The following is a 57,671-nucleotide window of genomic DNA, read 5'->3' as shown; positions in this document are numbered from 1 at the left end:
TGAAAGCTATACGATTAAAAATAGCATCAATTATTATTGATGCTTAGGGTAAAAGCTTGAGTCAGCAAGCTGACTCAAGCTCTTGTCGGAGCTACGCGGCGCGAACCTTGGCAATCAGCGCCTGTTTTTCTGCATCAGATAAGAAAGCAATTCTTAAACCATTCTCTTGTGCGGTACGAATATGTGCCGCACTCAAACCTGCCTGCGGTGCAGCCACATTATATTCGTGAATAATATCGATACCCTGGACGGCTGGGTCATCAGTATTGATCGTAGCCAGCACGCCTTTATCCAGGAAGGTAATCAACGGGTGCTTTTCCATTGAAGCTATCGTGCTGGTTTGGATATTGGACGTCAGGCAGGACTCGATGCCAATTCCATGTTCCGCAAGGAAATCCATAAGTGCCGGATCTTCGATTGCCTTAACACCATGTCCGATACGCTCGGCACCCAGCTCACGAATTGCCTGCCAGATACTTTCCGGGCCAGCGGCTTCACCGGCATGAACGGTGATATGCCAACCCGCATCACGTGCACGGTTAAAGTGACTCAGGAACAGACTACCCGGGAAACCGAGTTCATCACCGGCAAGGTCAAGGGCAGTAATGCTGTCGCGATGTGCCAGCAGGGCCTCCAGCTCAGCCAGACATGCCGCCTCACCGAAAGTACGACTCATAATGCCAATCAAGCGGGCTTCAACACCGAAATCACGGCAGCCCTGGCGAACGCCTTCAATCACCGCCTCCACAACACCCGCAACCGGCAGGTTATGGGTCATGGCCATGTAGCCGGGGGAGAAACGTAATTCGACATAATGCAGGCCATTCAGGGCTGCATCTTCAATGTTTTCCCATGCTACGCGGCGGCAGGCATCGAGATCCGCGAGGACTTTAACGCCCCAGTCCAGTTTTTGCAGGAAGCTCACCAGGTCAGGTGCTGTTTCCACAACTTGTACATGAGGACGAAGTGTTTCAAGGGAATCAGCCGGGAGCGGCAGATTAAACTGGCGGCCCAGGTCAAGAATAGTTTGAGCACGAATATTGCCATCAAGGTGGCGGTGCAAATCGGTTAACGGCAGGGTGGTATCAATCATGGTCGCACTCTTTTTTTGATTAAAGTGCGCAACAGTATAAGAACAAACGCACCTAAATAGCTACGTTGCGCAAACAAAAAGGGGAGTTTTCTCCCCTTAGCTTCACTGCAGAGATTTAATCGCCGCAATCAGGCGCTTCACACCTTCTTCAAGCTTAACGCGTGGGCAGCCGGCATTCAGTCGTACAAATCCTTTTCCTTCCTCGCCATAGGTATATCCCGGCATGATGGCGACTTTTTGCTGCTCTATAAGCACTTTTTGCAGCGCGTTGTCATCAATGCCCAATGGGCGTAAATCTATCCATGCAAGATAAGTGGATTCCGGCGGTTGCCAGTTTAGTTGCGCAAACTCTCCATTCAGCGCATCGGCGACAAAGCGCAGATTACTTTGCAGGTAAACTCGAAGCTCATCAAGCCAGACTGAACCTTCTTGATAGGCCGCGATATGTGCGACAACGGCAAGAATGGCGGGGGATGATAATCCATCCTGACCTTTCAGCACATTTAAGTATTTCTGGCGCTCATCACTATCATTAATCAAGCCATAAGCACCTGTTAATGCAGGAATGTTGAAGCTTTTGGAACCCGATGTGAATAGAGCCCACTGGCCTTTGCCTACTTCATTCCACGGCGTGTGCTGGTGGCCTTCCCATACCATATCCATATGGATTTCATCACTGATAACCCTCACGCCATGGCGTTCGCAGAGCATTGCCATGGTTTCAAGCTCAGTACGTATCCAGACTTTGCCGGTAGGATTTTGCGGGCTACAAAGCAGCATGATCTTGCATTCAGGCTTCGCCAGTTGCGCTTCGAGAGCAACCATATCGCACATCCAACTGCCTTCGGTTTTATGCAACGGAGCGCTAAATACCTGGCGTTGGTTGCCCTCAATGGCTTTATAAAATGCGTCATACGCAGGGGTATGGACTAGCACTGCATCGCCAGGTTCAGACCACTGGCGGATGAGTTGCGATACCATGTAGATAACCGACGGGCCGTACACTATCGACTCTTTATCGATCACACTGTTAAAACGAGTGTGATACCAATGCGCGATCGCGCCAAGAAACTCCTCATTCTTCCAGCGGCTATAACCTAATACACCGTGAGATAAACGTTGTTGCAGAGCTTCAAGAATGACTGGAGCGGTAGGGAAATCCATATCGGAGATGGTAAAGGGCAGGAGATCGGCGGCACCGAAACGGTCAGCGACATAATCCCACTGAGTACACCAGGTTCCGTGGCGGTCAACGACTGTGGAAAAATCGAACATATTACCTCGCAACAAACAGGCGCCGTAGCGCCCGTTATGATTTACGCCTGAGCAGTTTGCATCAGATGCGCCATTTCATCTTTCACCGACTGGACCTGCGGACCAATCACCACTTGCAGATTGTGCTGGTTGAGTTGCACCACACCGATGGCACGCAGATTTTTCAGTGCGGCACTGTCAACCAAAGCCATATCTTTCACTGACATACGCAGGCGAGTGATGCAGTTATCGAGAGAAACAATATTCTCGGCACCGCCCAGAGCTGCGAGCATGGCTGGAACATTGTAACCCGATTTACCCACCTGGCCGGCAATCGCTTTTTCAGCGCTGGTGGTGTTATCGATATCACGACCCGGCGTTTTGATGTTGAAGCGGGTTATGGCAAAGCGGAAAATTGCGTAATATGCCGCAAACCAGATAGCTGCAACCACAGGCACCATATACCATTTTGTCGCCAGGCCGTGCAGGATACCGAACACGACGAAGTCGATGATGTTGCCATCGGTATTACCGATAGTCACACCCAATACCGCCATCATGGTAAAGCCAAGGCCAGTCAACAAAGCGTGGATGACATACAACACAGGAGCGACAAAAAGGAACAGGAATTCCAGCGGTTCAGTCGTTCCACCAACCACGCAGGCAATCACGCCAGAAATCAGCAGGCCTTTAATTTTGTGACGGTTTTCAGGGCGAGCACAGTGATACATCGCCAGTGCCGCACCAGGTAAACCGCCTAAGAACGCAGGCATTTTACCCTGTGACAGGAAGCGGGTCGCACTTTCAGAGAAACCATGAACCGTTGGGCAGCTCAATTGCGCCTGGAAGATAGTCAGTGCGCCGCTGACGCTATGGCCACAAACATCCATCGTTCCGCCTGCATCAGTAAAGCGAATCAGCGCAACAAGGATGTGGTGCAAACCGAACGGCAGCAATAAGCGCTCACCGGTACCGAAGATCATCGGCCCAAACATGCCAGCGCTGTTGATCATGTTACCCAGGGCGTTGATCCCAGCGGCAAAAACTGGCCAGATTAACGGGATAACCAGACCAACAATACCCATGACCAGAGTCGTGATAATCGGTACAAAGCGGGTACCACCAAAGAATGCCAGCGCATCAGGCAAGCGCACGTTGTGGAAACGCTCATGCAGCAGGAATACAATCACACCGACAATAACTGCACCCAAAATGCCGGTATCAATAGATTGAATACCCAGGATATTTTGGATGTTGTTTGCTTTCAGGATGGCGGCATCTGTTGTCGGCAAAATGCCTTTAGCCGTCAGCCAGAAGTTCACTGCAAGGTTCATTACCGCGTAACCGACAAAACCGGAGAACGCCGCTACACCTTTGTTTTCACGCGCCAGCCCAAGTGGGATTGCGATACAGAACATAATTGGTAGGAAGCTAAACGCAAACGAGCCGACTTTCCCCATCCAGGTGAAAATTAGCTGTAAAACAGGATTACCTAATGCTGGAAGCAGAGTCACTACATCGTGGCTACTGAGTGAACTCCCGATACCGAGCATGATGCCGCAGAACGACAAAAGTGCCACGGGCAACATAAAGGTTTTGCCAAGGTTTTGAAAAAACTCCCAAAGCGTAATTTTTTGTGGTGTATTAGCCGCCATAACGACTCCTTAAACCCTGGTTGATAGATGGGTGGTGGTAAAGAACGAAGCGGATGATAAAACGTTTTACCAACCTTTATTGCGCTATAGTTCACAGATCTAAAGCTCACTAGAGTGCTTAATACCTCATATGAGGTTAAACGTTTTATCACTAAATTTTGTTTCATGGAGGGTCCGTCGGCCTAATGACGACTCAGGAAAAGAAAATAACAATTAACGAAGTTGCTGAAGCCGCTGGAGTTTCTGTTACGACAGTTTCTCTGGTTCTCAGTGGCAAAGGGCGCATTTCACCAGCGACCGGATTGCGCGTGAATGAAGCCATAGAAAAGTTAGGATTTGTGCGTAATCGCCAGGCTGTTTCATTACGTGGTGGCCAAAGCGGGGTTATTGGGTTGATCGTGCGTGATCTATGCAATCCTTTTTATGCCGAGCTCACCGCAGGTTTAACGGATGAACTAGAAAAGCAGGGCAAGCTACTCTTCCTGACCCAAAGTGGCGCGCAGGGGCAGCATATGCAGCGTTGCTTTGACATGTTAATTGCACAAGGAGTGGATGGCATTATCGTCGCCGGAGCAGCAGGACAGGGGGCGGATATGCGTACTATTGCGCAACAGAAAAATTTACCCCTGGTATTTGCCTCTCGCGCCAGCTACCTCGATGAGGCCGATATTATCAGGCCTGACAATATGCAGGCCGCTCAGCTTGTCACCGAACACTTGATCAAGCGTGGGCATCAACGGATTGCCTGGCTCGGTGGTGATGGTGCCTCTTTGACTCGCGCCGAGCGCGTGGGTGGTTATTGTTCCACACTTCTGCAATACGGCTTGCCATTCCACAGTGAGTGGATAATCGAATGCGAGCCGAGTCAGAAAAAAGCGGCGGACGCGATCACCACACTTCTACAGCACAACCCGACAATTACTGCTGTGCTCTGCCACAACAGCACTGTGGCGATGGGGGCATGGTTTGGTTTACTGCGCGCAGGAAGACAAAGCGGTGAGGGAAGTATCGACAGTTACTATGACCGCCATGTGGCACTAGCAGCGTTCGCTGAAGTGATGGACGATGAACTGGATGACTTGCCATTAACCTGGGTTTCTACACCTGCTCGTGAGATAGGCCGTATGGCTGGGCAGCGTATCCTGCAACGTACACAACAAGGTGATACCAGTGCGCTCAGTCAGATTATGCCAGCACGATTAGTGGTGAGAAAAAGTTAAAGAGCCTCCCTAAAGGGAGGCTCTTAGCCAGGCATCGCTCATAATTATTGCTGAGGAACAGCAGGCGCGTCTGGTGTGGCAGGTGCTTCAAGTTCTGGTGCCGGGGCCGCTTCTGGCTCACCCATAGTCGGCATACCAAACATTCCTAACAGATCGCCCAGTGCCATTTTCTGGCCGTTCAGTGTCACCTGACCGTTGGAGTACTGCAGGCTGGAAACCACATTATTGTCTTCCATAGTGGTCACGCGGAACATTTGGCCCATTGCGGCCAGACCTTTGATTTGCTGCTCGGCAAGTTTAGCTGCTTCGGCAGGCTGGTAGCCTTCAAACTGCGCAACTTGAGTCATTAACTCAGTCGCCATATCTACTGGGATAACCAGCTTACTGTCGAGAGATTTAACCACACGGTTCAGTTGTTCTTCCGGAGTTGTTGGTTCACCCGTTGATTGCGCCGGGTCTTTCAGGAACAAAGACAGATTGAAGCTGCTTTCGCCTTTAGCATTTTTCCAGCTTAATGGTGCAATGGTAATCACCGGATCACCTTTCAACAACAGCGGCAGGTTGGCGGCAAACAGCTCAACAATTTGCTGCTGGTAAGCTTCTGGATTCTGCGCAACAGCAGGATCTGCCAGTAATTTTTGCGACTCAGCATTATATTTCTGGCTAAATTCGCGCACCGCCGCTCCGTCAAGATTGCCGATTTTGAGCGTTAGCTTGCCGCTACCAATATCTTTGTTCTGTATCTTCAAAGAATTAATCGCGTAATCGATTTGGCCGGAAAGATGCTTTTTATCTTCCTGAAGCTCAGATTTGGCGTTGATGTTAAAACCTTCCACAACGGCCATTTCTTTGCCTTCGATGGAAATGGATAACTTGTCGATCGAGGCTTTCTGGATACCAATTCGCTCGATAAATTCGCTACGCGCACTATTGCCTTCGGTTTTGATACCGTTAAAGGTCATCTGTACGTGCTGGCCGTATTCATTGACGGTATTGACCAGGCCGCTTTGCGCTTCGCCACTCACGGCAATTTTATCACCCTGGGAATCAACATCAGCCTTGAACTCACCACCGCTAAAGGCAACTTTTTGCTCGCCATTTTCATAATTCAGTGGCAGCAAGTTGATATCAGAAGAGGTGTCACCGCTATAGCCAATGCGCGTTTGGGCATCAATAAAGGACTGGCCTTTAGCAATATCAAACAATGGCTTGGTGGTTGGGTTATTCATCAATGTGGTATGAACTGACGCCATGGATGGCAACAGATTGAATTTTTTCAGTTGTGCAAACGGGAACGGGCCATGATCAATGGTTTCGTTAAATACGATAGTTTGGTCAGGCTTGAGGATCGCGCTTGTCATTCCTGCGGTTGGCTTGATGACTAACTCCATGGTGCTGCTGAACAGACCACGATGGTAATCCTGGTAGCCCAGCGTCAAGCCAGCTTCGGGTGAGGCTTTATTCAATGCGGTATTAGCGTTGCTGATCATCTCCGCCATACGGCCTTCGAGCTGTTTACCGGTGTACCAGGCTGTCCCAGTCCACACCACACCCAAAGCCACAATAACACCTACTGCAACCAGTGATTTTTTCATTCTGTCGTAGTCCATATTAAGTGCATCTGCCGGTAGTCCTCCGGCAGATGATTGAAATGCCCGCAGGCATTGAAGAAACTGATTCTACACAGCTTAGCAATCCTACCCAAAAAGATCAGTAAGTTGCTTTAAAGTCAGATTTTAGAGAATACACGAGCCACACGACCTACACCGCTGAGAGATACCGGTGATTCTTGCGCAGAAATAAACGCAGACTCACCAGGTTTGAGCGTCAATTGCTGCTGGTCTTTGCTTAAAATTGCTTCACCTTCAGTGCAGAACACAATGGCCGCACTTGGCTGGGCAAGCTGAACTTGCTGAGAACTGAGATCGTGCAAGGAGAAGGCGAAGTCATCAACTGGAATAGGGAAGTCCAGCTCGCTGCCATTTTTCTCCGGCTGAGTCAGCAATTCAGCGGCAGGTTTTGGCACAAACTTAACGTTTGCGACCAGCTCAGGAATGTCGATGTATTTTGGCGTGAGCCCTGCGCGCAGGACGTTATCCGAGTTTGCCATCACCTCAAGAGCCACACCTTTCAGATAAGCGTGCGGGGTTTCCGCAAACAGGAACATCGCTTCGCCCGGCTGTAATTTCACCACGTTCAACAGCAGTGGTGAGAATAAGCCACTGTCGTCCGGGTAAAACTCAGAAATCACGCGAATGGTTTCCCACGGCTCGCCTTGCTGATTATTTAACGCTGCCTTCAACACGCCGAGTGCCAGGGATTTCTCATCGCCTTTCATATTCAGCAGGCTGGCGAAAAGCTGTGACAAACGTTCCGCATTTGGCTCTTGTAAGAAATGAGCTATGGCAGGGTGTGCGCCAGAAACGGGCTGCAGCAAAGAGACGATATCGCTAAACTCACGGAACGCATTCATTGCCAGGAATGGGGTAAGCGCGAACACCAGTTCTGGTTTGTGGTTTGGATCTTTGTAATTACGTTCTGCGGCATCTAATGGAATGCCTGCTGCATTCTCTTTGGCAAAGCCCAATTCAGAAGCTTTTTTGTTAGGATGAACCTGAATAGAAAGGGGTTGATCGGCACACAGCACTTTGAAGAGAAACGGTAGCTCACCAAAACGCTCTGCAACGGCCTTGCCTAACAGTGCGGGTTTGTCAGCATCAATCACGTCACGCAGTGAACGAGCCTGGCCATTATCAAGAATTTTTGAGCTACTTTTCGGGTGAGCCCCCATCCAAAGTTCTGCCATAGGCAGGTTTTCTGGGTTCTCCACGCCGTAAAGTTCCGTTAACGCAGTTTTACTTCCCCAGGCATAGTTTTGCACTGAGTTAATGAGTTTTTGCATTATCAAGCCCTATAGTAATCTAAACAAAGTTACTGCTATTAAACCAATTATCCGCAGTGAAGTAACCAGGGGATTAAAAAGTCGGTTTAGTCTCAGTTTTTGTTAAAAAATTGTGTAGCATGTTAGACCCGTTATCTTTCAAGCCACAGCGGGGTTGGCCCAGGCTTGAAATCTAAAGGGTATAAAAGATAATAATTAACGTAGTAAGTGAGAGAACAATGCCGAATAAAGACTTTCATTATCAAGAACCGTTCCCGTTAAAAAAAGATGAAACAGAATACTACCTGCTCAGCAGTGATTATGTTTCCGTGTCAGAGTTCGAAGGGCAGGAAGTCCTGAAAGTTGATCCTAAAGCCCTCACTTTACTCGCCAAACACGCCTTCCACGATGCCTCGTTTATGTTGCGCCCGGCCCACCAGCAACAAGTAGCCGATATCCTGAATGACCCTGAAGCCAGCGAAAATGATAAGTATGTCGCGCTGCAATTCCTGCGTAACTCCGAAATCGCTGCAAAAGGTATTTTGCCAACCTGCCAGGATACCGGTACGGCAATTATCATGGGTAAAAAAGGCCAACGTGTCTGGACTGGCGGTGGTGATGAAGAGGCACTGTCTCGTGGCGTCTATAACACCTTTATTGAAGATAACCTGCGCTACTCGCAAAACGCGGCGCTGGATATGTACAAAGAGGTGAATACCGGCACAAACCTGCCTGCGCAAATCGATCTTTACAGTGTTGATGGCGCTGAATACAAATTCCTCTGTATCGCCAAAGGCGGCGGTTCAGCAAACAAAACCTATCTCTATCAGGAAACTAAGGCGCTGTTGAGTCCTGGCCGCCTTAAAGATTACCTGGTCGATAAAATGCGTAGCCTCGGGACTGCAGCGTGCCCACCGTATCATGTGGCGTTTGTGATCGGCGGTACATCGGCTGAAGCGACGCTTAAAACCGTAAAACTCGCCTCAACCAAATACTATGATGGTCTGCCAACCGAAGGTAACGAACACGGGCAGGCATTCCGCGACGTAGAACTTGAAAACGAGTTATTAAAAGAAGCTCAGAACCTTGGCCTTGGCGCGCAGTTTGGTGGTAAATACTTCGCCCACGATATCCGTGTTGTGCGCTTGCCGCGTCACGGTGCGTCATGCCCGATTGGTATGGGTGTTTCGTGCTCAGCCGATCGCAACATTAAAGCGAAGATCAACCGCGATGGTATCTGGATCGAAAAACTCGAACACAACCCAGGAAAATTTATCCCGCAGGAATTGCGTCAGGCGGGTGAAGGGGAGGCAGTTAAAGTCGACCTGAACCGTCCGATGAGTGAGATCCTAAAACAACTGGCGCAGTATCCTGTTTCAACTCGTCTTTCTCTAAGCGGCACGATAATTGTGGCACGTGACATCGCCCACGCTAAACTCAAAGAACGTATCGACAACGGCGAAGGTTTACCGCAATACATCAAGGATCACCCGGTGTATTACGCGGGTCCTGCTAAAACGCCAGACGGTTATGCATCAGGTTCACTTGGGCCAACAACCGCCGGGCGTATGGATTCCTATGTCGACTTATTGCAAGCCAACGGCGGCAGCATGGTGATGTTGGCAAAAGGCAACCGTAGCCAGCAAGTGACGGATGCCTGCCATAAACATGGCGGTTTCTATCTTGGTAGTATCGGCGGCCCGGCGGCAGTTCTGGCGCAGCAGAGCATTAAGAGCCTTGATTGCGTGGAATATGCGGAATTAGGTATGGAAGCCATCTGGAAGATCGAAGTTGAAGACTTCCCGGCCTTTATTCTGGTGGATGATAAGGGCAACGACTTCTTCCAGAAAATACACGCCTCGCAATGTACGCGGTGCGTGAAGTAAGACACTCAAGCCGCCCATCAGGGCGGTTTTTTTATCCCCCTTCATTCTTCGAGTTGCGTCTGTGTTGGCTACTCTCCCTTACCCGAATCACTTACTTATGTAAGCTCATCGGGATAAGATCCTTTGCCACCTTGACGCACCTCGAATTATTTTGGGGGATGCTCTATGTCTAAGGAGAATGAAATGGCATCAAGTCGCAGTGAAAAAGACTCAATGGGCCCAATCGACGTCCCGGCAGATAAACTGTGGGGCGCGCAAACTCAGCGCTCACTTGAGCACTTCCGTATTTCCACCGAAAAAATGCCCACGGCGCTGATCCACGCGTTGGCATTAACCAAGCGAGCTGCCTCGAAGGTAAATATGGATCTCGGATTGCTGGTGGAGGATCGTGGCAACGCCATTATTAAGGCGGCCGACGAAGTTCTGGCGGGCCAACACCCGGATGAATTCCCACTGGCTATCTGGCAAACCGGCTCGGGTACACAGAGCAATATGAATATGAACGAAGTGTTGGCAAACCGGGCGAGCGAAATTCTTGGCGGCGTGCGTGGCATGGATCGAAAAGTTCACCCGAACGACGATGTGAATAAGAGCCAAAGTTCGAATGACGTTTTCCCAACGGCGATGCATGTTGCTGCTGTCATTGCAGTGCGCGAACAACTTATCCCGCAGCTAACCCTATTGAGAGAGACATTGCAGGGTAAAGCGGAAGCCTTCCGTGACATCGTTAAAATTGGCCGTACTCATTTACAAGATGCAACCCCGCTTACCCTGGGCCAGGAGATTTCCGGTTGGGTAGCGATGCTTGAGCATAATCTCAGGCATGTTGAAAACAGTCTGCCGCACGTTGCCGAACTAGCATTAGGCGGTACGGCTGTTGGAACAGGGCTGAATACCCATCCCGAATACGCAGTACGCGTCGCCAAAGAACTCGCAGAAATTACCGGGCAACCGTTTATCACCGCGCCGAATAAATTCGAAGCACTGGCGACCTGTGATGCGCTGGTTCATTCGCATGGTGCGCTAAAAGGGCTGGCGGCGTCGCTTATGAAAATTGCCAACGATGTGCGCTGGCTATCTTCTGGCCCGCGCTGTGGAATTGGTGAAATCGCTATTCCTGAGAATGAACCGGGCAGCTCAATTATGCCTGGTAAGGTGAATCCTACCCAGTGTGAGGCGGTGACGATGCTCTGCTGCCAGGTGATGGGTAACGATGTGGCGGTAAATATGGGTGGGGCGTCAGGCAACTTTGAGCTCAATGTTTATCGCCCGATGGTGATTCATAACTTCTTGCAATCGGTGCGTTTACTGGCAGATGGTATGGAAAGTTTTAACGAACATTGCGCGGTGGGTATTGAGCCGAATCGTGACCGCATTACGCAATTACTGAACGAATCACTGATGCTGGTGACTGCACTCAATACGCATATTGGTTATGACAAAGCAGCAGAAATTGCCAAGAAAGCCCATAAAGAAGGGTTAACTTTGAAAGCTTCAGCGCTGAAACTTGGCTATCTAAGTGAAGACGAGTTTGATGCCTGGGTGCGACCAGAAGAGATGGTTGGCAGCATGAAACAGTAAGGCCGACGCGCCTGCATTTATTCCTCGCAGTACAAATGCAGGCGCGGGATTACCAGCCGTAGTGGTTGCGCATCCGGCTTATAGCGATGACGAATATTCTCCGCATCATAATTCAGTAACTCCCCCATATCCGGTGGCATTTCGCCATTATCACGGTTACACAGCACCACCAAAGGTGACGGGCAGGCATGTTGTACCTGTTTTTTACGCTCCTGGTACCAGGCGCGGGCAACGGGCTGTACTTTTACCGGTCGTTTAATCTTCAGGCGTACGTTATTTGAAAGGCTGGTAATGGAATTTAACTCACGGGTAATTTGCTCCGCCCATTGCTCACGGGTGTAGGGCGGTACAGCGCGATTCGCTTTGAGGCTCTTTTCGAGTATTTCGATAACTTCCCGGCGTGAGTAATTCTTGATGATTTGTTTATTTGCCCAGCCAAAATTCAACGTAGTGGGGTTTTCCAGCAGTGTAATAGAGCGATAAGCATTTAGGGTGATAAGCCCAGGAAGCTGGCGGTGAACCCACTCAAAGCGCTGCACGCTGGGCAGCCCCGACTCCACACTGATAATGTTTTCAAGCTCCTGTTTACGCTGATTAATGCGTACTACCAGGGTTTGAGTCTGAAGACGGGAGGTTTCGTCAACCTGATAGCAAACCGCACCAGGCAGGCGCACAGCGGCTTTGCTGCTGGTTTTCTCGGACTGCTGCTGGATAAACAAATGAGTGAAATGGGCGAGGGTGGCCTGATGTGCTTCTCTACCAAGTCGTTGTGTCACCTCGATTTTGCTTACCGCATCGTGTTCATTCCCTTTATCAACCGTAGGCAGTTGAAAGACGCGACCAACTAACAACCTGTAGCTGTCGAGTTGTTCACTAAACAGACGGAGATCTCGCTCGAGCTCGCGAAATGTACTGTTAAGGCGCTCAATCAAATCATATTTTGTCATTTCGCCACCACATTAGTTACAACATACTATTTATTGTTTATAACACAAGGAGATGAACCTGACCATCAGTGTTGTGAAAGTCAGGCAGGAGACAATGTGATTTTTAGCGGCTTGGCTTGATAGAGGCCAGTGACATTGCGGATTCAGTCTTAATTGGCCAGCTAAAGCGAAAACGAGCACCGCCCAAGGCCCCGCTATCAACGACTACAGAACCTTCCATAGCGGTTGCGACGGAATGCACAATTGCCAGCCCAAGGCCACAGCCACCGGTAGCGCGGTCACGGCTTGGGTCGAGGCGAACAAATGGTTCAAATACTCGTTCGCGTTCTTCTGCGGGTATACCTGGGCCATCGTCTTCTACCTGCAAAATCGCGGTTTGTCCGTCAAGCCACAGGCTAATACGTAATTTCTCATTGCTGTAACGTAGTGCGTTGTTGACCAGGTTATCTGTCACGCGTTCCATCAGGCGTAGGTCAATCAGGCCAAAATTGCCGCTAGGTGGGGTATCCAGCAAGATATCGAGATGGGGATGAATAATTCTGACGTCGGCAATGTGCTCATCAAGCCAGCGAGGAACGTTGACACTTGCCAGTTGTAACTCAGTTTGCGGGCGATCCAGACGTGCGTAGGTTAGTAATTCTTCAATTAACGCTTCCAGTTGTCCAATGTCGCGGTTTAGCGCCAGTGATTCCGCTTCGGTAAGATTATCACTCATCTCCAGGCGATAACGTAAGCGGACTAATGGTGTACGAAGTTCATGAGCAATCCCGTCAATCAGGAGCTTCTTACTGGCGATTTGCGCATTAATGCTATCGGCCATCTGGTTAAACGCGACGCCCAGGCGCTCAAAACTTGAGGCGCTATCGAAATGAATTCGCTCATCAAGATGTCCTTGCCCTAATCTTTGCGCTGCCGTCTCCAGTTTGAGCATGTCCTTCCAATGCGGTCGCATCCAGATAAATACGGGGAAGGCGAGGGAGATAGCAATAAACGCCATCAGTGCGACGTCCAGTAAGCGCATTTGGTGTAAGAAAAAGAGGTACGGTATTGGCCCAACGGCCAGTACATAGTGGCTGCGAGGGATACGCTGGATAAATGTATATTCATCGTCGAGAGCGACAATTTCGCCTGCGCGCAGATGATGCATGGTCATCTCATCAAGCTTGAATTTATCCATTGGCTCAATGTGCAGCTTAAAGGATAAATTGAGGTCGAGATCTTTAATGGTGCGGTTCCAGTCGCGAGGAGGAATTTCTCGCAACTCGCTACGCATTAAATACAGTGAGCTTTTCATCAAATCATCTAGCGACTGGCGACCTGCACGTTCAGCGGTGAATTTGTATACCAGGCCAACCAGCATGGTCATCACCAAAAAGCAGACGAACAGTAAAAGATAGAATTGTATAAATAACTTTTTCAATGAAAATCACCGGGTTATTACGTATCTGAAGACTGGCTCCTGCTTTACAGGAGCGCTACGGGGATATGAGCGATGTCATTTTAGAATTTTCTTACCCCAGTTGGCAGGGTATGAAAGCAGGGTTTGCCCCTGCTGACAATATCTGGTGTGTATAAACGCGGTGTTTAATGACAATGGTGGCTTAAGCTATAACTTCAACCTCAGGCAGAGTATGGCCTGGCTGCATTTCCATCTTGTGTTGTTCCGCCAAAAGTTGACACACGGTTTCTCCCGGCAAAGGGCGGTGGAACAAGAAACCCTGGCACAATTCAATGCCGGCCATTTTCACAAGTTCTAATTCTTGCTCGGTTTCAACACCTTCGATGAGTATTTCACATTGAACAACCGTGCATAATTTAACTACCTGTTGCAGGAAGCTAAACCCATCAGGCTTGGCCAAACCGAGAACCATCGACCTATCGAGCTTAATCTTATCCAACGGATAGCGGGTCAAATAGTGCAGTGTTGAATAGCCAGAACCAAAATCATCAAGGGCGATTTTGATACCGAGACTGCGCAGTTTTTCCAGCACTTCTGCGGCACGCACAGGTTCGTGAACCTTTTGTGATTCTGTTATCTCAAACTCAAGATTCCAGCCAGCAGGCAATGGTTTAGTCAGCACTTTATTCACAATGTGCAGAAGTCGATAGTCAACCAACGTTTGTGGGGAAATATTGACCGATAGAGTCATGCTCTCTGTTTCAGGCATATTTTCTCGCACATAATCCAGTGCGTTTTCCATCACCCAGAAATCTATCTCCGGCATCAAACCAGCACGCTCATAATATTTCAGGAATGTTGGTGGCGTTATCTTTCCGTGGTCATCCTGATGGCGGATTAAAACCTCAACGGCAAAGATTTTATTGTCAGATAAACGTATCTGCGGCTGGAAATACAGGATGAATTGACCGCTGGTTTGCAGTTTTTCTATCTGTCTTTGTGCTTCAAGGTTACTGTTTTCTTCTACAACATGATTGTAGTTAGGCACCATCTCAAAGTTTGTCGGTTGGCTGGTTTTTACCTCACCGGTCAGTAAGTCCATGTCATTATTTACAGCGCTTTTTTGTTTTAATGTACTTTTGACAAATGGGTAATAAATAGCCACTCCCAGAGCGACAAGAGCAATATATAGCATCACGGCAGCACTGGATTCCCCGCTGGCTAACCACACCTTGATAGGCCCTGGCGTTGACCAACTAACGATTGCGGTAATCCGCGGGATAAAACTATAGTAAGTCGCCCCGTACGCCACGATGTAAGAGACTAACGGGGTCAGGACGAACGGAATAATCATTACCGGGTTGAGAACAATCGGAAAACCAAAAATCAGTGGTTCGTTGATGTTAAACAATGCCATTGGCCCGGCGATGGTCAACAGGCGGCGGTGTGGACTGTTTTTCTGCATTAAAATGCAGATGACTAAACTCAGTGTATTTCCTGTACCACCAGAATTACACCACATGTCGTAGAAGACAGGGCTGAGAATATTGAGTGCGCCACGACCTGAATACCAATCATTAATATTTAATTTTGCAGCTGCAGTAAAAGCAACATCAATGTCCATAAATAGATAATAGCCATGTAGACCAAAGAACCATGGAACACTGCGCAACAGGACGTATGAAATGCCATTTAGAAAATTAGTTGGGTAAAAATAAAGTGACAGTTGGCTGAATAAATTCATTGTATGGTGTAAGCCAGCTTCAGCAGCTAATTTTATAATGCTGCTGAATAGGGCAATTACCATTAACGTAACAAAAAACGAAACAATTGTGACGTTATTGTTATCCTTCCATTGGCGAATTTTTAACAGATTCTTACTGACGATTTCCTGTAATACATTACCAATTATTCCGGAGGCCAAAGCCATAGGAATGCTGATATCCAGGAAAAATTGTGCGTTATCATCCATGATTCGTCGGAAGATCATCAACGTACTGATGCTTAACGCGATACAGTATATTTGCGACAGGCGGTTTCTGACGGCCCAGTGAACCGCAACATAGATATTCATCACCAGTGGTGCTAGCGCTAAGAAACCAATCTGTAGCTGCATAAACCACAGCGCTGCCTGGTTAAAACCTGCAGTATCACAAAGTACCGACGCAGTGATGACTAAACCACGAACAATCGATAAGGGAACAATAGCCATGGTGCTGGCAATAATGGCATGGGCATAACGATTGTTTAATAACTTGATTTGACTGTTATTCAAACGATGCAAAAAATTATTTTGTAGCCACACTTTTATCACAAAATTACCTGAAGCAATTACGCTCATAATGGTGTTTTTAAACAGATAACTGGATTGTCAGAGCGAGTTATCCGGTGTTACGGCAAGGTGAAATTAGCTATTTTTCTACATTCACGGGTTCTTTCCCGTGAATGTAGTTTAAAGTTTTTTTGTTAATTCAGATAAGTAACAAAAAGAACACAAAGTAATAATAAAAATAGTTTTTTTGTGACATATTAATCTGATTTTTTTGAAGAAAATCACAGACAGAAATCTATCATATAAGTTAGGTGTATTTCTATACATAAGTTTACACAATTAAAACTAGTCGGGTGAGGCTGTGAAATATATGAGGAGGGATTTCGAAAGGAAGTAGTTGAATCAAAGTAACCGCTCATTAAATGAACGGTTACTTATAGTATTAAGCAAATAAAATATTGAACACCTAAACTTCGCTTTCCCAGGCATGTGGGGCGAATAAATAGCCTTTATTACGCACCGTTTTGATACGAAATGGCTCAGTAGCGCTGTCGTAGAGTTTCTTTCTCAGGCGTGAAATAGCGACGTCAACGCTACGATCCAGACCGTCGTAGGTCACCCCACGCAAATTTTTAAGCAATGCATCGCGATCCATAATTTGCCCCGCGTGAGTCGCCAGTTCCCAAAGTAGATCGAAATCAGCAGTGGAAAGTGTGATGTTCTCTGAACCAAGGGTGACTTGACGATTGACCGGGTCAATACACAACGCACCAAAGCGCATAGCTTTGTGAGGTTTGAGCGCTGTAGGGCTACTTTCGACAGTATGTTGCGCAGAAACGCGTTGGCGTAAATGCAAGCGTAAGCGTGCAAGAAGAACGGCTGGAGGCGTGGTTTTGAGGATATAGTCGTTAGCGCCCATCTCCAGTGACAATATGTGGTTCATATCGCTGTCCAGAGAGGTAAGCAGCACAATCGGGCCATCCCACTGAGGACGCAAGTCACGGCACAATGTCATACCATCTTTGCCGGGGAGCATGACATCAAGCAACACAAGGTCAGGGCGCTGCTGCTGAATTGTTGCCTCAGCGCAATCACCACGGCTTTCAACAATAACGTCAATGTCATGTTTGCCGAGATAAGCGGCGATTAACGCTCCTACTTCAGGATCGTCTTCTACGTATACGATTTTGCTCATAGCCCGATACATTGGATCAAAAAGAAAACATACACTGCAATAGGTTTTAATGCCATAAATCGAGGGTAAACAAAATTATCTAAGTGGGCGGCCGCCATCTACGCAATGGGTGCGGCCTGTCACGTAACTGCTGTTCAACAGATAATTTACTAACCCAACTATTTCTTGTTCACCAGGCACTATTTTCATCAACGATTTATTCAATGCTGCTTTTCGGTACTCGCTGTCGTCATGCTCATTGAACATGATCATTGCTGGCGCAATGGCATTCACTTTGACTTCAGGTGCCAGTTTGCGGGCAAATGAGCGAGTCATATTATCAAGCGCAGCTTTACTGGCGGCATAGGCAATGTGCTTATCGCTTCCACGTTCTACAACGTAATCGGTGAAATGAATGATATCGGCACTGGAATGCCCACCTCCACGCAACAGCGGCTCGAGAAGATGATTGAGAAGATAGGGGGTGTTAACGTGAATTTGTAGCATTTCAGCCAGGGTCTGAGCGGGTGACGAGTGAGAGGGCTCGGGAAGCCAGGCACTGGCATTGTGCAGAATGGCACGCAGGCCGTCGCAACACTGTGTGACGTTCAGGGCAAATTGCTCAATACCCTGATTAGTTGAGAAATCTGCGAACAGGCAAGTTGCCCCTGCCTGTTCTAGCTCATCTACCGCCGGATAACGCGTACGGTAGCTGATAATGACGGGTTGCTTTTGAGCCAGGAAGTGTCGCGCCAGTGCCAGGCCAATTCGTTTACCGGCACCAGTAATCAAAATGGGACGGGCGGATGATGTTATCTCCATCGACGACTCCTTACTGTTGTTTTCTGGTGATTTACTTCACCAGTACCCATGTTGCAGGAAACGCAGCCACCAGCATCAGGAAAATGACAGATCTTTCCTTGAAATTAAGTTTGATGTCATGCGTATGCGTGCTGCGCGTATACATAAAGACTAATAATCCCGGCGCATACAATACCACCGAAAGCAGTAAATGCATGGGGCCTGATGCATACAACAGCCATAAGCCATAAATGCATGCCCCAAAGCCAATTGCTTTATGCAGAGGGCGGGTCGACACTTTTAGCAAAAAGGCACCGACCAGGAAGTAGGGAACCAGAATCATCTCTGAAGCGATCGTTAGCAGCGTGTTGTAATCTGAGCCCGTCAACCAAATCAAAACCAGGCAAATCTGGACACTAATATTGGTAAGCCACAGCGAAGCAGACGGTGCATTATTCTTGTTCTGACGAGCAAAAATCTTCGGGAAGGCTTTATGTGTGGCTGCAAGATATGGCACTTCTGCGGCCATGATAGTCCAGCTCAGATAGGCACCACACACTGAAACAATAAGTCCAGCAGCGATAATAACTTCACCCCAAGGGCCCATCATTTCGACCATTAATCCGGCCATCGAAGGATTGCGCATACCGGCGAGTTCCGGACGGGCAATTACCCCCAACGAAAGCAATGTGACGAGCAGATACACGCCTAATGCCGCAGTCACAGCAAGAAGTGTTGCTCGCCCGACATCATTTTTATTACGCGCACGAGCAGAAACCACCACTGCACCCTCAACACCAATAAATACCCAAAGGGTAATCAGCATGGTGTTCTTGACCTGTTCCCAAACGGGAACACCTAGCGCAATCCCGCTAAAATCTAGGGTGAAGGTACGAAGTTTAAAGGCCAAAGCGGCGAGAACGATAAACAGACCTAACGGCAATAACTTCGCAAGTGTGGCAACCAGATTGATACTGGCCGCCGTTTGCACGCCGCGAAGTACCAGGAAGTGAACCATCCACAGTAGCACCGATGCCCCAATAATCGACTGCCAGGTATTCCCATCACCAAACAAGCGCAGTTCCGGCGTATCGGTGAAGAAACTCAGTGCGGAGAAAACAATAACCAGATAGGAGACATTGGCGATCACTGCACAAAGCCAGTAGCCCCATGCGGAGAAGAATCCGATCAGTTCGCCAAAACCTTCGCGTGCGTAAGTAAAAATTCCGCCGTCCAGATCGGGCCGCAGGCGGGTTAGCACCAACATTGCCAGCGCCAGCAACAAAATACCTGCACCGGTAATGGCCCAGCCAATCAGTAATGCTGAGGGACTGGCTACACTCGCCATGTTTTGCGGCAGGCTAAATACACCAGCACCGAGCATCGAACTCAATACCAATGCAGTTAATGCGGCGAGGCCAAGTTTCTTTTCCATAGCAGTCCCGTGATATTCAAATAAGACCCAGAATAATTATCATGTTTTTATGCATAAAAATGGTGGGTAACACTAAGGCGCGGAATTTTACGGAGTGTAGACGCTGCTTGCAATGACATGAGCCATAAAATGCTCGGGAAATAAAAAAAGGGCGGCAAAGCCACCCTTTTTGCTACAAAAGCTGCGCTTATTTATACAAATCAGCGCTAATTGTCATATTACCGCCACGTTCATCCCATTGACGAGTGATGTGGTAGAACTTCGCACCTTTCTTGGCCGCACGTTTTGCAACCTGGTAAGAAATTTCAGTACCGCTGCTATAGTGGCCAGTGAATTTCACGCTATCAAATGGAACCATTTGAGCGGCAGTCACTTTGTTCAGTTCCTGAATTTTAGTGCCGTCTGGTAGCGTTACAGTGTAACGCCCGCCTTGAGTGGTTTGTGTTTCAAAGAAGCGACCAACATCAGAGCTTGGTGTGCTGGAGCTTGCAACCCCTGGGATCTCAACTTTGGCGGCTGCAGCACCACCGGCAGCCAGCGCCGCTTTACCTGCTTCTGAATCAGCAGGAATCACGTCAGCGCTTTGCAGAACACGTTTCTTGGCATCTTTTTTATAGATGAAAGCGGTAATACGTTGGTTACCACCGGAGTTAGCATCAATCTGGCGCACAATAAAGAAGGAGTCCGCACCTTTTTCTTTAGCTACACGAGTGATTGCATCATTAACTTCAGGTTGGCTGCGATAAAAGCCCTGAATTGTCACTGTATCGAATGGTTCAAGAGCATATGCCTGGTCTTTCGGTAACTCCGTCACACCATTAATAACGCGGTTGGACGTCTTTTCGGCTTTAGGGGCATCAGCATGATACACATCAGCGACTACGCGCCAGTTACCGCTACTGCTGGCATCACTTGTACCCTGAACATAGAAAGATGCGGCGCCGATCTTATCCGCACGACGGGAAACAGCATCGACAGCGTCACCAATCGAATTGAAACGACCAGTGATAGTAATGCGATCAAATGGTTTAAGAGCTGCAGCTTGATCCGGTGTCAGTTCCGTTGCCGCCTGAGCAGACAGCGTCATTAAGGAAATCAGTGCTGATGCCAGAAGGGTGTTCTTGAGCTTCATAAAAATAGTCCTTCGCCTTGCGCAAAATGAATACAAATACCGCATTCTCTGAGGGTTACCTGTTAGCCGCCGATTATTGCATTGAAATAGTGGCTAATCTACAACTGATTGATTTAGCTTGCGTTATCAAGTTAACTTATTGATAAAATGGCATAATAGGGGCATGGTAGCCGTTTATGCATTACCAATCTTGCTATTCAAAAGACTGACTTGATCAGCATCTAATCCTGAAATCCACGCAGAGTAGACCGTATATACCATTTGCGCATTCTCGTGTCCCATCTCTCCGGCGATAAAAGCAGGATTTGTACCAGCTGAAACCGCCCAGTAAGGGTATATATGCCGTATTTGGTTAGCACGGTGTTTATCTCAACAAAGATATGAAGCAAAGAGCAGTAGAATTTGCCAGTCAGTCTAGCTCAACGATTTTTACGGCATCGCTCTGGAAAACATATCGACAAAGAATCTTGTAACTGTCCCGGTCAAAATGTGAAGGGGGAGTAACCATTGCTTTACCTGACTCCAGAGTGTTTACCGTTCCCAAATACAGCCAGTTATTCAATATATGGTACTCAGTTTGATCTCCTGATTTCTCTTTTATAGCAATGCGTCCGGGGTATGGCCAACTCCGGACTCTTATCGATTCAAGAGAACTTCTAAGCCGTTCCTGGTGATGCTCAATAGTCTCTTTCCCGCAACACGCACCCGCACATTTGTTCAACGAGAAACGGAAACACGGCCTGCCAGCAGTCAACTTTTCAAGGCCTAATACCCCACAACAAAGTTGTTCCTTGTCTGCCAACTCTCTTAACTGGTCTATAGCTGCATGCCTGGTTTTAAACAGCCCAAATAAGCCATTAACATTTGTGAAGTCGGTTTCGCTGCTGAATACAAATTGTGTTGTTTGGTCAGTAATACGAAGAGAACAAAGCTTTCTCGTCACTCGTAACCTTTTGTTGAAGAGTGGGCTGTGATTCTTTATGAGTTGGGACTCAAGTAACAGGGCGCCAATTTCACCAATGGTTTGGTGAAATTCAATACGAGTGGTCATGTGCAGTAATTTCGCTTCAGATTGTGTTCTGAAATGCGACTGAACACGACTACGAATGTTGATGCTTTTCCCGATGTAGAGAGGAAAGCTTTGATCCGAACCGTAGAAAATATATACACCAGGACTTGATGGAAGAGTTTTAAGTGTATGACGAAGATGCTCTGGATACTGGTACTGTAGGGTCATGCTTTTATTAGCTAATTTATTTGAAAGTGGGGTTGATCAAAGGCGGCTGCTTGAGACGTCTGTAGATTGCGCGTGTTTTAATCAGTTCATCGTAATGTTCTCTCATCATTCATGCAACTTTATGGCGTGTGTTAATTCCGCATAGGATTGGTTTGTTTCATTGCTTTTATCGCGGACTGAGGCTTCAGATAAAGGGCTTAAAATTCGGTGTTCTATGACGAAAGGGGCATGAAAAGTGGAAAAAATTGTGTAAGTTGGCAGGCTTAAGGTTGTAGGTTGCAACGTGTAACTGCCTGCGGTATCTCGCACCCTGCAATTATTGATTTCAGCTACTTTTCATAACGAAAATTTATAGCTTCATAAAAGAGTGCTTTGACCAGTAAAAGTGGTAAAGCTTACAACTTAATTGGTTAATGTAATGTTAAATGTGCAATTTGCAGCGGCGCAGAATCGTGAATTGCCGCACTGATGAAGCGTATTATCAGGTGTTGTAGATGAAAATTAGTCGAAAAGAGCTGTCTTAAGGCCCTGGAGCTAAATTTTTACGATAATGATACAAATACTGAGATCCTGATCTAGATCACAGGCGTTATTTTCAGTAGGTTATAAATAGTTTGTTACAGATGTATTTTTAATTGAACTGGTAACGGAACTGACGATTGCCAAGGCAATGTCTGACAAACCATCAACAAAAAATCAGATGGAAGGGAATACTATGCGTATTGGGGTACCAAAAGAGCGGTGGGCGGGCGAATCCCGCGTGGCAGCCACGCCAAAAACAGTGGAGCAATTGCTGAAACTGGGCTTCACCGTCACAGTCGAAAGCGGCGCGGGTAAACTGGCGAGCTTTGATGACGAAGCATTTGTACAAGTTGGCGCGACCATTTCGGATACCGCTGACGTCTGGCAATCTGACATCGTTCTGAAAGTGAATGCACCGCAAGATAGCGAAATTGAGCTATTGCGTGAAGGTTCCACGCTGGTGAGCTTCATCTGGCCTGCTCAGAATCCTGAGTTGCTCGAAAAGCTTGCCGCTAAAAATGTCACCGTAATGGCGATGGATTCCGTGCCACGTATTTCACGTGCGCAGTCGCTCGATGCCCTAAGTTCAATGGCTAACATTGCGGGTTATCGCGCAATTGTTGAAGCCGCTCATGAATTTGGCCGCTTCTTTACCGGGCAAATTACCGCTGCGGGCAAAGTACCACCGGCGAAAGTGATGGTCATCGGTGCTGGTGTTGCGGGCCTTGCGGCGATTGGTGCAGCCAACAGCCTTGGTGCTATTGTGCGCGCCTTCGATACTCGTCCAGAAGTTAAAGAACAAGTGCAAAGTATGGGCGCTGAGTTCCTTGAACTGGACTTTAAAGAAGAAGCAGGCAGCGGTGATGGCTACGCCAAAGTGATGTCTGAAGCCTTCATTAAAGCCGAAATGGAGTTGTTTGCAGCCCAGGCGAAAGAAGTCGACATCATCGTTACTACCGCGTTGATCCCAGGCAAACCGGCTCCAAAACTTATCACCCGTGAAATGGTTGACTCCATGCAAGCGGGCAGCGTGATTGTCGATCTTGCAGCGCAAAACGGCGGTAACTGTGAATATACGGTTGCAGACCAGGTGACTGTAACGCCAAACGGCGTGAAAGTTATTGGTTACACCGATTTGCCTGGACGCCTACCAACACAATCCTCCCAACTTTACGGTACCAACCTGGTTAACTTGCTGAAACTGCTCTGCAAAGAGAAAGATGGCAATACCGTGATTGATTTTGAAGATGTTGTCATTCGTGGTGTGACGGTTATTCGTGATGGAGAAGTCACCTGGCCGGCACCGCCAATTCAGGTTTCTGCACAGCCTCAAGCTGCGGCGAAGAAAGCCGCTGTTCCTGTCGAAGATAAAAAACCGGCTTCACCATGGCGCAAATATGCGTTTATGGCGTTGGCGATCATTCTGTTCGGCTGGCTTGCTGACGTTGCGCCTAAAGAGTTCCTCGGCCACTTCACCGTGTTTGCGCTGGCGTGTGTTGTTGGTTACTACGTTGTATGGAATGTTTCACACGCTCTACATACGCCCCTGATGTCGGTCACTAACGCCATTTCAGGGATTATCGTGGTAGGGGCATTGCTGCAAATTGGTCATGGCGGCTGGGTTAGCTTCCTGAGCTTTGTTGCCGTACTGATTGCCAGTATCAATATTTTTGGTGGTTTCACCGTCACTCAGCGCATGCTGAAAATGTTCCGGAAGAACTAAGGGGTAACACATGTCTGGTGGATTAGTTACAGCAGCATACATTGTTGCCGCTATTCTGTTTATTTTCAGCCTGGCGGGGCTGTCAAAACACGAAACATCTAAGCAGGGCAACTTGTTCGGTATGGCCGGTATGGGTATCGCATTGGTTGCGACCATCTTCGGGCCAGAAACTGGCAACGTGGTCTGGATTATCGTTGCCATGGTGATTGGTGGTGCCATCGGTATCCATCTTGCCAAGAAAGTAGAAATGACCGAGATGCCGGAGTTGGTAGCAATTTTGCACAGCTTCGTGGGTCTGGCTGCGGTTCTGGTTGGCTTTAACAGCTATCTGGATCATGCTCCTGGCCTTGAGCCGATTATGGAAAACATCCACTTAACGGAAGTCTTCCTCGGTATCTTTATTGGTGCGGTGACCTTCACGGGCTCCATCGTGGCGTTTGGTAAGCTGCGCGGTAAGATTTCCTCTAAACCGTTAATGTTGCCACATCGTCATAAACTGAACCTCGCGGCGCTGGTTGTTTCCTTCGCTATGCTCATCATCTTCGTGCGTACTGAAAGCGTTGGCTTGCAAGTATTAGCATTGCTGGTGATGACTATCATCGCACTGATTGTTGGCTGGCACCTGGTTGCGTCAATTGGTGGTGCAGATATGCCAGTTGTCGTCTCAATGCTGAACTCCTACTCCGGTTGGGCAGCAGCAGCAGCTGGTTTTATGCTCAGCAATGACTTGCTGATTGTAACCGGTGCATTGGTTGGTTCTTCCGGTGCGATTCTGTCTTACATCATGTGTAAGGCAATGAACCGTTCCTTCATCAGCGTAATTGCCGGTGGTTTTGGTACTGACGGTTCTTCTACTGGTGAAGATGACGAAGTCGGTGAGCATCGTGAAATCACAGCTGAAGACACAGCAGACATGCTGAAAAACTCAACGTCTGTGATCATTACTCCAGGGTACGGCATGGCTGTTGCGCAGGCGCAATATCCGGTGGCAGAGATTACTGAGAAGCTGCGTGCGCGTGGTATCAAAGTTCGCTTCGGTATCCACCCGGTTGCTGGGCGTTTGCCAGGCCATATGAACGTTCTGTTGGCTGAAGCTCGTGTTCCGTACGATGTGGTTCTGGAAATGGATGAAATCAACGATGATTTCACCGATACCGACACAGTTCTGGTTATCGGCGCGAATGACACCGTTAACCCGGCCGCGCTTGAAGATCCGCGCAGCCCAATCGCTGGTATGCCAGTGCTGGAAGTGTGGAAGGCGCAAAACGTAATCGTCTTTAAACGTTCAATGAACACAGGTTACGCAGGTGTGCAGAACCCGCTGTTCTTTAAAGAGAATACTCAAATGCTGTTTGGCGATGCCAAAGCCAGCGTTGAAGCGATTCTTAAAGCGCTCTAGTTTTTTTTATAATAGTGCGAGCCGCATACCATAACCGCCTTTCGGGGCGGTTTTTTTCCGCGTGTCCATCACTCAAGTGAATGAAATATTACATTTAACTGACTGAATATATAGAAAAATAATGTAGATGAGAGAAGGTGTGAGGAGTAAAGTATCACCGGGTGCTGAAGCTGTTTGCTTCAATGCCAGTGGTGAAAAGCAGACAGAAAAAAGCCCCGAGTTAGTTAAACCAACCCGAGGCCCTCTCATGCATAGACACCATGATAGTAGCCTCTTCACTTTGTGTTTGCAACGCAGGAGGCGAAGATGTCGTCAAAGAACAGGTTGTTCACCGTTATCGTTATCTGTTTGATAATTCTCATGATTATTTTTCTGGTGAAAGATTCACTGTGTGAATTTCACTATCGAAAAGGAGGCATTGAGATGGCGGCATTCTTAGCTTGTCACAAGTCGTAATCGTGAAGTTTTGAGGTCAGTGGCGGGAATGAACATTTCCCGCCACACATGGGTATCTGGTATGAGATTCAGCACGCCACCCAACAAAAAGCCCGTTCAGATTAATGAACGGGCTTTTCTTTACCGATTGAACGACAAATCAATCGTCTTCTTCATCATCCATTTCTACCGGTGTTTGGTAATCATCAGGTTTGATGACCAGCAAATCGCAGCGCAAATGGTCGATAACTTGTTCGGCAGTATTGCCAAGGAATGCAGCAGAAAGACCGGTGCGTCCTACAGTGCCGAGCACCACAATACCCGCTTGCAAATGTTCCGCGAGATCAGGAATAACCTCTTCCGGTAATCCTTTCTCGACGTGAGTCATTTTCTCATCGATTCCAAATTTTTGGCGTAACGCTTTCATCGCAACTAAATGCTGGCCGCGAATGGCATCGTTATAAACGCTTGGATCAAAATCAGGGAGTTCGATGGCGATGTTAATTGGAGTAATTGGATAAGCACCAACGAGGTGAACTTCAGTGTGGTTAACATCCTCGGCCAGGCGAATAGTCTCTTTAACCAGCTTTTCATTGAGCGCGTTGTGGTATTGCTCTTCACTGGCAAGGTTGACCGCAACTACCGCTCGGCCGCCTTCAGGCCACGGTTTTTCATTAACCATCCATACCGGGCTTGGGCACTTACGCAGCAGATGCCAGTCGGTTGGTGTGAAAATTACCGCTTCCAGTTTATCGTGCTGATGCGTCATTTTGAGCACCAGGTCATGACCACCGCTGATCACTTCCTGAATAATCGCCTCGAAGGGACGATTATGCCAAACCACTTTAATCTCAATCGGTACACCCGAATCGATGTAGTACTGGGCTTGTTCTTTTATCCAGGCCGCACGCTGGCTAATCACGCCTTTGCGCATAGCTGTGCGTTCATCTGGTGACAGAAGGGTGGTCATTTCGTAGGAAAAATCATAGATAGGCAGAAATGCTTTGATCCTGCCACCAATCCGTTGATGCAAATAAACAGCACGCCGCAGGGCGGGTTGATCGTCCTGATTAGGATCTATAGCGACTAGCATGTTTTGATACTTTGCCATACAGGTCTCCTTACAACTGCTTAACCACAGTCTGTAAATTAAGATTAACCCATATGTGATGAATGAAACAGGTGATAAGTCTCTGTGGGATCAATAAATCAGGAAAATTTTATGATCCCACATAGGAAAGCAGATACTAGGCAACGTTACGCGATTGACCAGCGAGTTGTGCAAGAAGATCGATATTTTCGATGGTAATGTACTTACCTTTCACCGCCAGCATGCCACTTTTCTGGAAACGGCCTAACAGGCGACTAATGGTTTCCACCGTCAGCCCAAGATAGTTACCGATATCGCCACGAGTCATGGTCAGACGGAATTCCCGAGGGGAGAAACCGCGCTGGGCAAAGCGACGTGAAAGATTATAAATAAATGCGGCCAGACGCTCTTCTGCATTCTTTTTGGAAAGCAGCAGGATCATATCCTGGTCACCCTTAATTTCGCCGCTCATCAAACGCATCATCTGCTGGCGCAGATTTGGCATTTTACCGGACAAATCATCAAGGGTTTCAAATGGGATTTCGCAAACCATTGAGGTTTCAAGCGCTTGCGCAAAGCTTGGGTGCATACCCGTGCCAATAGCGTCAAAGCCCACAAGATCACCTGCTAAATGGAAGCCGGTAATTTGCTCGTCACCTTGCTCAGTAATGGTGTAGCTCTTGATGGTCCCTGAACGAATTGCGTACAGCGACTTCAGCTCATCACCAGCCTTAAACAGGGTTTGTCCTTTCTGAATAGGCTTCTTACGCTCGATGATATTATCAAGCTGATCAAGCTCATGTTCATTGAGCGTGAAGGGGATGCATAATTGGCTGATGCTGCAATCCTGGCAATGGATAGCACAACCGCCAGACTGAATGCGTCGAATAATTCGCTTTTCAGGGATCATAGATATGCTCGGGCCGTTATTGATATTGGTCAATTTTAACATCTTTTTCTTGAGCACGTAAGTATGATGAAAGCGCATTCAGAATATATCAGCTAATACCCTTGTGGTTATAGAGCTATCCTATTGAAATTAATAGAACTGTATATTAATCCATATTATTATTGTGTGAATAAAGAACATTCCTCTGCGTTTAGGGTGCTACAGCAACAAATATCCTTCATGCCGCAGTAACCACTCTTTCCTGCTTACGCCTCCCGCATAACCCGTCATTGTGCCATTACGGCCAATCACTCGATGACATGGAACCACCACGCTGACCGGGTTTGAACCATTTGCAGCACCCACTGCACGCGCTGCACCCGGCCTGCCAAGTTGGTCTGCTAACTGTCCGTAATGCATAACCTGTCCGCAAGGGATTGCGCGCAACGTTTGCCACACTTCGCGCTGAAATGCCGTTCCCGCCGTCGCGGTAGGGAGCGTTTCAATCACCGCTAAATCACCCTCAAAATAATCGCGCAGCTTGCCGCTTAATCCATCTGGATTCGTGCAAGCCACACGTTGATAGCCGTCAGAGCCATAATGAAGACCCAGTAATTGCACCATTCTGTCGCTATGTTCTTCCCATTCCACCGCACGCAAATGGTACTGCTCGTCGCAAATGACCCATAACGGCCCTAATGGTGTAACGATCTTGTCTTCCAGCAATGTCAGCATTGTTCGCTCCGGTTAATTAAAGATGCGGGTAAACTCCCGGCCCAATCGGCAAGCCAACAAGATACCATGCCACCAATAGCAGCAACCAGACACCCAAAAAGATGAGGGGATAAGGTAATACTAAAGAGTAATAAGTCCCTAATTTGGCATCGGGTTTATAACGTTGCAGGAAGCCTAAGAATAATGGAATAAACGGCGAAACCGGTGCCAGCGGGATAACCGAAGAGTCTGCCACGCGAAACAGAATTTGCGCGAACGCGGGGTGGAAGCCCAGCATCATAAACATCGGCACGAAAATCGGTGCCAGAATCGACCAGATAGCCGAACCACTGGCGATAAACATACACAGGAACGACGAAAGCAATGCCAGACCCAGGAAAGCCGGAATACCGTTTAGCCCGGAGCCTTCCAGCACGTCGGTCAGCCCGACCGCCATAAACTTGCCCATATTGCTCCAGTTGAACATCGCCACAAATTGCGCCAACGGGAACACCATCACGATAAAACCGGCCATCTCCTTCATCGGCTCAATCATGAGCTGCGGCAAATCAGCCTGTTTACGGATTTTCCCGGTCGCAATGCCATAGGCCAGAGAGATAACAAAAAAGAACATAATAATCAGCGGCACAATTCCGCTAATAAATGGCGATGGGATAATCGTGCCTTTCACCGGATCACGCAGCAAACTGTTTTCCGGAATTAAAAGCAGGGCGATAACTGCAATAAACAACAGCGACACAATCCCGGTGACGCGTAATCCAAAGCGTTGTATATCATCAAGTTGTTGCAGTTTTTCTTTGTTTTCACCTTGCCATTTCCCCAGGCGCGGCTCGACGATTTTATCGGTGATCAGGCCGCCGACAATCGACAGAACCAACACTGAGGTCGCCATAAAATACCAATTATCAATCACGCTAACGTGCATCGCGGGATCGATGGTATGCGCGGCTTCGGTGCTGATGCCCGAAAGCAGCACATCGGTTGTCACGATCAGTAAATTCGCGGTAAACCCGCAGCCCACGCCCGCAATGGCTGCCAGCAATCCGGCGACCGGATGGCGACCCACCGCCAGGAAGATGAGCGCCCCCATCGGCGGCATAATCACCAGCGCGGCATCTGAAGAAATATGGCTGAAGAAGGCGATAAACAGCACCATATAACTGGCGTAACGTGCACTCACATGGGACGCCATTTTCACCATCAAACTCGGTAACAACCCGACGCGCTCCGCCAGGCCCGCCCCTAAAACCAAAGCCAGAATCGCTCCTAACGGCGCAAACCCGCTGAAGTTCTTAATCACGTTTGGCAAAAACCAGTGCACACCATCTGCGCTCAGCAAGTTTTTGACCTGCACCATGCTGCCGTCAGCGGGGTTACGAACACTGACGTTGAAAGCAGAAAGCACCGCAGTGCTCACAGACAAAACAACAATCAAATAAACAAACAGCAAAAAAGGATGGGGCACTTTATTGCCAATTTTCTCGACAAGGCCATACAGCTTGCCTGAGCCGGAGTGCGCGGGTATGGAGGACATACTCATGGGCTTACCTCGGGTGAAGTTGCGATATTGTGTTTTATATAATTATTTTAAAGGTGACGGTGTCACGCCTTCCGGGATCGGGCACTGATAAGGGCGTTCGGCGAGTTGTGCGTGCAACTCGCTTTGGCAGCCTTCCAATATCTTCGGATTTGCAAACAATTGCAGAGCGGTTGCCGCCATCACTTTACCCGCATGTAACATCCCTTTATGGGCAATCGACGTGCGTCCCTGGCTCACTAATTGCCAGGTGTGCAGCGGGGTGCCGACGGTAAAGCACGGGCTAAAGCATTGTGCGACTGGCACCTTCCAACTCACATCGCCAACGTCCGTGGAACCCGGCAAAATTTTGTCATTTGGGGCATAGGGCGCAATTTCGTTAATCAACAACGTTTCACGATGGCGACGCGCAAACATTTTTCCCTCTTCATTGGAGGTGTTAGCAATGTTGTTTAAGCTGTTTTGCAGGTCATTTTCGGTCAACGTAGCGCGAATTCGTTTGGCGAATGCCAGTTCTTCTTCGCTCCATTGCGGCACACCGAGCGCCTGTAACGCCTCGTACATCACGCCTTCAAGCTGGCGGTTGGGCAGGTAATTTGAACAGGCTTTATCAAAACGCACTTTCACCGAGGTTTCAGTCATCAGCGCTGCACCTTCGGCGATTTTATTGATGCGCTCATAAATATGCTGTGCCTGGGCCATTTCCGGGGCACGAATCAAATACAATACTTCGGCCTGCGCCTGCACCACATTCGGCGAAATCCCTCCGGTATTCGTAATGGCGTAATGCACACGGGCTTTTTCGATAATGTGCTCGTTGAGGAAGTTAGTGCCGGTGGTCATCAGCGTCACCGCATCTAATGCGCTACGCCCGAGATGCGGTGAGTTTGCGGCATGTGCCGCAATTCCGTGGAAGCGATACGCCACCTGAATGTTCGCCAGCGAACTGGTGCTGAACATCCCGGCATACGCTTCCGGGTGCCAGGTGACGGCGGCGTCCACGTCGTCAAACAAGCCTTCGCGCACCATAAACGTTTTGCCGGAACCGCCTTCCTCGCCTGGGCAGCCGTAAAATCGCACTGTTCCGCCAGCGCCATATTGTTCAAGCCAGTTCTTCACCGCTACCGCGCCTGCAAAGGCCGCCGTACCCAGCAAATTGTGGCCGCAGCCGTGGCCGTTCGCATCTTCAACCAGCGGATTTGGCGATGCTTCGCCTGAACACTGGCTTAATCCCGCCAGCGCATCGTATTCGCCAAGCAGGGCGATAACCGGTTTACCGGAACCAAAACTCGCCACAAACGCAGTTTCGATATTCCCGGCATTGCGCTCAACACTGAAACCCTCTGCTTCCAGCGCGCAGGCCAGGCGTTCCGCAGACCAGTGCTCTTCAAAACGGGTTTCCGGGTGATCCCAGATATCATCGGCGATCGTGGTAAACTCGCCGCGTTTTGCTTCAATCGCATCATCGACAAACTGATAAATCGAACTCATCACACACCTCGCGGCCACGGGAAATTAAGTGCGAGGCGTGCCATGGTATTCACGGCAACTTCCATCACGTTTTCATCAAAATCAAACTTCTCATTGTGATGACCGGCGCTCAATTCGGTGCCGAACACCATATAAGAGGCTTTGCCGCCTTGTTCCTGCACGCGCGCCATCATCAACGTCGCATCTTCGGAACCTGCTGCGCCTTTTACGGTGTCGACCACTTCTTTTACGCCATTCACCTCTAACGCCTGTTGGTGGATAAATGCCACCCATTCTGGAGATGGCACGCTGCTGGTCGCGGCACCCATTAACTTCACGTCAGCTTCGATGCCATACATCGTTGCCGCTCCGCGAATGATTTCCTGTGCCCGGTCAAACACATAGTCATTGATTGCGCTGGTTTCGCCACGAGTTTCCACTTTCAATAAAGCCTGCGCGGGAACCACGTTGCGCCCGCTGCCAGCCTGCAAAACGCCGACGTTAACGCGTGATGCGCCCGCACTGTGCGGCGCGATGCTGTGCAAAGCCAGTGCGGTTTGCGCGGCGGCGAGCAGGGCGTTACGGCCTTCTTCCGGCTTGCCGCCCGCGTGTGCCGCGATGCCTGTGAATTGCACATCAAACTTGGTGGTTGCCATAAAGTTATCACTGCCGCACACCACTGTGCCGGAAGGGATGCCAGTGCCGATGTGAATCGCCGTAAAGTAGTCGATATTATCGAGCGCACCAGCTGCCACCATGGCGCGAGCGCCACGAGTACCTTCTTCGGCAGGCTGGAAAATGAGTTTGATAGTGCCGTTTAACTGGCTGGAAAACTGCTGCAAAACGGTGGCCAGCCCGAGGCCAATCGCCGTGTGTCCGTCATGGCCGCAGGCGTGCATCATTCCGGCATTACACGAAGCGAAACCTTCGGCAAACGGGCGGTGCGCAGGCTGGAGCATCTCGCCTAAATCCAGCGCGTCCATATCCACGCGAAACGCGATAGTTGGGCCGGGGCGGCCCGTTTCCAGAGTGGCTACAACCCCGGTAAATCCGCCGGAAAAATGGTGGAGCCATTGCGGTAATGCGCCTTGTTCCAGCGCACGTTGTTCTTCACGTGCCAGTACTTCAGCCGATGGCAGCCCCATGCGCGCTGCGTCATCAATCACATCACGACCTAACGCCAGCTGATAACCTAATTGATGTAGCGTCTCAGCAACCAGCGTGGCGGTGCGAAACTCCAGCCAGCCGGACTCGGCAAAATGGTGAAAATCACGCCGCCAGTGCTGCATGCGCGGAGCCAGTTCATGTACTGCCAGTTCTAATTGCGACATAACCCATCCTGTATAAGCATCTTCTGTGATCAACTTCACGCTGTGATAGTTTTTACTTATCGCTCAGCGATATTTGGTAGTTTTCGCCGTCATGGGATTACCCTGGCACAAGAGTTTGAATTACAGTAGATGCTAAAATCTTTCGGCTGATAGCTAATGGTTATCAGGAGGTAATGTGACCTTCCAGGTTAAGCTCCATCAAATCCGCGCGTTCGTGGCGGTGACGCAAAATGGCAGCATTCGCGGAGCCAGCCGGGCGTTAAATATTTCGCAGCCCGCGCTCACAAAATCGATAAAAGAATTAGAAGAAGGGATGTCGGCACGTCTGTTTATCCGGCGCAGCCAGGGCGTGGCGTTGACCGAATGCGGTGAAAGTTTTTACTCTCACGCACGCTTGATTCTCGAAGAGTTACGCGCCGCACAGGAAGATATTTTGCAGCGTCAGGGGCAACTTGCGGGGCAAATCAATATCGGTTTGGGGGCGAGTGTTTCCCGCACATTAATGCCGCCGGTTATCACCGCGTTTCATCAAAAACACCCGCAAGTGAAAGTGCGCATTATGGAAGGGCAACTGGTGTCGATGATCAACTCGCTGCGCCAGGGAGAACTGGATTTCACCATCAACACCTATTATCAGGGACCCTACGACCAGGAATTTACCTTTGAACGGCTGTTTGAAAAACCGTTCGCCATCTTTGGTCGCGAGGATCATCCGGCAATTAACGCCACATCAATAAAAGAACTCCTGCACTACAACTGGACGCTGCCAACGCCACGCGGCAGTTACTACAAACAACTGGAAGAGTTATTCCATAAGCGCTCAGAAATTCCCAATGTCAGTGTGTTCTGCGAAACCTTTTCGGCCTGCATCAGCCTGGTGGCACAAAGTGATTTCCTCAGTATTTTGCCCGCCGAACTAGGCGATGACCCGTTGTTGGCGCACCGTCTCAAACAAATCAAAGTCGTCGAAACGTTACCGAACGCCACTTACTATTTGATTCAGCGGCGTGATGTGACCCAGGCTCCGTTAACCACCGCGCTTATCAATCAATTTCGCCGCGAATGCCGTTGAGCCACGGCACATCGGCGGCTATAGTGACTCCTGAATAAAGCCTGGAGGATTTTGCCCATGAACCTTGACGAAAAATCGCTGTTTCTCGACGCGATGGAAGACGTGAAACCGCTGAAAGATTGCAACAGCAGCCAGTGGTTAAAACCGGTCAAAGAGAAAGTGGTGCAAAAGCCCGACACGCTTCAATTAGATAACTTCCTCACCACCGGTTTTCTGGAAATTATTCCGCTCGCCATGCCGCTGGAATTTAAGCGTGAAGGGCTACAAACCGGCGTGCTGGATAAACTGCGACATGGCAAATACAAACAAGAAGCAAGCCTGAACCTGATTCGCCAGCCGGTTGAAAAGTGCCGTCAGATGCTTTTTGCCTATATTCAGGAAGCCAAAAAAGACGGCCTGCGTAATTTGCTGATCGTTCATGGCAAAGGGCGTGAAGACAAATCACATGCCAATATCGTGCGCAGTTATCTCGCTCGTTGGCTGGTGGAATTTGAAGAAGTGCAGGCGTTTTGCAGCGCCATGCCGCATCACGGTGGCAGCGGGGCGTGTTACGTGGCGCTCAAAAAATCCGAGCAGGCGAAAGCCGAGAACTGGGAGCGCCACGCCAAACGCAGCCGTTAATCTGCCTTCAACAACAACGACAATTCCTGCGCTGCTTCCTGCAACTTAGGCAGTACACGGTTGAGCAATTCCTGCGCCGAAACCTGGCCTGCGTGAACGCCAACGTTGAGTGCGGCAACCACCGTTCCTTCAGGATTCACCAGTGGAACAGCAATCGAACGCAGCCCCATCTCCAGCTCCTGATCGTTAAGCGCGTAGCCCTGCTGGCGCACACGCTTCAACTCCTCGCGAAGCTTACTGACCGAATCCACCGTCTGCGGCGTATAACGAATCATCGTAATCCGCGCCAGGAAATCATTGAGTTGTTCTTCCGGCAAATAACTCAGCAACACGCGCCCCATGGACGTTGACCACGCGGGGAGGCGGCTGCCGATATCCAAATCAATGGTCATGATGCGTGAGCTGGAAGCGCGGGCGATATACAGAATATCGTCGCCATCCAGCGTTGCGATTGAACAGGACTCGTTGAGCATTTCACTCAGATGTTTGAGCACCGGTTGCGTGGATTTCGCCAGTGGTGTCGAGGCCAGATAAGCGTGGCCCAGCGATAAAATTCGCGGGCGTAATTGGTAGTATTTTCCGTCTTCGGCGTAGACAAAACCAAGCTTGCCCAGAGTGTACAAACAGCGTCGCACCGCAGCGCGAGGGATCCCGGTCTTCTGGCTAATTTGCGAAATAGACATTTGTCGCCGCTGTGGAGTGAATGCCTGGATCACTTCCAATCCACGAGCCAGGGATGCCATAAAATTCGGGTCGCCCTTAAAGGGATCGACTTCACCTGCTACCGGTTCATCACGTTGAATTTCCATTCCGTTCTCCTCAAATTTCGCCGTTGATCACACTCTGAAAACAAAGATACATGATGTTCGATAATCGCACTACATTTCGATTATCGCCCTTGACCAGCTTCGTTAAGCGAGTCACATTTTGTTCAAGAAACGCAATCTTGTGCGAATAAAGCACCCCAGGGAGAACCGTGATGATCAACAAAACTGTGGCGTCGCTCGAAGAAGCCGTCGCCGGAATTTTCGACGGAGCCACCATTATGATTGGTGGTTTTGGCACCGCCGGGCAGCCCACCCATCTGATTGATGCCCTGATAGAACAGGGGGCACGCGACCTGACCATAATCAACAACAACGCAGGCAATGGCGAAGTGGGGCTGGCGGCATTATTGAAAGCCGGGCGCGTGCACAAAATGGTGTGTTCCTTCCCACGTCAGGTGGATTCACAAATTTTTGATGACCTGTATCGACGCGGCAAAGTCGAACTGGAGCTGGTGCCACAAGGCAACCTGGCGGCGCGTATTCAGGCGGCAGGTTCGGGGTTAGGTGCGGTGTTTACGCCAACCGGTTTTGGAACGCCGCTCGCAGAAGGTAAAGAAACCCGTGAAATCGATGGCCGCCAGTACGTTCTCGAATACCCGCTAAAAGCTGATTTCGCTTTAATCAAAGCCTATGAAGGCGACCGCTGGGGCAATCTTGTCTACCGCAAAGCGGCGCGTAACTTTGGGCCAATCATGGCGACAGCTGCCACCGTCACCATCGCGGAAGTCAGCCGAATTGTGCCGTTGGGCGAACTTGACCCGGAAAACATCATCACCCCCGGTATTTTCGTTAAACGCCTGGTCGCCGTCGAAAACTCGCTGGCGCAAAGCGCATAAGGAGCTGGAAATGAAAAAACTCACTCGTGATGAAATGGCGCAGCGCGTGGCGCGTGATATTCCCGAAGGCGCTTACGTGAACCTTGGCATCGGCCTGCCGACGCGCATTGCCAACTACCTTCCGGCGGATAAAGAGATCTTCCTGCATAGCGAAAACGGCCTGTTAGGCATGGGGCCAAAACCGGCTGAAGGCGAAGAAGATCCTGAGCTTATCAATGCCGGGAAAGAGTTTGTGACTTTGTTGACCGGTGGCTGCTATTTCCACCACGGCGACTCGTTCGCCATGATGCGCGGCGGCCATCTCGATATCTGCGTACTCGGCGCTTACCAGGTTTCCGCGCAAGGTGACCTGGCAAACTGGAGCACCGGTGCACCGGATGCCATTCCTGCCGTCGGCGGGGCGATGGACTTAGCCATTGGCGCACGCCAGGTCTTTGTGATGATGGATCATCTGACCCGCGACGGAGAATGCAAACTGGTGGATAGCTGTTCTTATCCACTCACCGGAATCGGCTGTGTCAGTCGTATTTATACCGACCTCGCAGTGATTGATATCACTGAAAAGGGACCCGTGGTGCGCGAAATCTTCAATGGCCTCTCTTTTGAAGAATTACAACGTATTACCCCGGTCACCCTGGGCTTCGAACAACTGGCAGAAAGCGCGTAAGGAACTATGATGAATCAAGCATTTATCTGTGATGGAGTGCGTACTCCGTTCGGTCGTTTTGGTGGCACACTGTCCAGTGTTCGTAGTGATGATTTAGCTGCATTACCGCTGAAAGCGCTGATGGAACGCCACCCGAATCTGGATTGGTCAGCGGTGGACGATGTGATTTACGGCTGTGCAAACCAGGCGGGGGAAGATAACCGCAACGTGGCGCGTATGGCTTTGTTGCTGGCGGGGCTACCAGAGACGGTACCGGGGAGCACCATCAACCGTTTATGTGGTTCAAGCCTTGATGCGCTGGGTGTTGCGGCAAGGGCGATTAAAAGCGGTGAAACGCAGCTGATGATTGCCGGCGGAGTGGAAAGCATGTCACGCGCACCGTTTGTGATGGGTAAAGCCGAAAGTGCCTTTAGTCGCAATATGAAAATGGAAGACACCACCATCGGCTGGCGGTTTATCAACCCGCTGATGAAAGCGCAGTATGGTGTTGATGCGATGCCCGAAACGGCAGAAAACGTCGCGACTGACTTTAATATTAACCGTGAGGATCAGGACGCCTTTGCCTTACGCAGCCAGTTACGCACCGCTCGCGCTCAGGAAATGGGTATTTTTGATGATGAGTTAATTCCCGTTTCTATCGTGCAACGCAAAGGTGAAGCATTGCTGTTTAAGCAGGATGAACATCCTCGTTCCACCTCGATAGAGGCATTGGCAAAACTCAAAGGTGTGGTACGAGCCGACGGCACCGTCACCGCAGGAAACGCGTCAGGTGTTAATGATGGGGCTTGTGCGTTGCTGCTCGCAAGCGAACAGGCGCTCAACACTCATGGTTTGCAGCCGCTGGCGCGAGTCGTTGGTGTGGCGACCGCAGGTGTCGCGCCACGGATTATGGGTTTTGGCCCGGCTCCGGCAGTGCGCAAAGTGCTGGCGCAAACCGGGTTAACGTTGGCACAAATGGACGTGATTGAATTAAACGAAGCTTTTGCCGCACAGGCGCTGGCGGTGATGCGCGACCTGGGTCTGCCTGATGACGCCGAACATGTAAACCCGAACGGTGGGGCCATTGCGCTTGGGCACCCTCTTGGTGCATCCGGTGGGCGTCTGGCGATGACCGCCGCGTATCAACTCAAGCGTAGCGGCGGGCGTTACGCGCTATGTACCATGTGTATTGGTGTCGGTCAGGGGATTGCACTGATTATTGAACGCGTTTAAGGAGCTGGCATGACACTGTTTACCCCAATGTTGCGTGCTTCATCGCTCACTGAAATTTTCAGCGATGAGAAGACGTTACAAGGGATGCTGGATTTTGAAGCAGCACTGGCGCAGGCCTGTGCGCAATGTGGCGTGATCCCGGAATCGGCGGTTAACGTCATTTTCGGGCAGTGTCAGGCCACAAAACTCAATAGTGAAGCCTTAGCACAAGCGGCGGCAGGTGCTGGAAACCTGGCGATTCCTCTGGTGAAACAGCTCACTGCCAACGTAAAACAACAAGATGAACAGGCCGCACGTTACGTTCACTGGGGCGCAACCAGCCAGGATGTGATTGATACCGGTCTGATGCTCCAACTGCGCGCTGCATTCGATGCTTCTGAGTTGCTTATCGGCCAGTTGATCGATGTTTTAGCCGCACAAGTCCAACAACACCAGCATAGCGTGATGGCAGGCCGCACCTGGATGCAGCACGCATTGCCGATTACTTTTGGTCTTAAACTGGCCGGAACGCTCGATGCACTTTTGCGCTGGCAGCAGCGTTTGAATGAGATAAAACCGCGTGTTTTGGTTCTGCAATTCGGCGGTGCGGCGGGCACTCTGGCATCGCTTAAAGATCAGGGCATGCCTGTGGCGCAAGCGTTAGCAAATATCCTGGCGCTTAACCAGTCAGACACGCCGTGGCATAGCCAGCGCGACAGATTGCTGGAAGCAGCCACCTGGTTCGCAGGTGTCAGCAGCACACTGGGCAAATTCGCCAACGATTTTTCGTTACTGATGCAAACCGAAGTTGCAGAAGTAGGCGAGCCGATTGCTGAAGGCCGCGGTGGTTCATCCACCATGCCCCATAAACGCAATCCGGTGAGCTGTGCAGCTATTCTGACTGCCACCATGCGTATTCCGGGAATGATGGCAACGCTGTACGCCAGCCAGAATCAGCAACATGAAAGGGCGCTTGGCGGCTGGCAGGCCGAATGGGAAACGCTCCCACAGCTGATTATGCTGACAGGCGGTGTGATGCAAACCTCGCTGGATTTGATGCGGGGAATGCAGATTAACACCGCGAAAATGCGGACTAACCTGGATATCACTCACGGTTTGATTATGGCGGAATCTGTGACTCTGGCGCTGGCGAAATCAATCGGAAAACAGGCCGCACACCATTTGGTGGAACAACTTTGTCATCGCGCGTTGGACGAAAATCAGCCCCTCGCGACATTGCTCGCACAACACCCTGACGTCAGCGCCCATCTTTCCACAACACAAATCGAACATTTGCTCGACCCGCAGCACGCCATTGGCAGTAATGATCATTTCATCAGCCAGGTTCTGGCGCGGGCGGCACAACAAACCAGGAGGGTAAAATGAGCCTTTATTATCAACTGGAAGGGCGCAGCGGCGCACCGGTTGTAGTGTTGTCGAACTCGCTCGGCACCACGCTTGAAATGTGGCAGCCGCAAATGACGGCATTGCTTGAGAACTTTCGCGTGCTGCGTTACGACACGCATGGCCACGGACGTACTACCAAAAACGAGAAAACTACACTGCCACAACTGGCGGAAGATGTTCTCAGCGTGATGGATGATGCGGGCGTTAAGCAGGCGCATTTCTGCGGGATTTCAATGGGTGGTTTGACTGGCCTTTGGCTGGCGCGTTTTGCGCCGGAGCGGTTCCTTTCGATAACCGTCGCCAACAGTGCAGCGAAAATCGGTGAGCAAAGTGGCTGGCTGGAACGCGCGCGAACTGTTCGTCACGAAGGGATGTCGGCGATTGCCAAAAGTGCGCCGTCACGCTGGTTTACTGATGATTTTGTTCACCACCATCATGCGCAAGTCGATGCGTTATGCGCAACCCTGGCCCAGACCAACCCAGAAGGTTATGCCACCTGTTGTGAAGCTCTGGCAGCCGCGGATTTACGTGCAGAAATTGGCAATATCACACTACCGATGCAGTTTATCGCCGGAGCCAACGACCCGGTTTGCACCGTGGTCGACAGTGAGTTTATGCATCAGCAGGTGCATGGTTCGCATCTTGTCACTATCGAGGCTTCACACCTCTCCAGCATTGAAGACGCGCACGGTTTCAACATCGCGTTGCTTAACTTTATTCAACAGGGCGACTGAGATGAAGGACGAAGAACATTATCAACGAGGCATGGAAGTGCGCCGCGCGGTGCTCGGCGATAAACACGTAGACCGCACGTTGTCACAACTCACGCCGCTAAATGAGGAGTTTCAGGACTTCATTACGCGTTATGCCTGGGGCGATATCTGGACGCGTCCGGGGCTTGAGCGCCACACACGCAGCATGATAACCATCGCGATGTTAATTGCGCTTAACCGTGAGGCTGAGTTGAAAATGCACCTGCGAGCGGCTTTTAACAACGGCGTGACGCGCGATGAGCTCAAAGAACTGATTATGCATTCAGCACTGTACTGCGGTTTACCCGCAGCCAACGCTACTATGCATCTTGCACAACAGGTGTTTGATGAGATGGATGCTGCTGGTTAATTAATGTCGGATGGCGCTAACGCTAATCCGACCTACGAAAACGGTGTTGTAGAGTGGATGAGTCGCATGCGCCATCCACCCTTGTTACTTAACCCGGAATAGATTTCCGAATCGAAGAGAGCAGAATTTGTGCGCCCGCTGAAAGCGGTTTATCCACGCGAGTCAAAATTCCAATCGGCTCACCAGCACCTTGTGTTGCCACCGGCAACGAGGTCAAAGTTCCCTGGCGTAAATCTTCTTTCACCGCGCCAGATGGCACAAACCAAACGTAGTTATAATCCACGGTTAACTGGCGAGAAAGAGATGCGGAAAGTGTTTCGACGCAGCCTGCAGGCATTTTACAACCCTGGCTGGAAAGCAGCGATTCAGCATTCTGGCGTGGAATCGTTCCTTTTGGCGACACCACCACCGGCCACTCCATCACGCGGCTAAGTGTGATGTTTTCATGCAGTAGCGGGTGCCCAGGACGAACCACCAGTTTTAACGATTCAAGAAATAACAGTTCATAGTTCAGCCCGGTCATCAATTCAGGATCTGACATTCGGCCAATGCCTAAATCCAGCTCACCTGATTTTAAACCCGACAGCAGCATGGTGTTATTCATGGTGGCGACTTGCAGCGTAACGTCACTTTGCTGCTTGTGAAACTGGCCGATAACTTTTGGTAATATGCCCAGAGCTGCCGTTGGCAACGCACCAACACGGATAACGGTAGTACTTTGCCCATCTTTTTGATTAAACGATTGCCCGGCGTGGTTGAGCGCATCAAGCACCTTTACCGCATGTGTCAGAAACTGCTCACCCATCAGCGTCATTTGTGCGCCAAGACGTCCACGCTCAAATAAACGCGTGCCGGTTAGCTGCTCTAATTCATTAAGTGTTTTCGATAATGCAGGTTGGCTAAGATTAAGTGTTTCAGCCGCGCGCCCCAGCGTTCCCTGTTGAGCGACAGCCACGAAAGTATGAAGATGGCGCAAGCGAATGCGCTGACTAAACAAACCGTTTTTTTCCATAACCTGATGTTAAAAACAGACCCGTAGCGCTGACAAGATAAGTTGTTTGATTTTGATAACTTGCTAGCAAAATTTCATTAACATCACTCGATATTTTATAACAATAGGTGAGGGAAGGTTAATTTAAATTAATGATTCGAGTCAGGAGGGGTTTATTGGAAATGGGTGGGTTCCAATAAATATATAGTGATCGGAGGTTTTCCGTTCACCCGTTAATTCTGCCTTCCCTTGATACGTTCACCGTTTCGGTAAGTACAGGGAACACTGAACGTTTAGTGAACGGAACAATCGCTACTCTAACAAAGGACACAACCCAACAAGTGAATTGTGACCCACCTATACATCAAAAAACACCGTCTCCTTCTCCCCCTGAAGAAACACATCAAACGTGTACACCACTTCATTACCGCGCTTCTCACGCTTCCCAATCAGCGTATTACGTCGCACTTCCCACTCGATGAGATTGAGCACCGGGTCGGTCTCATTCGCTGCTTGCTCATCGGAAAAATACATCCGCGTATTCAGGCCGATATTAATGCCACGCGCCACAATCCACAGGTTCAAATGCGGGGCCATAATGCGGCCATCACGCCCGGTTACAGCACCCGGTTTGATGGTGTCAAAACGCCAGATACCACTGTCGAAATCTGAACAAGTACGTCCCCAGCCACGGAAATCTTCATCCAGTTCTTTATCTGTTTGCTTATCTGCAGGGTGGTTGTAACGTCCGGCCGCGTTGGCTTGCCACACTTCCAGCAACACATCGCGCACAGGCGTTCCTGAGCCGTCAAACACCCGGCCTTCTACGATAACCCGCTCGCCTTGGGTGTGGGAATTTGTCAGCACATGGCTGAAGTTTTTCTCGAAAATGTTAAAACCAGCAGCTTGCGGAGCCAGACCAATGTGGACGTATGGGCCAGCCGTTTGCGATGCGGTTTCTGCTAAATAATCTTTCATCACGCGGCCCCCTGAGTACGGTTTTCAAACAGTGTGGCTCGCTGGCCACGCAGAACTAAATCAAAGCGATACGCCAGGCAATCAAGCGGCACCGCGGCATGGGTGTCCAGTTCGGCAATCAATGTGCGAATTGCGTCATCGTTATTAATGGTTTTCACAATCGGGCACTGTTTAATCAGCGGGTCGCCCTCGAAATACATCTGCGTGATGAGACGTTGAGCAAAAGAGTCACCGGAGAGTGAAAAGTGAATGTGGGAAGGGCGCCAGTCACTTGCCTGGTTACGCCACGGATACGGACCCGGCTTGATGGTGCGGAAGAAGTAATAGCCGTTTTCATCGGTCAACACACGTCCACAGCCGCCAAAGTTTGGGTCGATAGGGGCGAGATACTTATCTTTCTTGTGGCGATAACGCCCGCCTGCGTTGGCTTGCCACACTTCCACAAGGGTGTTTTTCATCGGGCGGCCGAATCCATCGCGAACGTAGCCATGCACAATAATGCGTTCGCCAATCGGCAGGCCGTCTTTGGCGTAATTCATAATCAGGTCGTTATCAAGCGGGTCGAGATCTTTGGCGCCAAATATTGGCCCGGTAATTTCAGACAACGAGTTCTGCAAGGAGATCAGCGCATTGCGCGGTGAGCGTAACACGCTGGTTTTATACCCCGGCGCGAAAGCCGGAGGATGGGAATCGTAGTCGCGATGTACAAGTTCACGAGGTTGCCAAATCTGTGACATAGCCAGCTCCAGTTGTGGGATACAGGAGGCGATGCATTCTAATTTTAAATATCGCCACCGACAGTCTCAGTTAATGGCTTGTTAAATTAAAGTGAATTTAAAGACTGATTTACATAACCTGTAGCTATGAAATACCCGAAAAACATTACTTATAATCTATGGCTGTATAGTCGATCACAAAACGAAAATTCTTAGCCCAAAACCCCCGCGCGACATTCTACTCTTTGAGCAATATTCACAGGAGTACGACATTATGGCGAACAACATCACGGCTGATGATATTCGGGAAAAATTTTCGCACGCAATGTCGGCGATGTACCAGCAAGAAGTACCTCAATACGGAACCTTGTTAGAGTTAGTCGCTGACGTAAATCTGGCGGTGTTGGAAAATAACCCCGATCTGCAACAGCAATTAGAAAATGCCGATGAACTGGCGCGCCTGAATGTGGAGCGCCACGGCGCAATTCGGGTGGGTAAAGCGGAAGAACTGGCAACCTTACGGCGCATTTTTGCGGTAATGGGGATGTATCCAGTCGGCTATTACGACCTTTCGCAGGCGGGCGTACCGGTGCATTCCACTGCGTTTCGTCCAATTGATGACGCGGCCCTGGCACGTAATCCGTTCCGTATTTTCACCTCGTTGCTACGCCTTGAGCTGATTGACGATGCTGAATTGCGTAAAACGGCGGCAGCTATTCTCGCAGAACGTGACATTTTCACTCCTCGTTGCCGGGCATTACTGGATATTTACGACCAGCAGGGCGTATTTAGCGAAGAGCAAGCCGACGAGTTTGTGAGCCAGGCGCTGGAAACCTTCCGTTGGCACAGTCATGCCACGGTCGATGCGCAAACTTACCAGGCATTTCACCAGCAGCATCGCCTGATTGCCGATGTCGTCTGTTTCCGTGGCTGCCACATTAATCACCTGACTCCACGCACATTGGATATCGACCGCGTTCAGGCATTGATGCCGGAATATGGTATTGCGCCAAAAGCGATTATTGAAGGCCCACCACGCCGCACATTCCCAATCTTGCTGCGCCAGACCAGCTTTAAAGCGCTGGAAGAACCGATTATTTTCGCCGGTGTGCATCACGGCACACATACTGCCCGTTTCGGGGAAATCGAGCAGCGTGGTGTAGCGTTAACGCCAAAAGGGCGTGCGTTATACGATGAGTTGCTAAACGAAGCAGGTAACGGGCAGGATAATTTCAGCCATCAGCAGCATTTGCAGGAAGTATTCAGCCGCTTGCCCGATAGTGAAACGCTAATGCGCTGCCAGGATCTGGCTTATTTCCGCTACCGTTTAACCCCTGTGGGCGAGATGCATCGCCAGGCGATCAAACCAGGTGATGATCCGCAGTCGCTGATTGAGCGGGGTTGGTTGGTGGCGCAGCCGATTATTTATGAAGATTTCCTCCCGGTGAGTGCTGCGGGAATTTTCCAGTCGAATCTGGGGAGTGAAGGTGGGGCGCGCAGCCACGGTCACTCCAGCCGCCAGGAGTTTGAACAAGCGCTCGGTGCACCGGTTGCAAATGAGTTTGAGTTGTACCAACAGGCTACAGACCGCAGTAAAAAGCGCTGCGGGCTGCTGTAGCGACGTCAAAACTTCAGAGAAAGGTCGGTATTGTGCGCAATACCGACCACTCAGTCAGAGCTCTTCCGTTTAGTCTGCCAATCTACAGTGTAGATACATTGTTGACACGTTGGATTGGCTGAATTAGTGTTGCTACAAACGTATCAACAAAGGAATTCTCGCATGGCACAATCTGTCGTCAAAAAATGGGGTAATAGCCCTTCAGTTCGCATTCCCGCCGCTATCATGCAGGCCGCTAGTTTGAATGTTGATGATACTGTGGATATTGCCGTAGAAGATGGCCGTATCATTATTGTTCCGGTGAGAGCGAAAGCCTATTCGCTTGATGCGTTGTTAGCCGGAATCACCCCGGAAAATCAGCATGAGAAAGCGGAGTTTGGCGCACCAGTTGGCAAGGAAATGCTCTGATGGTTTCTCGCTATGTACCAGATGCAGGCGATTTAATCTGGATTAATTTTGACCCTGTTGAAGGGCATGAACAAGGGGTGAATCGCCCGGCGGTTGTACTTAGCCCGTTTGCTTATAACAACAAAACGGGGCTGTTGTTGTGTGTGCCTTGCACCACAAAAGCAAAGGGATATCCTTTTGAGGTCGAAATAACCGAGAGCCGGGAAGGCGTCGCACTAGCAGATCAAGTCACCTGTGTGGACTGGCGAGCGCGAAAAGTCGAGAAAAAAAGCAAAGTTAACGCCACAGAACTGGCTGATATCCGGGCGAAAGCAAAAGCGTTGATCGGTTGATATCGAAAATGGCCTCCCGTCACGGTGGCCATTTCTGAACAGCTTGTCATCACCAGTAGGGCCGCATTTTGCGGCCCTTATTTTTACGCCGCATCAGCCAGCATAAACATGCCGTACGGATGGATCTCCAGATAATAATTGTCACCTACGTCAGGCTGTAAGCGTGTTGCGTTCACCTGCAATAACAGCGCCTGGCCATGCCACTCCACAGTCACTTCATATTGTGGCCCCATATATGCTACATGGCGTACCACGCAGCGCTGGCTTTCGTCGCCGTGTTCACTCAGCGTTATCGCTTCCGGACGCACGCCAACCGTGCCTTCCGCCTGCGTGATGGTCAACTGCGGCGGGCGTGGTAAACGGTAGCCATGGATCTCGACAAAATCGCTGCCAAAACGCGCCGGGAAGACGTTTGCATCCCCCATAAAGCTCGCCATAAAGCGTGAGGCGGGTTGGCGATACAGCGTTTGCGGGCTGCCAATCTGCATGATTTCACCTTTGTTCATCACCAGTACCGTATCCGACACCGCAAAGGCTTCACTCTGATCATGAGTAACGTACAGTGACGTGATGTTGAACTGCTTTTGTAGCTCGCGGATTTTGTCACGCATGCTACGACGCAGGTTGGCGTCAAGGTTACTGAGCGGCTCATCAAACAGCAGTACTTTCGGCTTCAGGATCAGTGCGCGCGCCAGTGCCACACGTTGTTGCTGGCCGCCGGAAATCTGGTCAACAAATCGGTCTTCGAAACCCTCTAAATCCACCATTGCCAGCGCTTCTTTGACGCGTATTTTAATTTCTCCCCGCGACGTGCCCAGCATTTTCAGCCCGTAACCGACGTTATCGCCTAGCGACATATGCGGGAACAGGGCGTAGGACTGGAACACCATGCAGATGTCACGCTGTTGAATGGAACGGTGTGTCACATCTTCGCCATCAATAAAAATCTGCCCTTCAGTGGGTTTTTCAAGCCCGGCAACCAGGCGCAGAACCGTGGTTTTCCCGCAGCCGGATGGCCCAAGCAGGGTTACCATTTCCCCTTTAGGGATTGCCAGATTAATGCCTGCAATGACGGTGTTATTACCAAACCGCTTCGTGACATTGCGCAGTTCTACAAAATGAGGTTGTGTCATGTGTTACTCCATAATCACGCGTTGGTTTTGGCTTTTGAACGCGAAATGCGCGCTTCACCAATCAGCCAGTCAAAAATGAAAATGATGGTCAGCATTACGACGATAAGTATCGAGCCGTAGGCTATCGCCACCCCGTATTCGCCATCTTCCACGCGGTTAAGAATGTAGGCGGTTGCCACACGGGTATCCGGTGTGACGAGGAACACAATCGCGCTGACGGTCGTAATGGCACGCACAAAGCTGTAAATCAGCGCGGATAGAATCGCCGGGCGCAGCAATGGCAGCAGGATGTTGATAATGGTGCGCATTGAACCGGCACGCAGGCTAAGCGAGGCCTCGTCGAGCGATTTGTCGATTTGCCCAAGCCCGGCAATACCGGCACGAATACCCACCGGCACGTTACGCATCACCATCGACATAATCACAATCGCCGCCGTTCCGGTCAGGTAAACCGGCGCACTGTTAAACGCCAGGATGTAGGACACGCCCGCTACGGTGCCAGGTACTGCAAAGCACAGCATGGTGGTGAACTCGATGGTCTTTTTGCCACGGAACTGTTGGCGCACCACAACCCAGGCAATCAGTAAGCCGAAGAAGGCGGTGATCGGTGCGGCAATCCCGGCGTACAGCAGTGTGTCGAGCAGTGAAGGCCACGCGCCATCGCTCATTCCCTGGCCGAACAGTTTGATGAAGTTATCGAACGTTAGCGTGTAATCCACGCCCCAGTTGACGGTGAAACTACCGTAGAAAATGCTGCCGTAAAGCAGGGCGTTAAAGGCAATCCACACCGCTAATAATGCAACAACTCCCCACACCAGCGTCACTGGTAGCGGCTGTACGTCGCCTCGGTTCGATTTACCGGAAACGGTGACGTAGGAGCGTTTTCCAATCCACATATACTGAATGCAGAACACCAGCAGTGAGAAGACCAGCAAGAATGCGCCGAGTGTGCTGGCGGCCTGGTAATCGAGTTGCGAGCCGGTGATGTAGAAATAGATTTGTGTGGCGAGCACGTCGAAGTTACCGCCAAGTACTAGCGGGTTACTGAAGTCCGCCAGCGATTGCACAATCACAATCAAGAAGGCGTTAGCCAGTGCCGGTTTCAGCAGCGGTAAAAACACCCCTTTAAAGGTCTTCCAGCGCGTAGCACGTAGGGTATAAGAGGCTTCTTCCAGCGACGGGTGAATGGTTTTAATCGCACCATCGAGGATCATAAATGCCATCGGCGTAAATGCTAAAACCTGCGCCAGCCAGATACCGGTAAAACCATACAGCCAGTTGGTGTTGGTCAGTCCGAACCAGTCGACCATCAACTCGGTGATATACCCCGAACGACCCATCATCAGCGTGACGCCAAGGCCGACGACAAACGGCGGGGTCACGATAGGCAGAATCGAGAAAATGCGGCCAATAATAGCGCTACGTTTGGCGATGCGCGTGGTGTAAATCGCCAGCACCAAACCAAAGAAGGTACAGCCAATCCCCACCGCAATCGAAAGCGCGATTGAGTTGATAATTACCTGAATGATATGCGCCTGGCTGAGTACCGCCATAAACGCCAGCGGTGCAAACTCCCCGGCATCATTGGTAAACATCGGAATGAAAATCGCGATGCTCGGCCAGACAATAAACACACCAATCAGTGCGATAATTGTGACCAGCGAACCAATCACAAAGCTGTCGCCACCGAGCCATTCGAGGCGGGTCAGGGCGAGGGTGATAACCATACCAAGCGCGATAAACAGCACAATAGTGGCGTAACCCATTCCCCGCTCGGTAAGGGTTGCACTGACTACCACAAAGGCCATGCAAAAGAGTGCCCAGCCTGCGTCGAAATAGTGACGCTGGCGCTTTTCTGGCCCCAGTTCATTAAACGGGCGCAACAGCAGCAGCGAAGGTAGTACGTACCACAGCAGACTAATGTTAATTTCAGACCAGCTGTAAGCATTGATTAGCTCATCACTTGTCGATTCAAATAACCCGTAATCGAGGCTCCAGCTAGGCAGCAGGGCAAACGCCAGCCAGCACAGCGCCACCCACCAGATAATAGCGTCCCGCTTTCGCGTAGGTCGCAAAAGTAAAGTTTCAGACATAAGTGCCTCATCGGCCAAAAGAAAAGGAGGGGAGCAGGTGACGTGACGCCGTCACCTGCGAATGGGTTAGTCACCCATTTTTACTTCGCTAACCCATTTGTTGATCAGAGCTTTACGCATGTCGGTGGCACCGTATTTGTCCATGTCATAGTTGATGAGCTTCAGGTCATCTAACTTGAGCGACAACGGTGAGCTTTCGGCGGTGGTGTTGGTCAGAATCTGGTAAGACTTGCCTTTTTTCCAGGAGAGTTCCTGCGCTTCTTTTGACAGTACCCAATCAACAAACAGTTTGGCGTTGTCCATATTGCGCGCGCCTTTCAGGATGCTGACGCCGCCGATTTCATAGCCGGTGCCTTCGCATGGGGAAATCAATTCCAGCGGTGCGCCATTCTCTTTTTCAAGCGAATAATCGTGCAGGAAGCCAATGCCGATGGCGGTTTCGCCACGCGCGGCGTTACGCGCCGGAGCAATACCAGATTTGGTGTACTGAGAGATGTTACCGTTGAGTTTTTTCAGGTAATCGAATGCCTGATCTTCACCCCACAGTTGGGCGAACGTTGCCAGCGCGGTATAAGCGGTGCCCGAGCTTTGCGGGTCAGCAACCTGGATTTCGCCTTTATAAATTGGGTTGGTCAGATCTTTCCAGCATTTCGGCACCGGCAGGTTCTTCTCTTTCAGGCGCTGGGTGTTAACGCCAAAACCGAGAATGCCGATATACACTGCTGAGGAGTAGTTGCCTTTGCGTTTAGCCGGGTCCTGGAATTTTGGCATGATTTGCGCGAGATTTGCTGATTTGTACGGCTCCAGAAGATCCATTTCTCCTGCCTGCGATTGCGGGTCTAGCGTGCCGCCATACCAGACATCAGCCTGCGGGTTTTTCTTCTCGGCATCGACTTTCGCAAGCGTGCTGCCCGAGCCGTTGCGGATAAACGAGGTTTTGACATCGTATTTTTCACCGAACGCTTTGGTTTCAGTTTCACACATTTCGTTGGTAGCGCTGCAATACACGACTAAGCGGCCTTTGGCCTGCGCGGCACCTGACAGGGTAGCCAACGCAACACCCGCAGCAACCAGAGAAGAGAGCACGGTCAGTTTCATATTATTATCCTAAGTGTCCTGAGGTAAGGTAACTGCCGGATCCATGGCACCAACACTCCTGTCCTGCGCGCTGATGCCCGCCATTAACAGGGGCATCAGCAAAAATCCAATCAATGCGGCGGCAACGGTGAGCAGCGCGAACATCCCGGACCAACCGTAACGCTCAATCACCTGTGACAGCGGCCATCCAGCCAGGGCCGCACCTAAATAGGCGAACAAACCCAGAAACCCGGTAACGCTGCCTGCTGCCTGTTTATGGCTGCACTCCACGGCGGCGAGGCCAATCAGCATCTGCGGGCCAAAAACAAAAAAGCCGATGGCAAAAAAGCAGACTGCTAATAATGCGTAGTGGTGCACTGGCGATAACCAAAGTGCGGCAACCGAAACAAACAGCCCCAGCGCAAAGAGTAAAATCATAGGCCCGCGCTGGCCGCGAAACAGTAAATCTGAACCCCACCCGGCAAACAGTGCGCCCAGTAACCCGCCCATTTCGAACAGCATGACCGTGGCGTTGGCGCTGAGTAAATTCACGCCGTGGCTTTCATAAAGCCAGATGTTGCCCCAGTCGTTCAATGCGATACGAATCAGGTACACCAGCACATAACTTACGCCGAGTAGCCAGATCATCGGGTTTTGCAGCACCGAGCTGCGAAACATCTGCCACTGCGGCATTGGCGGACTGAGCTGTTCCTGGCGCATTTCCAGCGGGTCATGTCGCCAGACGCCAACCGCCGGTAACCCCATCTCTTGCGGTGTGCCAGTTAGGCTTCGGCACAGCCAAATCCCTATGACGATGCCAATAGTCCCTGAGACGAATAACGATGCCTGCCAGCCGAACCACAGCGTCATCAGGGCGGAAATCAGCGGAACGGCAGCACCACCAAGGTTAATGGAGGTATTCCAACATCCCCACCAGAAACCGCGTTCGTTGCGCGAATACCAGTGCGTTAGCAACCTTGCGCACGGCGGCCATCCCCAGCCCTGGAAGAACCCGTTGAGCGTCCAGATAATCAGCAACATCGGCAGATTAGTGCCGAAGGCAAAAAGAATGTTCAGTACCCCGGTTGCCAGTAATCCCGCGCCCATAAACCAGCGTGCGCCCCGGCGGTCGTGCCACAATCCTGCGACAAATTTCGACAAGCCGTAGGAGAGGTAAAAAAGCGTGCCCAGCAGGCCGATATCACTTTTGCTTAAATCCAGATCGAGCTGCATCGCCGGAAGGACAAAACTGACGCTTTTGCGTGTCAGGTAAAATGCGGCGTATCCCACGACCATCGACAGCAGCAAACGTGGACGCCAGTAACGATAATCACGGCCGATTGTTTGCTCGGAAATCATCTGATTCCTCCCGGTTGAAATGACTATAGAAAACGCGGATGCAAAGGGGATGAGACAAGGTTTTAGCCGACCAGGAATAATTCCTGGTTATCCCTGAGTTTGTTGGAAAAGTGTGGGCAGGTTAACAATTACGCGTGTGCCGGACTGGCTTTCGAGTTGCAAATCTCCGCCTAAAGCGCGGATTCGTTCGGCAATCCCTTGTAATCCATGGCCGGTGTGAGTGCTGCCGCTAAAGCCGATACCATCGTCTTTGACTTCAAGGCGCACACCGTGGGGTTGCTGAGTTAACGCGATCTCAACCTTGTGTGCGTCAGCGTGTTTGCAAATGTTATTGAGCAACTCCTGCACCAGACGATAGAGCGTAAACACCACCGGGTCGCTGGCGGGCTGGCCAGGTAAATCATAATGTAAACGGCAGGTGATACCGCGTTCGTCAAAGGCGAACTCCTGAATCAGATGATGAAGCGCTTTATCGAGGGAAATTTCGTCCAGTACCGGCGGGCGAAGCTGGCGCAATAAGTGGCGGGTCGAGTGGTGGATTCGTTGGGCAAGCTGGTTGATTTGCTCGGCGGCGAGTACCGTCGCATCACCGCTGGCAGTGCGCTTAACCAGCATCGACTGGATTTGAATCGCAGTAATATTCTGGCCAATTTCATCGTGCAGTTCCCGCGCCAGATCTTTGCGCGTGTCCTCTTCGGTGTGCACCAGTTGTTCCATCAACTCGCGGCGCGCCTGTAACTCAACTTCCAGCCGTTGGCGGTAACGATGAAGGTTATTTGCCAGATGCTGCTGGCGACTGATGGCAATCCCGAGACCAATGCCCAACAGCGCCTGGGTTGAGAGAAAAAGTTCCATCTCCATCAAGCCGTTAAAGCCGCTGCCAATTTGCCGGGCAATGGTAATCATCATGCTGCCAAGGAGTGCTGCCAGAACGCCGCCTTGCCAGCCAAATTTGTAGGCCATGACTACGTTTGGCAGGAAAACCACAATCAGCAACAAACGCTCGATTTCCGGCGACACCACCATTTGCGCGCCTACACCGATGATGAAAAACAGGCTGCACCAGATCAGCAACGACGTGCGTAGCGGGGGATTGGGTGTTTCTTGTGCCAGCAGGCTTTCCAGATGCTGTTGACGCAGATATTCATAAATCAAATAGACGAACGGCGTCAGCACCACACCACCAGTAAACGCTGCCAGAAGTGTTTGTGAAGCGGAACTCGACAGAAATGGCGTCAGCACCAGGGTGTGTAGTAGCGCATCGCCAGTAATTGCCGCCATCAGCAGCGAAAGCCGCTGCCAGTACAGCGTAAAACGGTGCCAGTAGTGCTGAACTAATAGCGCAGGAATGGCGCTAAGTAGTGGGGAAAGCAACATGACGGGTTCTGTCATTAACTGTTGCATCCAAAGCCAAATAAGCAGCCCGATCACCGGAATAAAAAGGGCTGGCCAATAGCGGCGATGTAGCAAAATCAATAATGCGAGATGGACGCCCTGCGGTAGCAGTAATGTAGCCTGCTGGCCGTTATCGGTGAGGTAAAAACTTATCGTCCACAGGGCAAGCCAGGTCAGCCCCCAGGCAAAGACGATAAACAGCGATAACAGCAGATGACGCCACGCACGAGACATTTAGTGCCCGGTTAACAATTGGTGTTCAAGGGCAAAATGCACCAGTTCGATGGTGCTTTCACATTGCAGTTTGCCGAGGATGTTAGCGCGATGCACATGCACTGTTTTGTGGCTAAGGTTGAGCTGTTCGGCAATGTGCTTCACGCTTTCGCCTTTGATCAGCAAGTCGAAAACTTCGTGCTCGCGTGGAGTGAGAACCTCCAGCACTTTGGCCGGTTGCCCTGCGTGGCGTAACGCTCGTAATGCATCCGCACATAAATAATGACCGCCCATACCAACGGAACGAACCGCCTGTACTAACTCCTCCGGGCCGCAGCGTTTGGTGAGATAACCGCTGGCACCGGCATCCAGTGCACTTTGCACAAATGCGGTGGTGTCATAAATGCTCAGAATGATGGCGCGGAAACCGGGGCGTTGTTGGCGCAGGCGTTTGAGTAGACTTAGACCGTTTTCGTCCGGCATCGCCACGTCGAGCACGGCTACATCGGGCTGATTTTTTATCAGCGCGGGCCAGGCCTCGGCGGCAGAGCTGTACTGCCCGACGATTTCGATATCGGTTTCGAGGCTAAGTAACTGTGCAAAACCGGAGCGCACCACAACATGGTCATCAACTAAAGCAACGGCAATCATCGTTCTGCTCATCAGAAGGGAGTCTGGCGACATCATGAGGGTGAATGGATTCTGCGCAATGGGGATGTTGGGATTATGTTACGGGGGTAACAGAAATGGGGGCGTAGGCTTATGGCTTATGGCGTATGGTGTATGGTGGATCGAGATTTTCCGTTCACCCGAAAGTTTACCGTTCCTACATGGATCAGCGAACGGTGAACGTGCCAAGGAGAGAACGCCCTCTCCTTGGCAATCCTGGCGCCCGGCAAGTCAATCGCCGCTTCGCGGTAAACACCGTTTTTTACCCAACATTCGCGGTCGTTCGCGATTCGCTCCCGGCGATCGCTCACTCACGTGGTTCCCGACCACGTGACCACGACTGAAGGGTAAAAAACGGCGCGATTGAAGCCGGGGATGAAGGTCAACGTCAAAACCTTAAGTCAAAACCAGACTGGCTTTTGACCCTGGGTTTTGCTGTTGACCTTTGAGTCCGGCATAAATCGCCTCCGTTTTGACTGTAAGGCCGGGTCGAGCCGTCGGGAACGGCGAGAGGTTGTGATCGCCGGGAGCGAGTCACAACCGACCCTGGGACTGAAAGGAAAAATGGAGGTTTACTGCGAAGCAGCGATTTAATCGCCGGGAGCCGGGATTATCAAGGGTGCTGCGGTAGCACCCTTGATACGTTCACCGTTTCGGTAAATACAGGGATCAATAAACGTTTAGTGAACGGAATAGTCCGCTAACTCGCATAGAAATCCCTATTCACTTATTGCCAGCAACCCTTGCCTGAACGCCTCAAGCCCCGCATGGCTTTCCTCCCCCGGCCGCAACGCCAGACAATAACACGCTCCGGTCTTCACAATCCCCGTGAAAGGCTGCATTAACCGCCCACGGTGCAAATCCTCCGCGACTAACGTGGCATCGGCAATGGCAATGCCAAAACCCTGAATCGCCGCGCTGATGGCTAAGTCCATGGTGTCGAAGTGTTGATTTTTATTCATAGCAGGCGGGTTAGAGACATTCTGCTCAAACCATAACGACCAGTCGGTGCGGTCGCGTGTTGGGTGCAGGAAGGTGTAGCGGCTCAAATCTTCTGGCGTTAATTCTCCGTCCGGCAACAAGTGCTGGCTGATGACCGGTGTGAGTCTTTCTTCAAACAGCAATGTGCCGTTCGCGGAAGGCTTACCAAAAATAATCGCTGCATCAAAAGGTTCATTTTTGAAATTCACGCCGTGTTCAACAGTGGTGGTTAACGCAACCTGAATCTCAGGTGATGCAATTTCCAGTTGCACAAGTTTTGGCACTAGCCAGCGCATGGCGCAGGTCGGGGCTTTCAGGCGGATAACACTGGATTTGTGGCAGGCATTACTGGCGACATTCAGCAAGTGCTCAAAAGATTGCTGCAATTCCGGCAACAGCGCAGAGCCTTGCGGTGTGAGATGCAGCCCGCGAGCATGACGATCGAACAGCGCATAGCCGAGCCATTCCTCAAGCGTGGAGATTTTGCGGCTGACGGCACCTTGTGTCAGACAGAGTTCTTTTGCCGCGCGAGTCAGATTCAGATGTTTGGCTGTCACCAGGAAAGCATCAACAGTATTAAGAGGGAAGTTGCGCCGCATTCGATTGCTCTCCGCTGAGCTATGAGTTTTTTGCATGGCTATTATGACAACAATTCGGTTGTGGTAGCAACCTGTTGCATATTGAATAGTTATGCAAATCGCGTTTTCACATGAGAGGCCATGACTATGCAAACCCCGGTGCAATTTCGTTCAAAATTACCGGATGTTGGAACCACCATCTTTACTGTTATCGGCCAACTCTCGGCGCAACATAACGCCATTAATCTTTCGCAGGGCGCACCAAACTTTTCGCCAGATCCGAAATTAATCTCCGGTGTCACCAAAGCGATGCAGGACAACCATAACCAATATGCATCGATGACCGGTTTCAGGCCGTTAAAAACCCTGATTGCAGAAAAGGTCGCCACGCTATACGGCTCGAATTATGACGTAGACGATGAAATCTTAATTACCGCCAGCGCCAGCGAAGGGCTGTATTCGGCGATTAGCGGGTTAGTGCATCCTGGCGATGAAGTCATTTATTTCGAGCCATCTTTTGATAGCTACGCGCCCATTGTTCGCCTGCAAGGTGCAACACCAGTAGCGTTGAAACTGGCGTTGCCAGATTTCACCGTCAACTGGGATGAAGTGCGCGCGGCTATTACGCCTCGTACCCGTATGATCATTGTTAACACACCGCACAACCCAAGCGGGCAGGTGTTTAGCGCACAAGACCTGGAAATGTTGGCGGAGCTTACGCGTAATACCGACATCATTATTTTGTCCGATGAAGTCTACGAACACATCGTGTTTGATGGTGAGCGCCATCACGGCATGGCAACACATCCGGCGCTGGCCGAGCGTAGCGTGATTGTTTCGTCATTCGGCAAAACCTTCCACGTGACCGGTTGGCGTGTGGGCTATTGCCTGGCTCCGGCAGAATTAATGACTGAAATCTGCAAAGTGCATCAGTTTTTGATGTTCTCAGCCGATACTCCTATGCAATATGCTTTTGCTGAATATATGGCGAACCCAGATACCTACCTCTCGCTGGCGGCGTTTTACCAACGCAAACGCGATTTAATGCAGACATTGTTGGCTGAGTCTCCGTTTAAATTGCTGCCAAGTGCCGGGTCTTTCTTCCTGCTGGCGAAATTCGATCATTTCACTGATGAATCAGACAGCGAATTAGTAAAACGTTTAATTACTCAATATGGCGTGGCGACCATTCCGCTCTCCGCGTTTTATACCGACGGAACAGACAACAAGTTGATTCGTTTGTCATTTGCAAAAGATGAAGCTACGTTACGTGCGGGTGCTCAAGCACTTTGCCAGGTTAAGCCACGCTGATACGAGGTCATAATGAAAAAAGTTTATGCGTTAAGTTTGTTGGTTGGGATGTGTGCGTCATTCTCGGCATTCGCAGCAACCGAACTGCGTTACGGCGTGGAAGCGGAGTACCCACCGTTTGAAAGCCGTAACTCGGCGGGCGAGCTGGAAGGGTTTGATATCGATTTAGGCAACGCGATCTGTAAAGCGGCGAGCCTGAAATGTTCATGGGTTGAAACGTCGTTTGATGCGCTGATTCCAGGGCTAATGGCGAAGAAATTCGATGCGATTAACTCCGCAATGAATATCACCGAGCAGCGTCGTAAAAGCATCGACTTTACCCAGCCAATTTACCGCATTCCATCACAATTGGTCGGCAAGGTTGACAGCGGTATGGAAGCAACGCCTGCCGGGCTGAAAGGTAAAACCATCGGCGTTCTGCAAGGTTCCATTCAGGAAACTTATGCGAAAGAACACTGGGAAAAAGAAGGCGTAACAGTGGTTTCTTATAAAGACCAAAATATGGCGTGGGGCGATTTGCTCAATGGCCGTATCGATGCGTCTTTGGTGATGTCAGCAGCAGGTCAGGCAGGCTTCTTAAGCAAGCCGCAGGGCAAAGGTTTTGGCTTTATCGGCAAGCCGGTGAGCGACGATACGATTCTGGGCAGTGGTATTGGTTACGGATTGCGTAAAGGCGATGAAGCGACCAAAAAACAGCTTGATGCCGCTATCGATAAAGTACGTGCTGATGGCACGATTACGACTCTTGCGAAGAAATATTTCCCGGGTATTGATGTCGCCGTGAAGTAACCGCTTTATTCGTCCAACGGCTCACTTTGTGGGCCGTTTTTTCATCGAATTCTCATGTACATGAAAAAAATGCCGGACGCTTCGTAAAGGTCTGTGTCTGCGATTGGTTTTTCAGTGATTTTTGTCTAGAGTGTGCGGTCTGGAATTTGCCGCTGTGCTGCCCGAGCGGAGCGAAATACATCGACATGA

The 57,671-nt window shown here is 50.2% G+C and carries 50 protein-coding genes (1 of these 50 only partly in view); 20 read left to right on the top strand and 30 right to left on the bottom strand.

What is annotated here, in order from left to right; genetic code table 11:
• Window positions 1-40, top strand: partial view of a YnfC family lipoprotein gene (locus LVQ76_RS08220; protein ID WP_232903688.1) — the 3' end only. It extends 671 nt beyond the left edge of the window; only the last 40 of its 711 coding nucleotides appear in the window; its start codon lies off the left edge, out of view; its stop codon occupies window positions 38-40.
• A 51-nt stretch (window positions 41-91) separates the two neighbouring features.
• Here LVQ76_RS08220 and add read toward each other — a convergent pair whose 3' ends face one another.
• The 3 genes from add to malX all read right to left on the bottom strand — a co-directional run bounded on the left by add (window position 92) and on the right by malX (window position 4,002).
• Complete coding sequence (gene add, locus LVQ76_RS08215) at window positions 92-1,093, bottom strand: adenosine deaminase (protein WP_232921395.1); 1,002 nt, start codon at window positions 1,091-1,093, stop codon at window positions 92-94.
• Window positions 1,094-1,195: 102 nt separating this feature from the next.
• Entirely contained in the window at window positions 1,196-2,368 is a 1,173-nt protein-coding gene (locus tag LVQ76_RS08210) for a MalY/PatB family protein (RefSeq protein WP_232921394.1), read from the bottom strand.
• 41 nt (window positions 2,369-2,409) lie between these two features.
• On the bottom strand, window positions 2,410-4,002 hold the full coding sequence (malX, locus tag LVQ76_RS08205; protein ID WP_232864454.1) for a maltose/glucose-specific PTS transporter subunit IIBC: 1,593 nt from the start codon (window positions 4,000-4,002) through the stop codon (window positions 2,410-2,412).
• Between the two features lie 185 nt (window positions 4,003-4,187).
• Between malX and LVQ76_RS08200 the strand changes: the two genes are divergently transcribed.
• On the top strand, window positions 4,188-5,222 hold the full coding sequence (locus tag LVQ76_RS08200; protein WP_232864455.1) for a Mal regulon transcriptional regulator MalI: 1,035 nt from the start codon (window positions 4,188-4,190) through the stop codon (window positions 5,220-5,222).
• A gap of 44 nt (window positions 5,223-5,266) precedes the next feature.
• Here the strand turns inward: LVQ76_RS08200 and LVQ76_RS08195 are convergent, their stop codons facing one another.
• Together LVQ76_RS08195 and manA are read right to left on the bottom strand one after the other, a co-directional pair.
• Entirely contained in the window at window positions 5,267-6,817 is a 1,551-nt protein-coding gene (locus LVQ76_RS08195) for a YdgA family protein (protein ID WP_232921393.1), read from the bottom strand.
• 134 nt (window positions 6,818-6,951) lie between these two features.
• The gene (manA, locus tag LVQ76_RS08190; RefSeq protein ID WP_232903683.1) at window positions 6,952-8,124 is read right to left on the bottom strand and encodes a mannose-6-phosphate isomerase; all 1,173 of its coding nucleotides are present in this window, start codon (window positions 8,122-8,124) and stop codon (window positions 6,952-6,954) included.
• A 218-nt stretch (window positions 8,125-8,342) separates the two neighbouring features.
• Here manA and fumA point away from each other — a divergent pair, with 218 nt between their 5' ends.
• Both fumA and fumC read left to right on the top strand, forming a co-directional pair.
• Window positions 8,343-9,989, top strand: coding sequence for a class I fumarate hydratase FumA (gene fumA / locus LVQ76_RS08185; RefSeq protein ID WP_232864458.1), 1,647 nt, complete (start codon window positions 8,343-8,345; stop codon window positions 9,987-9,989).
• 183 nt (window positions 9,990-10,172) lie between these two features.
• On the top strand, window positions 10,173-11,570 hold the full coding sequence (gene fumC / locus LVQ76_RS08180) for a class II fumarate hydratase (protein WP_232921392.1): 1,398 nt from the start codon (window positions 10,173-10,175) through the stop codon (window positions 11,568-11,570).
• A 17-nt stretch (window positions 11,571-11,587) separates the two neighbouring features.
• On the opposite strand, the gene tus is transcribed toward fumC, so the two are convergent.
• The 8 genes from tus to cho form a co-directional block, all read right to left on the bottom strand.
• On the bottom strand, window positions 11,588-12,517 hold the full coding sequence (gene tus / locus LVQ76_RS08175) for a DNA replication terminus site-binding protein (RefSeq protein WP_232921391.1): 930 nt from the start codon (window positions 12,515-12,517) through the stop codon (window positions 11,588-11,590).
• A gap of 103 nt (window positions 12,518-12,620) precedes the next feature.
• On the bottom strand, window positions 12,621-13,937 hold the full coding sequence (gene rstB, locus LVQ76_RS08170) for a two-component system sensor histidine kinase RstB (protein WP_232864460.1): 1,317 nt from the start codon (window positions 13,935-13,937) through the stop codon (window positions 12,621-12,623).
• A gap of 181 nt (window positions 13,938-14,118) precedes the next feature.
• Window positions 14,119-16,257: an EAL domain-containing protein gene (locus tag LVQ76_RS08165; RefSeq protein WP_232921390.1), complete on the bottom strand. Its 2,139-nt coding sequence runs from the start codon at window positions 16,255-16,257 to the stop codon at window positions 14,119-14,121.
• Between the two features lie 397 nt (window positions 16,258-16,654).
• Window positions 16,655-17,383 carry a two-component system response regulator RstA gene (rstA, locus tag LVQ76_RS08160; RefSeq protein ID WP_151993332.1) on the bottom strand — a complete coding sequence of 243 codons (729 nt, stop codon included), beginning with the start codon at window positions 17,381-17,383 and terminating at the stop codon, window positions 16,655-16,657.
• Between the two features lie 75 nt (window positions 17,384-17,458).
• Window positions 17,459-18,184 (bottom strand): dihydromonapterin reductase, encoded by a 726-nt coding sequence (gene folM, locus LVQ76_RS08155; RefSeq protein ID WP_232864462.1) that lies wholly within the window; start codon window positions 18,182-18,184, stop codon window positions 17,459-17,461.
• 31 nt (window positions 18,185-18,215) lie between these two features.
• The gene (locus LVQ76_RS08150; RefSeq protein ID WP_064518598.1) at window positions 18,216-19,598 is read right to left on the bottom strand and encodes an amino acid permease; all 1,383 of its coding nucleotides are present in this window, start codon (window positions 19,596-19,598) and stop codon (window positions 18,216-18,218) included.
• Between the two features lie 187 nt (window positions 19,599-19,785).
• Complete coding sequence (gene ydgH / locus LVQ76_RS08145) at window positions 19,786-20,730, bottom strand: DUF1471 family protein YdgH (protein WP_232921389.1); 945 nt, start codon at window positions 20,728-20,730, stop codon at window positions 19,786-19,788.
• A gap of 409 nt (window positions 20,731-21,139) precedes the next feature.
• Entirely contained in the window at window positions 21,140-21,967 is an 828-nt protein-coding gene (cho, locus tag LVQ76_RS08140) for an excinuclease Cho (RefSeq protein ID WP_151993335.1), read from the bottom strand.
• Between the two features lie 715 nt (window positions 21,968-22,682).
• On the opposite strand from cho, the gene pntA reads away from it, so the two are divergent.
• From pntA to LVQ76_RS08125, 3 genes are all read left to right on the top strand, one after another.
• On the top strand, window positions 22,683-24,212 hold the full coding sequence (gene pntA / locus LVQ76_RS08135; RefSeq protein WP_151993336.1) for a Re/Si-specific NAD(P)(+) transhydrogenase subunit alpha: 1,530 nt from the start codon (window positions 22,683-22,685) through the stop codon (window positions 24,210-24,212).
• Between the two features lie 10 nt (window positions 24,213-24,222).
• Complete coding sequence (gene pntB / locus LVQ76_RS08130; protein ID WP_064518602.1) at window positions 24,223-25,611, top strand: Re/Si-specific NAD(P)(+) transhydrogenase subunit beta; 1,389 nt, start codon at window positions 24,223-24,225, stop codon at window positions 25,609-25,611.
• A 306-nt stretch (window positions 25,612-25,917) separates the two neighbouring features.
• On the top strand, window positions 25,918-26,067 hold the full coding sequence (locus LVQ76_RS08125; RefSeq protein WP_232921388.1) for a Hok/Gef family protein: 150 nt from the start codon (window positions 25,918-25,920) through the stop codon (window positions 26,065-26,067).
• A gap of 139 nt (window positions 26,068-26,206) precedes the next feature.
• Here the strand turns inward: LVQ76_RS08125 and uspE are convergent, their stop codons facing one another.
• The 6 genes from uspE to LVQ76_RS08095 all read right to left on the bottom strand — a co-directional run bounded on the left by uspE (window position 26,207) and on the right by LVQ76_RS08095 (window position 33,098).
• Window positions 26,207-27,157 carry a universal stress protein UspE gene (gene uspE, locus LVQ76_RS08120; protein ID WP_064554050.1) on the bottom strand — a complete coding sequence of 317 codons (951 nt, stop codon included), beginning with the start codon at window positions 27,155-27,157 and terminating at the stop codon, window positions 26,207-26,209.
• Between the two features lie 136 nt (window positions 27,158-27,293).
• Window positions 27,294-28,046 (bottom strand): fumarate/nitrate reduction transcriptional regulator Fnr, encoded by a 753-nt coding sequence (fnr, locus tag LVQ76_RS08115; protein WP_134183258.1) that lies wholly within the window; start codon window positions 28,044-28,046, stop codon window positions 27,294-27,296.
• A gap of 198 nt (window positions 28,047-28,244) precedes the next feature.
• A complete protein-coding gene (ogt, locus tag LVQ76_RS08110; protein WP_232921387.1) occupies window positions 28,245-28,760 on the bottom strand; it encodes a methylated-DNA--[protein]-cysteine S-methyltransferase in 516 nt (171 codons plus the stop codon).
• A gap of 16 nt (window positions 28,761-28,776) precedes the next feature.
• Complete coding sequence (gene abgT / locus LVQ76_RS08105) at window positions 28,777-30,300, bottom strand: p-aminobenzoyl-glutamate transporter (protein WP_232921386.1); 1,524 nt, start codon at window positions 30,298-30,300, stop codon at window positions 28,777-28,779.
• A gap of 42 nt (window positions 30,301-30,342) precedes the next feature.
• Window positions 30,343-31,788, bottom strand: a complete 1,446-nt coding sequence (locus LVQ76_RS08100) for a M20 family metallopeptidase (RefSeq protein ID WP_232921385.1) — start codon at window positions 31,786-31,788, stop codon at window positions 30,343-30,345.
• Window positions 31,788-33,098, bottom strand: coding sequence for a M20 family metallo-hydrolase (locus LVQ76_RS08095; protein ID WP_232903672.1), 1,311 nt, complete (start codon window positions 33,096-33,098; stop codon window positions 31,788-31,790). The genes LVQ76_RS08100 and LVQ76_RS08095 overlap by 1 nt, the downstream gene beginning before the upstream one ends.
• 175 nt (window positions 33,099-33,273) lie before the next feature.
• On the opposite strand from LVQ76_RS08095, the gene LVQ76_RS08090 reads away from it, so the two are divergent.
• The gene (locus LVQ76_RS08090) at window positions 33,274-34,170 is read left to right on the top strand and encodes a LysR family transcriptional regulator (protein ID WP_232921384.1); all 897 of its coding nucleotides are present in this window, start codon (window positions 33,274-33,276) and stop codon (window positions 34,168-34,170) included.
• A gap of 57 nt (window positions 34,171-34,227) precedes the next feature.
• On the top strand, window positions 34,228-34,791 hold the full coding sequence (gene smrA / locus LVQ76_RS08085; RefSeq protein ID WP_232921383.1) for a DNA endonuclease SmrA: 564 nt from the start codon (window positions 34,228-34,230) through the stop codon (window positions 34,789-34,791).
• Here the strand turns inward: smrA and LVQ76_RS08080 are convergent.
• Window positions 34,788-35,600, bottom strand: coding sequence for an IclR family transcriptional regulator domain-containing protein (locus LVQ76_RS08080; protein ID WP_232864470.1), 813 nt, complete (start codon window positions 35,598-35,600; stop codon window positions 34,788-34,790). The two genes, smrA and LVQ76_RS08080, sit on opposite strands and share 4 nt — an antisense overlap.
• Before the next feature lie 170 nt (window positions 35,601-35,770).
• Between LVQ76_RS08080 and LVQ76_RS08075 the strand changes: the two genes are divergently transcribed.
• Genes LVQ76_RS08075 through pcaC form a run of 6 tightly spaced genes read left to right on the top strand, consistent with a single transcriptional unit; the run spans window position 35,771 to window position 40,841 of the window.
• On the top strand, window positions 35,771-36,454 hold the full coding sequence (locus LVQ76_RS08075) for a 3-oxoacid CoA-transferase subunit A (protein ID WP_232921382.1): 684 nt from the start codon (window positions 35,771-35,773) through the stop codon (window positions 36,452-36,454).
• 10 nt (window positions 36,455-36,464) lie between these two features.
• Window positions 36,465-37,121, top strand: coding sequence for a 3-oxoacid CoA-transferase subunit B (locus LVQ76_RS08070; protein ID WP_232921381.1), 657 nt, complete (start codon window positions 36,465-36,467; stop codon window positions 37,119-37,121).
• 9 nt (window positions 37,122-37,130) lie between these two features.
• Window positions 37,131-38,333 (top strand): 3-oxoadipyl-CoA thiolase, encoded by a 1,203-nt coding sequence (gene pcaF, locus LVQ76_RS08065; protein WP_232921380.1) that lies wholly within the window; start codon window positions 37,131-37,133, stop codon window positions 38,331-38,333.
• Between the two features lie 9 nt (window positions 38,334-38,342).
• On the top strand, window positions 38,343-39,698 hold the full coding sequence (locus tag LVQ76_RS08060; RefSeq protein WP_232921379.1) for a 3-carboxy-cis,cis-muconate cycloisomerase: 1,356 nt from the start codon (window positions 38,343-38,345) through the stop codon (window positions 39,696-39,698).
• Window positions 39,695-40,453 (top strand): 3-oxoadipate enol-lactonase, encoded by a 759-nt coding sequence (gene pcaD, locus LVQ76_RS08055; RefSeq protein ID WP_232921378.1) that lies wholly within the window; start codon window positions 39,695-39,697, stop codon window positions 40,451-40,453. The genes LVQ76_RS08060 and pcaD overlap by 4 nt, the downstream gene beginning before the upstream one ends.
• Before the next feature lies 1 nt (window position 40,454).
• Window positions 40,455-40,841, top strand: coding sequence for a 4-carboxymuconolactone decarboxylase (gene pcaC / locus LVQ76_RS08050; protein WP_232864475.1), 387 nt, complete (start codon window positions 40,455-40,457; stop codon window positions 40,839-40,841).
• A gap of 88 nt (window positions 40,842-40,929) precedes the next feature.
• Here the strand turns inward: pcaC and pcaQ are convergent, their stop codons facing one another.
• The 3 genes from pcaQ to pcaH all read right to left on the bottom strand — a co-directional run bounded on the left by pcaQ (window position 40,930) and on the right by pcaH (window position 43,547).
• A complete protein-coding gene (gene pcaQ, locus LVQ76_RS08045) occupies window positions 40,930-41,853 on the bottom strand; it encodes a pca operon transcription factor PcaQ (RefSeq protein ID WP_151993351.1) in 924 nt (307 codons plus the stop codon).
• 336 nt (window positions 41,854-42,189) lie between these two features.
• Window positions 42,190-42,810: a protocatechuate 3,4-dioxygenase subunit alpha gene (gene pcaG, locus LVQ76_RS08040; RefSeq protein WP_232921377.1), complete on the bottom strand. Its 621-nt coding sequence runs from the start codon at window positions 42,808-42,810 to the stop codon at window positions 42,190-42,192.
• Window positions 42,810-43,547, bottom strand: coding sequence for a protocatechuate 3,4-dioxygenase subunit beta (gene pcaH, locus LVQ76_RS08035; protein ID WP_064518657.1), 738 nt, complete (start codon window positions 43,545-43,547; stop codon window positions 42,810-42,812). The genes pcaG and pcaH overlap by 1 nt, the downstream gene beginning before the upstream one ends.
• Before the next feature lie 253 nt (window positions 43,548-43,800).
• On the opposite strand from pcaH, the gene hglS reads away from it, so the two are divergent.
• From hglS to mazF, 3 genes are all read left to right on the top strand, one after another.
• Window positions 43,801-45,144 carry a 2-oxoadipate dioxygenase/decarboxylase HglS gene (gene hglS, locus LVQ76_RS08030; protein ID WP_154150234.1) on the top strand — a complete coding sequence of 448 codons (1,344 nt, stop codon included), beginning with the start codon at window positions 43,801-43,803 and terminating at the stop codon, window positions 45,142-45,144.
• Between the two features lie 162 nt (window positions 45,145-45,306).
• The gene (locus LVQ76_RS08025; protein WP_064518659.1) at window positions 45,307-45,552 is read left to right on the top strand and encodes an AbrB/MazE/SpoVT family DNA-binding domain-containing protein; all 246 of its coding nucleotides are present in this window, start codon (window positions 45,307-45,309) and stop codon (window positions 45,550-45,552) included.
• The gene (gene mazF, locus LVQ76_RS08020) at window positions 45,552-45,884 is read left to right on the top strand and encodes an endoribonuclease MazF (RefSeq protein WP_232864478.1); all 333 of its coding nucleotides are present in this window, start codon (window positions 45,552-45,554) and stop codon (window positions 45,882-45,884) included. Before LVQ76_RS08025 ends, mazF begins: the two co-directional genes overlap by 1 nt.
• Window positions 45,885-45,967: 83 nt before the next feature.
• Here the strand turns inward: mazF and fbpC are convergent, their stop codons facing one another.
• The 7 genes from fbpC to LVQ76_RS07985 form a co-directional block, all read right to left on the bottom strand.
• Window positions 45,968-47,017, bottom strand: coding sequence for a ferric ABC transporter ATP-binding protein (gene fbpC, locus LVQ76_RS08015; protein ID WP_232864479.1), 1,050 nt, complete (start codon window positions 47,015-47,017; stop codon window positions 45,968-45,970).
• Between the two features lie 14 nt (window positions 47,018-47,031).
• Complete coding sequence (locus LVQ76_RS08010) at window positions 47,032-49,110, bottom strand: ABC transporter permease (protein ID WP_232921376.1); 2,079 nt, start codon at window positions 49,108-49,110, stop codon at window positions 47,032-47,034.
• A gap of 66 nt (window positions 49,111-49,176) precedes the next feature.
• Window positions 49,177-50,208 carry an ABC transporter substrate-binding protein gene (locus tag LVQ76_RS08005; protein ID WP_232903662.1) on the bottom strand — a complete coding sequence of 344 codons (1,032 nt, stop codon included), beginning with the start codon at window positions 50,206-50,208 and terminating at the stop codon, window positions 49,177-49,179.
• Between the two features lie 9 nt (window positions 50,209-50,217).
• Window positions 50,218-51,546: an MFS transporter family glucose-6-phosphate receptor UhpC gene (uhpC, locus tag LVQ76_RS08000; protein ID WP_232921375.1), complete on the bottom strand. Its 1,329-nt coding sequence runs from the start codon at window positions 51,544-51,546 to the stop codon at window positions 50,218-50,220.
• An 87-nt stretch (window positions 51,547-51,633) separates the two neighbouring features.
• Window positions 51,634-53,175, bottom strand: coding sequence for an MASE1 domain-containing sensor histidine kinase (locus LVQ76_RS07995; protein ID WP_232864483.1), 1,542 nt, complete (start codon window positions 53,173-53,175; stop codon window positions 51,634-51,636).
• Entirely contained in the window at window positions 53,176-53,805 is a 630-nt protein-coding gene (locus LVQ76_RS07990) for a response regulator transcription factor (RefSeq protein WP_232864484.1), read from the bottom strand.
• A gap of 737 nt (window positions 53,806-54,542) precedes the next feature.
• On the bottom strand, window positions 54,543-55,403 hold the full coding sequence (locus LVQ76_RS07985) for a LysR substrate-binding domain-containing protein (RefSeq protein ID WP_232921374.1): 861 nt from the start codon (window positions 55,401-55,403) through the stop codon (window positions 54,543-54,545).
• Window positions 55,404-55,523: 120 nt separating this feature from the next.
• On the opposite strand from LVQ76_RS07985, the gene LVQ76_RS07980 reads away from it, so the two are divergent.
• Window positions 55,524-56,693, top strand: a complete 1,170-nt coding sequence (locus LVQ76_RS07980; protein ID WP_232921373.1) for a pyridoxal phosphate-dependent aminotransferase — start codon at window positions 55,524-55,526, stop codon at window positions 56,691-56,693.
• A 12-nt stretch (window positions 56,694-56,705) separates the two neighbouring features.
• Window positions 56,706-57,482 carry a transporter substrate-binding domain-containing protein gene (locus tag LVQ76_RS07975; RefSeq protein WP_232921372.1) on the top strand — a complete coding sequence of 259 codons (777 nt, stop codon included), beginning with the start codon at window positions 56,706-56,708 and terminating at the stop codon, window positions 57,480-57,482.
• The last annotated feature ends 189 nt before the right edge of the window (window positions 57,483-57,671 follow it).

It is taken from the genome of Buttiauxella cochleicola (assembly GCF_021283185.1).
Taxonomy (GTDB): domain Bacteria; phylum Pseudomonadota; class Gammaproteobacteria; order Enterobacterales; family Enterobacteriaceae; genus Buttiauxella; species Buttiauxella massiliensis.
This window is presented reverse-complemented; position numbering and strand designations above follow the sequence as displayed.

Coding starts and splice junctions, on each gene's coding strand:
- add (WP_232921395.1), bottom strand. CDS start 1,093: ATGATTGATACCACCCTGCCGTTAACCGATTTGCACCGCCACCTTGAT.
- LVQ76_RS08210 (WP_232921394.1), bottom strand. CDS start 2,368: ATGTTCGATTTTTCCACAGTCGTTGACCGCCACGGAACCTGGTGTACT.
- malX (WP_232864454.1), bottom strand. CDS start 4,002: ATGGCGGCTAATACACCACAAAAAATTACGCTTTGGGAGTTTTTTCAA.
- LVQ76_RS08200 (WP_232864455.1), top strand. CDS start 4,188: ATGACGACTCAGGAAAAGAAAATAACAATTAACGAAGTTGCTGAAGCC.
- LVQ76_RS08195 (WP_232921393.1), bottom strand. CDS start 6,817: ATGAAAAAATCACTGGTTGCAGTAGGTGTTATTGTGGCTTTGGGTGTG.
- manA (WP_232903683.1), bottom strand. CDS start 8,124: ATGCAAAAACTCATTAACTCAGTGCAAAACTATGCCTGGGGAAGTAAA.
- fumA (WP_232864458.1), top strand. CDS start 8,343: ATGCCGAATAAAGACTTTCATTATCAAGAACCGTTCCCGTTAAAAAAA.
- fumC (WP_232921392.1), top strand. CDS start 10,173: ATGGCATCAAGTCGCAGTGAAAAAGACTCAATGGGCCCAATCGACGTC.
- tus (WP_232921391.1), bottom strand. CDS start 12,517: ATGACAAAATATGATTTGATTGAGCGCCTTAACAGTACATTTCGCGAG.
- LVQ76_RS08165 (WP_232921390.1), bottom strand. CDS start 16,257: ATGAGCGTAATTGCTTCAGGTAATTTTGTGATAAAAGTGTGGCTACAA.
- rstA (WP_151993332.1), bottom strand. CDS start 17,383: ATGAGCAAAATCGTATACGTAGAAGACGATCCTGAAGTAGGAGCGTTA.
- folM (WP_232864462.1), bottom strand. CDS start 18,184: ATGGAGATAACATCATCCGCCCGTCCCATTTTGATTACTGGTGCCGGT.
- LVQ76_RS08150 (WP_064518598.1), bottom strand. CDS start 19,598: ATGGAAAAGAAACTTGGCCTCGCCGCATTAACTGCATTGGTATTGAGT.
- ydgH (WP_232921389.1), bottom strand. CDS start 20,730: ATGAAGCTCAAGAACACCCTTCTGGCATCAGCACTGATTTCCTTAATG.
- cho (WP_151993335.1), bottom strand. CDS start 21,967: ATGACCCTACAGTACCAGTATCCAGAGCATCTTCGTCATACACTTAAA.
- pntA (WP_151993336.1), top strand. CDS start 22,683: ATGCGTATTGGGGTACCAAAAGAGCGGTGGGCGGGCGAATCCCGCGTG.
- pntB (WP_064518602.1), top strand. CDS start 24,223: ATGTCTGGTGGATTAGTTACAGCAGCATACATTGTTGCCGCTATTCTG.
- LVQ76_RS08125 (WP_232921388.1), top strand. CDS start 25,918: ATGTCGTCAAAGAACAGGTTGTTCACCGTTATCGTTATCTGTTTGATA.
- uspE (WP_064554050.1), bottom strand. CDS start 27,157: ATGGCAAAGTATCAAAACATGCTAGTCGCTATAGATCCTAATCAGGAC.
- fnr (WP_134183258.1), bottom strand. CDS start 28,046: ATGATCCCTGAAAAGCGAATTATTCGACGCATTCAGTCTGGCGGTTGT.
- ogt (WP_232921387.1), bottom strand. CDS start 28,760: ATGCTGACATTGCTGGAAGACAAGATCGTTACACCATTAGGGCCGTTA.
- abgT (WP_232921386.1), bottom strand. CDS start 30,300: ATGAGTATGTCCTCCATACCCGCGCACTCCGGCTCAGGCAAGCTGTAT.
- LVQ76_RS08100 (WP_232921385.1), bottom strand. CDS start 31,788: ATGAGTTCGATTTATCAGTTTGTCGATGATGCGATTGAAGCAAAACGC.
- LVQ76_RS08095 (WP_232903672.1), bottom strand. CDS start 33,098: ATGTCGCAATTAGAACTGGCAGTACATGAACTGGCTCCGCGCATGCAG.
- smrA (WP_232921383.1), top strand. CDS start 34,228: ATGAACCTTGACGAAAAATCGCTGTTTCTCGACGCGATGGAAGACGTG.
- LVQ76_RS08080 (WP_232864470.1), bottom strand. CDS start 35,600: ATGGAAATTCAACGTGATGAACCGGTAGCAGGTGAAGTCGATCCCTTT.
- LVQ76_RS08075 (WP_232921382.1), top strand. CDS start 35,771: ATGATCAACAAAACTGTGGCGTCGCTCGAAGAAGCCGTCGCCGGAATT.
- LVQ76_RS08070 (WP_232921381.1), top strand. CDS start 36,465: ATGAAAAAACTCACTCGTGATGAAATGGCGCAGCGCGTGGCGCGTGAT.
- pcaF (WP_232921380.1), top strand. CDS start 37,131: ATGAATCAAGCATTTATCTGTGATGGAGTGCGTACTCCGTTCGGTCGT.
- LVQ76_RS08060 (WP_232921379.1), top strand. CDS start 38,343: ATGACACTGTTTACCCCAATGTTGCGTGCTTCATCGCTCACTGAAATT.
- pcaD (WP_232921378.1), top strand. CDS start 39,695: ATGAGCCTTTATTATCAACTGGAAGGGCGCAGCGGCGCACCGGTTGTA.
- pcaC (WP_232864475.1), top strand. CDS start 40,455: ATGAAGGACGAAGAACATTATCAACGAGGCATGGAAGTGCGCCGCGCG.
- pcaQ (WP_151993351.1), bottom strand. CDS start 41,853: ATGGAAAAAAACGGTTTGTTTAGTCAGCGCATTCGCTTGCGCCATCTT.
- pcaG (WP_232921377.1), bottom strand. CDS start 42,810: ATGAAAGATTATTTAGCAGAAACCGCATCGCAAACGGCTGGCCCATAC.
- pcaH (WP_064518657.1), bottom strand. CDS start 43,547: ATGTCACAGATTTGGCAACCTCGTGAACTTGTACATCGCGACTACGAT.
- hglS (WP_154150234.1), top strand. CDS start 43,801: ATGGCGAACAACATCACGGCTGATGATATTCGGGAAAAATTTTCGCAC.
- LVQ76_RS08025 (WP_064518659.1), top strand. CDS start 45,307: ATGGCACAATCTGTCGTCAAAAAATGGGGTAATAGCCCTTCAGTTCGC.
- mazF (WP_232864478.1), top strand. CDS start 45,552: ATGGTTTCTCGCTATGTACCAGATGCAGGCGATTTAATCTGGATTAAT.
- fbpC (WP_232864479.1), bottom strand. CDS start 47,017: ATGACACAACCTCATTTTGTAGAACTGCGCAATGTCACGAAGCGGTTT.
- LVQ76_RS08010 (WP_232921376.1), bottom strand. CDS start 49,110: ATGTCTGAAACTTTACTTTTGCGACCTACGCGAAAGCGGGACGCTATT.
- LVQ76_RS08005 (WP_232903662.1), bottom strand. CDS start 50,208: ATGAAACTGACCGTGCTCTCTTCTCTGGTTGCTGCGGGTGTTGCGTTG.
- uhpC (WP_232921375.1), bottom strand. CDS start 51,546: ATGATTTCCGAGCAAACAATCGGCCGTGATTATCGTTACTGGCGTCCA.
- LVQ76_RS07995 (WP_232864483.1), bottom strand. CDS start 53,175: ATGTCTCGTGCGTGGCGTCATCTGCTGTTATCGCTGTTTATCGTCTTT.
- LVQ76_RS07990 (WP_232864484.1), bottom strand. CDS start 53,805: ATGATTGCCGTTGCTTTAGTTGATGACCATGTTGTGGTGCGCTCCGGT.
- LVQ76_RS07985 (WP_232921374.1), bottom strand. CDS start 55,403: ATGCGGCGCAACTTCCCTCTTAATACTGTTGATGCTTTCCTGGTGACA.
- LVQ76_RS07980 (WP_232921373.1), top strand. CDS start 55,524: ATGACTATGCAAACCCCGGTGCAATTTCGTTCAAAATTACCGGATGTT.
- LVQ76_RS07975 (WP_232921372.1), top strand. CDS start 56,706: ATGAAAAAAGTTTATGCGTTAAGTTTGTTGGTTGGGATGTGTGCGTCA.